This window comes from Alsobacter soli, assembly GCF_003004785.1.
GTDB classification, from domain to species: Bacteria; Pseudomonadota; Alphaproteobacteria; order Rhizobiales; family Beijerinckiaceae; genus Alsobacter; species Alsobacter soli.
Genome location: NZ_PVZS01000001.1, coordinates 167,939 through 221,552, shown reverse-complemented (window position 1 = coordinate 221,552; position 53,614 = coordinate 167,939). Strand labels below are relative to the sequence as shown.

General features: G+C 68.1%; 58 protein-coding genes, 1 other RNA gene and 1 pseudogene (2 of these 60 cut by a window edge). 30 read left to right on the top strand and 30 right to left on the bottom strand.

The genetic code is table 11. The features are described 5' to 3' along the window. The 3 genes from SLNSH_RS01080 to SLNSH_RS01070 all read left to right on the top strand — a co-directional run. Nucleotides 1-124 carry the 3' portion of an invasion associated locus B family protein gene (locus SLNSH_RS01080; protein WP_245421935.1) on the top strand. Its footprint begins 551 nt before the window's first position, so only the last 124 of its 675 coding nucleotides appear in the window; its start codon lies beyond the left edge, outside the window; the stop codon is at nt 122-124. A gap of 322 nt (nt 125-446) precedes the next feature. Further along, nucleotides 447-1,694, top strand: coding sequence for a dual-specificity RNA methyltransferase RlmN (rlmN, locus tag SLNSH_RS01075; protein WP_106334787.1), 1,248 nt, complete (start codon nt 447-449; stop codon nt 1,692-1,694). Nucleotides 1,695-1,696: 2 nt separating this feature from the next. After that, nucleotides 1,697-2,182 (top strand): hypothetical protein, encoded by a 486-nt coding sequence (locus SLNSH_RS01070; RefSeq protein ID WP_106334786.1) that lies wholly within the window; start codon nt 1,697-1,699, stop codon nt 2,180-2,182. Here SLNSH_RS01070 and SLNSH_RS01065 read toward each other — a convergent pair. Both SLNSH_RS01065 and SLNSH_RS01060 read right to left on the bottom strand, forming a co-directional pair. Then, nucleotides 2,154-2,801 carry a LysE family translocator gene (locus SLNSH_RS01065; protein WP_342587849.1) on the bottom strand — a complete coding sequence of 216 codons (648 nt, stop codon included), beginning with the start codon at nt 2,799-2,801 and terminating at the stop codon, nt 2,154-2,156. The two genes, SLNSH_RS01070 and SLNSH_RS01065, sit on opposite strands and share 29 nt — an antisense overlap. A gap of 100 nt (nt 2,802-2,901) precedes the next feature. After that, the gene (locus SLNSH_RS01060; protein WP_106334785.1) at nt 2,902-4,797 is read right to left on the bottom strand and encodes a propionyl-CoA synthetase; all 1,896 of its coding nucleotides are present in this window, start codon (nt 4,795-4,797) and stop codon (nt 2,902-2,904) included. Between the two features lie 199 nt (nt 4,798-4,996). On the opposite strand from SLNSH_RS01060, the gene SLNSH_RS01055 reads away from it, so the two are divergent. Beyond that, entirely contained in the window at nt 4,997-5,755 is a 759-nt protein-coding gene (locus tag SLNSH_RS01055) for a sulfite exporter TauE/SafE family protein (protein ID WP_106334784.1), read from the top strand. A gap of 86 nt (nt 5,756-5,841) precedes the next feature. After that, a complete protein-coding gene (locus tag SLNSH_RS01050; RefSeq protein ID WP_106334783.1) occupies nt 5,842-7,470 on the top strand; it encodes an acyl-CoA synthetase in 1,629 nt (542 codons plus the stop codon). Between the two features lie 132 nt (nt 7,471-7,602). On the opposite strand, the gene SLNSH_RS01045 is transcribed toward SLNSH_RS01050, so the two are convergent. After that, entirely contained in the window at nt 7,603-7,788 is a 186-nt protein-coding gene (locus tag SLNSH_RS01045) for a YdcH family protein (RefSeq protein WP_106334782.1), read from the bottom strand. Between the two features lie 266 nt (nt 7,789-8,054). Between SLNSH_RS01045 and SLNSH_RS01040 the strand changes: the two genes are divergently transcribed. Then, complete coding sequence (locus tag SLNSH_RS01040) at nt 8,055-8,273, top strand: YdcH family protein (RefSeq protein ID WP_106334898.1); 219 nt, start codon at nt 8,055-8,057, stop codon at nt 8,271-8,273. A 3-nt stretch (nt 8,274-8,276) separates the two neighbouring features. Here the strand turns inward: SLNSH_RS01040 and SLNSH_RS01035 are convergent, their stop codons facing one another. Continuing rightward, on the bottom strand, nt 8,277-8,891 hold the full coding sequence (locus SLNSH_RS01035) for a GGDEF domain-containing protein (protein ID WP_106334781.1): 615 nt from the start codon (nt 8,889-8,891) through the stop codon (nt 8,277-8,279). Nucleotides 8,892-8,960: 69 nt separating this feature from the next. Here SLNSH_RS01035 and purE point away from each other — a divergent pair, with 69 nt between their 5' ends. From purE to SLNSH_RS01015, 4 genes and pseudogenes are all read left to right on the top strand, one after another. After that, nucleotides 8,961-9,455 (top strand): 5-(carboxyamino)imidazole ribonucleotide mutase, encoded by a 495-nt coding sequence (purE, locus tag SLNSH_RS01030; protein ID WP_106334780.1) that lies wholly within the window; start codon nt 8,961-8,963, stop codon nt 9,453-9,455. 1 nt (nt 9,456) lies between these two features. Beyond that, nucleotides 9,457-10,533 (top strand): 5-(carboxyamino)imidazole ribonucleotide synthase, encoded by a 1,077-nt coding sequence (locus tag SLNSH_RS01025; protein ID WP_106334779.1) that lies wholly within the window; start codon nt 9,457-9,459, stop codon nt 10,531-10,533. 146 nt (nt 10,534-10,679) lie between these two features. Beyond that, a pseudogene (gene rpsU / locus SLNSH_RS01020) lies at nt 10,680-10,944 on the top strand (30S ribosomal protein S21); the annotation flags it as partial. 229 nt (nt 10,945-11,173) lie between these two features. Then, entirely contained in the window at nt 11,174-12,052 is an 879-nt protein-coding gene (locus SLNSH_RS01015; RefSeq protein ID WP_106334777.1) for a tetratricopeptide repeat protein, read from the top strand. A gap of 110 nt (nt 12,053-12,162) precedes the next feature. Here SLNSH_RS01015 and SLNSH_RS01010 read toward each other — a convergent pair whose 3' ends face one another. From SLNSH_RS01010 to ccmA, 6 genes are all read right to left on the bottom strand, one after another. Further along, a complete protein-coding gene (locus SLNSH_RS01010; protein ID WP_106334776.1) occupies nt 12,163-13,566 on the bottom strand; it encodes an NAD(P)(+) transhydrogenase (Re/Si-specific) subunit beta in 1,404 nt (467 codons plus the stop codon). A 4-nt stretch (nt 13,567-13,570) separates the two neighbouring features. Beyond that, nucleotides 13,571-14,020, bottom strand: coding sequence for a proton-translocating transhydrogenase family protein (locus SLNSH_RS01005; protein WP_106334775.1), 450 nt, complete (start codon nt 14,018-14,020; stop codon nt 13,571-13,573). Between the two features lie 12 nt (nt 14,021-14,032). Beyond that, nucleotides 14,033-15,205, bottom strand: a complete 1,173-nt coding sequence (locus SLNSH_RS01000; RefSeq protein WP_106334774.1) for a Re/Si-specific NAD(P)(+) transhydrogenase subunit alpha — start codon at nt 15,203-15,205, stop codon at nt 14,033-14,035. 99 nt (nt 15,206-15,304) lie between these two features. Then, entirely contained in the window at nt 15,305-15,457 is a 153-nt protein-coding gene (locus tag SLNSH_RS00995) for an aa3-type cytochrome c oxidase subunit IV (RefSeq protein ID WP_106334773.1), read from the bottom strand. Nucleotides 15,458-15,649: 192 nt separating this feature from the next. Then, nucleotides 15,650-16,321, bottom strand: coding sequence for a heme exporter protein CcmB (ccmB, locus tag SLNSH_RS00990; protein ID WP_106334772.1), 672 nt, complete (start codon nt 16,319-16,321; stop codon nt 15,650-15,652). Continuing rightward, nucleotides 16,318-16,920 carry a heme ABC exporter ATP-binding protein CcmA gene (ccmA, locus tag SLNSH_RS00985; RefSeq protein WP_106334771.1) on the bottom strand — a complete coding sequence of 201 codons (603 nt, stop codon included), beginning with the start codon at nt 16,918-16,920 and terminating at the stop codon, nt 16,318-16,320. Before ccmA ends, ccmB begins: the two co-directional genes overlap by 4 nt. A gap of 190 nt (nt 16,921-17,110) precedes the next feature. Here ccmA and acnA point away from each other — a divergent pair, with 190 nt between their 5' ends. Continuing rightward, entirely contained in the window at nt 17,111-19,825 is a 2,715-nt protein-coding gene (gene acnA, locus SLNSH_RS00980) for an aconitate hydratase AcnA (RefSeq protein ID WP_106334770.1), read from the top strand. Nucleotides 19,826-19,998: 173 nt separating this feature from the next. After that, nucleotides 19,999-20,733 carry a DUF1223 domain-containing protein gene (locus SLNSH_RS00975; RefSeq protein WP_245421933.1) on the top strand — a complete coding sequence of 245 codons (735 nt, stop codon included), beginning with the start codon at nt 19,999-20,001 and terminating at the stop codon, nt 20,731-20,733. 6 nt (nt 20,734-20,739) lie between these two features. Here the strand turns inward: SLNSH_RS00975 and SLNSH_RS00970 are convergent, their stop codons facing one another. The 17 genes from SLNSH_RS00970 to SLNSH_RS00890 all read right to left on the bottom strand — a co-directional run bounded on the left by SLNSH_RS00970 (nt 20,740) and on the right by SLNSH_RS00890 (nt 32,972). Then, nucleotides 20,740-21,357, bottom strand: coding sequence for a TPM domain-containing protein (locus SLNSH_RS00970; protein WP_106334769.1), 618 nt, complete (start codon nt 21,355-21,357; stop codon nt 20,740-20,742). A 2-nt stretch (nt 21,358-21,359) separates the two neighbouring features. Next, nucleotides 21,360-22,151, bottom strand: coding sequence for a TPM domain-containing protein (locus SLNSH_RS00965; protein ID WP_106334768.1), 792 nt, complete (start codon nt 22,149-22,151; stop codon nt 21,360-21,362). A gap of 76 nt (nt 22,152-22,227) precedes the next feature. Then, the gene (locus tag SLNSH_RS00960) at nt 22,228-22,824 is read right to left on the bottom strand and encodes a LemA family protein (RefSeq protein WP_106334767.1); all 597 of its coding nucleotides are present in this window, start codon (nt 22,822-22,824) and stop codon (nt 22,228-22,230) included. Nucleotides 22,825-22,920: 96 nt separating this feature from the next. Beyond that, a complete protein-coding gene (tolB, locus tag SLNSH_RS00955) occupies nt 22,921-24,273 on the bottom strand; it encodes a Tol-Pal system beta propeller repeat protein TolB (protein ID WP_106334766.1) in 1,353 nt (450 codons plus the stop codon). A 49-nt stretch (nt 24,274-24,322) separates the two neighbouring features. Continuing rightward, nucleotides 24,323-25,633: a cell envelope integrity protein TolA gene (gene tolA / locus SLNSH_RS00950; protein WP_196240191.1), complete on the bottom strand. Its 1,311-nt coding sequence runs from the start codon at nt 25,631-25,633 to the stop codon at nt 24,323-24,325. Nucleotides 25,634-25,646: 13 nt separating this feature from the next. Continuing rightward, nucleotides 25,647-26,111 (bottom strand): protein TolR, encoded by a 465-nt coding sequence (tolR, locus tag SLNSH_RS00945; RefSeq protein WP_106334764.1) that lies wholly within the window; start codon nt 26,109-26,111, stop codon nt 25,647-25,649. A 24-nt stretch (nt 26,112-26,135) separates the two neighbouring features. Next, nucleotides 26,136-26,849 carry a protein TolQ gene (gene tolQ / locus SLNSH_RS00940; RefSeq protein WP_106334763.1) on the bottom strand — a complete coding sequence of 238 codons (714 nt, stop codon included), beginning with the start codon at nt 26,847-26,849 and terminating at the stop codon, nt 26,136-26,138. Nucleotides 26,850-27,074: 225 nt separating this feature from the next. Further along, a complete protein-coding gene (gene ybgC / locus SLNSH_RS00935; protein ID WP_106334762.1) occupies nt 27,075-27,482 on the bottom strand; it encodes a tol-pal system-associated acyl-CoA thioesterase in 408 nt (135 codons plus the stop codon). Further along, complete coding sequence (gene ruvB, locus SLNSH_RS00930; protein WP_106334761.1) at nt 27,475-28,524, bottom strand: Holliday junction branch migration DNA helicase RuvB; 1,050 nt, start codon at nt 28,522-28,524, stop codon at nt 27,475-27,477. Before ruvB ends, ybgC begins: the two co-directional genes overlap by 8 nt. A 9-nt stretch (nt 28,525-28,533) precedes the next feature. After that, nucleotides 28,534-29,148 carry a Holliday junction branch migration protein RuvA gene (gene ruvA / locus SLNSH_RS00925; protein ID WP_106334760.1) on the bottom strand — a complete coding sequence of 205 codons (615 nt, stop codon included), beginning with the start codon at nt 29,146-29,148 and terminating at the stop codon, nt 28,534-28,536. A 16-nt stretch (nt 29,149-29,164) separates the two neighbouring features. After that, complete coding sequence (gene ruvC / locus SLNSH_RS00920; protein ID WP_106334759.1) at nt 29,165-29,686, bottom strand: crossover junction endodeoxyribonuclease RuvC; 522 nt, start codon at nt 29,684-29,686, stop codon at nt 29,165-29,167. Between the two features lie 55 nt (nt 29,687-29,741). Further along, nucleotides 29,742-30,485, bottom strand: a complete 744-nt coding sequence (locus tag SLNSH_RS00915) for a YebC/PmpR family DNA-binding transcriptional regulator (RefSeq protein ID WP_106334758.1) — start codon at nt 30,483-30,485, stop codon at nt 29,742-29,744. 115 nt (nt 30,486-30,600) lie between these two features. Beyond that, nucleotides 30,601-31,422: a TIGR00282 family metallophosphoesterase gene (locus tag SLNSH_RS00910; RefSeq protein WP_106334757.1), complete on the bottom strand. Its 822-nt coding sequence runs from the start codon at nt 31,420-31,422 to the stop codon at nt 30,601-30,603. A 9-nt stretch (nt 31,423-31,431) separates the two neighbouring features. Continuing rightward, the gene (locus SLNSH_RS00905) at nt 31,432-32,010 is read right to left on the bottom strand and encodes a 5-formyltetrahydrofolate cyclo-ligase (protein ID WP_106334756.1); all 579 of its coding nucleotides are present in this window, start codon (nt 32,008-32,010) and stop codon (nt 31,432-31,434) included. Nucleotides 32,011-32,022: 12 nt separating this feature from the next. After that, nucleotides 32,023-32,179, bottom strand: a non-coding RNA gene (ssrS, locus tag SLNSH_RS00900) — 6S RNA. A 106-nt stretch (nt 32,180-32,285) separates the two neighbouring features. Beyond that, a complete protein-coding gene (locus SLNSH_RS00895; RefSeq protein ID WP_106334755.1) occupies nt 32,286-32,654 on the bottom strand; it encodes a cell division protein ZapA in 369 nt (122 codons plus the stop codon). Nucleotides 32,655-32,684: 30 nt separating this feature from the next. Continuing rightward, nucleotides 32,685-32,972 carry a DUF4164 family protein gene (locus tag SLNSH_RS00890; protein ID WP_106334754.1) on the bottom strand — a complete coding sequence of 96 codons (288 nt, stop codon included), beginning with the start codon at nt 32,970-32,972 and terminating at the stop codon, nt 32,685-32,687. A 227-nt stretch (nt 32,973-33,199) separates the two neighbouring features. Here SLNSH_RS00890 and tkt point away from each other — a divergent pair, with 227 nt between their 5' ends. From tkt to SLNSH_RS00835, 11 genes are all read left to right on the top strand, one after another. Further along, entirely contained in the window at nt 33,200-35,185 is a 1,986-nt protein-coding gene (tkt, locus tag SLNSH_RS00885; RefSeq protein ID WP_106334753.1) for a transketolase, read from the top strand. Between the two features lie 81 nt (nt 35,186-35,266). Then, nucleotides 35,267-36,274, top strand: coding sequence for a type I glyceraldehyde-3-phosphate dehydrogenase (gene gap, locus SLNSH_RS00880; protein ID WP_106334752.1), 1,008 nt, complete (start codon nt 35,267-35,269; stop codon nt 36,272-36,274). A gap of 133 nt (nt 36,275-36,407) precedes the next feature. Beyond that, on the top strand, nt 36,408-37,601 hold the full coding sequence (locus SLNSH_RS00875; protein ID WP_106334751.1) for a phosphoglycerate kinase: 1,194 nt from the start codon (nt 36,408-36,410) through the stop codon (nt 37,599-37,601). Nucleotides 37,602-37,826: 225 nt separating this feature from the next. Next, entirely contained in the window at nt 37,827-38,915 is a 1,089-nt protein-coding gene (fba, locus tag SLNSH_RS00870) for a class II fructose-bisphosphate aldolase (RefSeq protein WP_106334750.1), read from the top strand. Nucleotides 38,916-39,005: 90 nt separating this feature from the next. Further along, the gene (locus SLNSH_RS00865) at nt 39,006-39,665 is read left to right on the top strand and encodes a thiamine phosphate synthase (protein ID WP_106334749.1); all 660 of its coding nucleotides are present in this window, start codon (nt 39,006-39,008) and stop codon (nt 39,663-39,665) included. A 5-nt stretch (nt 39,666-39,670) separates the two neighbouring features. Continuing rightward, nucleotides 39,671-40,657, top strand: a complete 987-nt coding sequence (locus tag SLNSH_RS00860) for a tetratricopeptide repeat protein (RefSeq protein ID WP_245421931.1) — start codon at nt 39,671-39,673, stop codon at nt 40,655-40,657. Between the two features lie 75 nt (nt 40,658-40,732). After that, a complete protein-coding gene (gene efp, locus SLNSH_RS00855) occupies nt 40,733-41,299 on the top strand; it encodes an elongation factor P (protein ID WP_106334748.1) in 567 nt (188 codons plus the stop codon). 44 nt (nt 41,300-41,343) lie between these two features. Next, nucleotides 41,344-42,147, top strand: a complete 804-nt coding sequence (locus SLNSH_RS00850) for an inositol monophosphatase family protein (protein WP_106334747.1) — start codon at nt 41,344-41,346, stop codon at nt 42,145-42,147. A gap of 83 nt (nt 42,148-42,230) precedes the next feature. Beyond that, entirely contained in the window at nt 42,231-43,226 is a 996-nt protein-coding gene (locus tag SLNSH_RS00845; protein ID WP_106334746.1) for a flagellar motor protein MotA, read from the top strand. Beyond that, on the top strand, nt 43,223-44,254 hold the full coding sequence (locus tag SLNSH_RS00840; protein ID WP_106334745.1) for a peptidoglycan -binding protein: 1,032 nt from the start codon (nt 43,223-43,225) through the stop codon (nt 44,252-44,254). The genes SLNSH_RS00845 and SLNSH_RS00840 overlap by 4 nt, the downstream gene beginning before the upstream one ends. Then, on the top strand, nt 44,254-44,694 hold the full coding sequence (locus tag SLNSH_RS00835; protein WP_245421929.1) for a GNAT family N-acetyltransferase: 441 nt from the start codon (nt 44,254-44,256) through the stop codon (nt 44,692-44,694). Before SLNSH_RS00840 ends, SLNSH_RS00835 begins: the two co-directional genes overlap by 1 nt. A 60-nt stretch (nt 44,695-44,754) precedes the next feature. Here SLNSH_RS00835 and SLNSH_RS00830 read toward each other — a convergent pair whose 3' ends face one another. Continuing rightward, nucleotides 44,755-46,599: an ABC transporter transmembrane domain-containing protein gene (locus tag SLNSH_RS00830; protein WP_106334895.1), complete on the bottom strand. Its 1,845-nt coding sequence runs from the start codon at nt 46,597-46,599 to the stop codon at nt 44,755-44,757. A 153-nt stretch (nt 46,600-46,752) separates the two neighbouring features. Here SLNSH_RS00830 and rpmE point away from each other — a divergent pair, with 153 nt between their 5' ends. Then, complete coding sequence (gene rpmE / locus SLNSH_RS00825; RefSeq protein WP_106334744.1) at nt 46,753-46,983, top strand: 50S ribosomal protein L31; 231 nt, start codon at nt 46,753-46,755, stop codon at nt 46,981-46,983. Between the two features lie 125 nt (nt 46,984-47,108). Here rpmE and rcdA read toward each other — a convergent pair whose 3' ends face one another. Both rcdA and SLNSH_RS00815 read right to left on the bottom strand, forming a co-directional pair. After that, nucleotides 47,109-47,630 (bottom strand): protease adaptor protein RcdA, encoded by a 522-nt coding sequence (rcdA, locus tag SLNSH_RS00820; protein ID WP_106334743.1) that lies wholly within the window; start codon nt 47,628-47,630, stop codon nt 47,109-47,111. Nucleotides 47,631-48,068: 438 nt separating this feature from the next. Beyond that, a complete protein-coding gene (locus SLNSH_RS00815; RefSeq protein WP_106334742.1) occupies nt 48,069-48,266 on the bottom strand; it encodes a DUF1192 domain-containing protein in 198 nt (65 codons plus the stop codon). An 88-nt stretch (nt 48,267-48,354) separates the two neighbouring features. Here SLNSH_RS00815 and SLNSH_RS00810 point away from each other — a divergent pair, with 88 nt between their 5' ends. From SLNSH_RS00810 to ftsH, 6 genes are all read left to right on the top strand, one after another. Continuing rightward, nucleotides 48,355-49,356: an NAD(P)H-quinone oxidoreductase gene (locus SLNSH_RS00810; protein WP_106334741.1), complete on the top strand. Its 1,002-nt coding sequence runs from the start codon at nt 48,355-48,357 to the stop codon at nt 49,354-49,356. A gap of 157 nt (nt 49,357-49,513) precedes the next feature. Continuing rightward, nucleotides 49,514-50,230 carry a DUF1013 domain-containing protein gene (locus tag SLNSH_RS00805; protein WP_106334740.1) on the top strand — a complete coding sequence of 239 codons (717 nt, stop codon included), beginning with the start codon at nt 49,514-49,516 and terminating at the stop codon, nt 50,228-50,230. A 288-nt stretch (nt 50,231-50,518) separates the two neighbouring features. After that, nucleotides 50,519-51,049 (top strand): peptidoglycan-associated lipoprotein Pal, encoded by a 531-nt coding sequence (gene pal, locus SLNSH_RS00800; RefSeq protein WP_106334739.1) that lies wholly within the window; start codon nt 50,519-50,521, stop codon nt 51,047-51,049. A 161-nt stretch (nt 51,050-51,210) separates the two neighbouring features. Continuing rightward, nucleotides 51,211-52,281 (top strand): tol-pal system protein YbgF, encoded by a 1,071-nt coding sequence (gene ybgF, locus SLNSH_RS00795; RefSeq protein WP_106334738.1) that lies wholly within the window; start codon nt 51,211-51,213, stop codon nt 52,279-52,281. After that, nucleotides 52,278-53,306: a tRNA lysidine(34) synthetase TilS gene (gene tilS / locus SLNSH_RS00790; RefSeq protein ID WP_245421927.1), complete on the top strand. Its 1,029-nt coding sequence runs from the start codon at nt 52,278-52,280 to the stop codon at nt 53,304-53,306. The genes ybgF and tilS overlap by 4 nt, the downstream gene beginning before the upstream one ends. Nucleotides 53,307-53,480: 174 nt before the next feature. After that, nucleotides 53,481-53,614, top strand: the start of a protein-coding gene (gene ftsH, locus SLNSH_RS00785; RefSeq protein ID WP_106334737.1) for an ATP-dependent zinc metalloprotease FtsH. It continues 1,792 nt past the right edge of the window; 134 of the gene's 1,926 nt are visible here — the first part of the coding sequence; the start codon lies at nt 53,481-53,483; its stop codon lies off the right edge, out of view.

The window sequence follows — 53,614 nt, the reverse complement described above, 5'->3', positions numbered from 1 at the left end:
CATGCGCAAGGGCCAGAGCCTCACCATCGAGGCCAAATCCAAGCGCGGCAACGCCACGACGGACCGCTACGCCCTGCACGGCCTGCCCCAGGCGCTGGACCGCGTGAAGAAGGAATGCCCCTAAGTCCGACGTTTTCGTCGTCGTCCCCTGGCGGCCCGCGCGGCGGGACGGGAAAGAGATCCAGGGGCGTGGCGCGAACCCGATGGACGAGCCCTGCGTGGGGCCCGGGATCCCCTTCCCCTCCGCGCCTGCGGCGCTCCGGCCGGGGATGACGGCGGAGCGATCGCGCGTTGAGCACCGGACCCCTTGCATCCCGCCTGATTGGGGCCACTTTATCCACGCATAGGATTTCCATCGCACCTGTGGTAGGGGATCGGCCGCGCCGGGCGCCATGCGCCGGCTCGCCGATCTTTGTTTTTGAGGCGCCCAGCGCCGGATCCGGACCATGACCGCCATCACGCTCGACCTGTCCCGGGCCAAGCCCGCCGCCGCGCCCGTTCCGCCGACCGCGACGGGAAAGCGCTCGCTCGTGGGGGTGACCCGCTCCGGGCTGGCGGAGGCGCTGGCGGAAGCCGGAGTGCCGGAGCGCGAGATCCGCATGCGGGTCGGCCAGCTCTGGCACTGGATCTATTTCCGGGGCGCGCACGACTTCGACGCCATGACCAACGTGGGCAAGGGCCTGCGGCAGGCGCTCGCCGATCGCTTCACGCTGGATCGCCCGGAGATCGTTTCCGAGCAGGTGTCCGTGGACGGCACTCGCAAGTGGCTGATCCGCATGGCCTCGACTGGTCCGCACGACAAGGGCGCGGAGATCGAGGCGGTCTACATCCCCGAGTCGGACCGGGGCACGCTCTGCGTGTCGTCGCAGGTTGGCTGCACGCTCACCTGTTCGTTCTGCCACACGGGCACGCAGAAGCTCGTCCGCAACCTGACCTCGGCCGAGATCGTGGCGCAGCTCATGGTGGCGCGCGATCGCCTTGGCGAGTGGCCGGGCGGCGTGCGGCCGACGGACGGGTTGGTGCCGGACGCCGAACGCGCCGTCAGCAATGTCGTGCTGATGGGCATGGGCGAGCCGCTCTACAATTTCGACAACGTCCGCGACGCGATGGACGTGGTGTCGGATGGCGACGGCCTGTCCCTGTCCAAGCGGCGCATCACGCTCTCGACCTCCGGCGTGGTTCCCATGATCCCGCGCGCCGGCGATGAGATCGGCTCCATGCTGGCCATCTCGCTCCACGCGGTGCGGGACGACCTGCGCAACGAGCTGGTGCCGCTCAACAAGAAATACCCGATACGCGACCTGCTGGACGCCTGCCGGGCCTATCCGGGGCTCAGCAACGCCCGGCGCATCACCTTCGAATACGTGATGCTGAAGGGCGTAAACGACAGCCTGGCGGACGCGCGCGAGCTGGTGCGGTTGCTGAAGGGCATTCCGGCCAAGATCAACCTGATCCCGTTCAACCCCTGGCCGGGCACGAAATATGAGTGCTCGGACTGGGAGCAGATCGAAGCTTTCTCTGAGGTGGTGTTCCGGGCGGGCTACGCCTCCCCGGTGCGCACCCCGCGCGGGCGCGACATCCTGGCCGCCTGCGGCCAGCTCAAGAGCGAGACGGAGAAGCTGCGGGCCCGGGCCCGGCTGATGCTGGAAAGCGGCATCGGGGCCGAGGGGATGTTCGTCTCCCAGGAGGGTTGAGCGTGCGCCGGCTGTTCCTCGGCGTGCTGGGGCTGGTGCTGGCGATTCCTGCCGGCGCCCTCTTCCTGATCATTGGCGGCCTGGCCGTGCCGGAGGTCCGCGAGCTTGCGAGCGACCTGACGCTCGCGGGCGTCTTTGCTTTCTTCGACGCCGTCCTGAACGGGCCGGGGCCCGACACGGTCTGGGCCGTGGCGGCCGGCGCCTTCTGGGCGCTGGCGACGGCGTTGCTGGTGCTGCCGCCCATCATGGTGGCGATCATCGGGGCCGTGGCAGGCCTGAGGTCCTACGTCTGGTACGCCGGGGGCGGGGGCCTGCTTGCGGTGGCGATCGCGTGGCTCGGGCGGGCGCCCGGGGAGGTCCTCGATCCATCCGATACGAAGCTGCTGTCCCTGCTCTTCCTGACTGGCGCGGTCTCGGGCTTCGTTTACTGGGCGGTCGCCGGACGCGAGATGGGCTCGGTCAGCGGGCCTGCGCCAGCAGGAGCCTGAGCGCGAAGCCGCCCATCAGGCCGGCGAAGCTCATGTCGAAGGCGCGCGTCAGGCGGCGCGAGCGGCGCATGAAGGCCGTGAAGCGCTCGGCCGTCAGCACGATGACGCAGCAGGTCGGCGTGCCCACCACCAGGAACCAGAAGCCCAGGAACAGCATCTGCCCGGCGGCGTGCGGGTCCGCCGGATCGACGAACTGCGGCAGGAACGTCACGAAGAACAGCACGACCTTCGGGTTCGTGAGGTTGATCCCAAGGCCGGTGAGAAACGCCGCCCAGGGTTGCTGGGGCGTCGCCTCGCCCGGGGCCATGCTGAGCGCCGACCCGTGGCGGAGCGCCTGCCAGGCGAGCCAGAGCAGATAGACAGCGCCGACCATCTTGGCGACCGCGAAGGCCGTCGCCGAGGCCGCCAGCAGGGCGGAAAGGCCGAAACCGGCCAGAAGCGCGTGACAGACAAGCCCGACGGAGCAGCCCGCGATCGTGGCGAACCCGAGCCTTCGGCCGCCCGCCAGCGTGCGGGACAGCATCAAGGCCATGTCCGGCCCGGGCGTGATGGCGAGCAGGAAGCTCGCGCCCGTGAAGGCGAGAAGCGTGGCTGGGGAAGGGACGAAATCCAACGTCATGGCGGCGGGACCCTAGGCCGAAGGGACCCGCCGCGCCACCCGGTTTCTGCTGACGGCTACCCTCTCCCATAGCGGCGGGAGAGGGTCTTTCCGGCGAGCGTCAGATCTTGCCTTCCAGCGCCCGGGCGATCTCGTCCAACACGGCGGGGTCGTCGATGGTGGCGGGCATGGACCACTCGTCGCCATCCGCGATCTTCTTCATGGTGCCACGCAGGATCTTGCCCGAGCGGGTCTTGGGCAGGCGGTTCACCGTGATGGCGATCTTGAACGCGGCGACCGGGCCGATCCTGTCGCGCACGAGCTGGACGATCTCCTTCTCGATCTCCAGCGGGGAGCGGTTGACCCCCGCCTTGAGCACCACGAAGCCGCAGGGCTGCTCGCCCTTCAGCGAGTCCTTGACGCCGATGACGGCGCACTCGGCGACATCCGGGTGGGAGGCGAGCACCTCCTCCATGCCGCCCGTCGAGAGGCGGTGGCCGGCGACGTTGATGATGTCGTCCGTGCGGCCCATGATGAACAGGTAGCCGTCCTCGTCCATGAAGCCGGCGTCCGACGTGTTGTAGTAGCCCGGATAGGCCGCGAGGTAGCTCTCCTTGAAGCGGTCGTCGGCATGCCAAAGGGTCGGCAGGCACCCGGGGGGCAGCGGCAGCTTCACCACGATGGAGCCCATCTGGTTCGGCATCACGGGCTTTCCGCCCTCGTCGACGATCTGGACGTCGTAGCCGGGCATGGCGACCGTGGGCGAACCGTGCTTCACCGGTAATTGGCCGAGCCCGAGCGGGTTGCCCGCGATGGCCCAGCCCGTCTCCGTCTGCCACCAGTGGTCGATGACCGGGACCTTCAGGATGTCCTCGGCCCACTGCACCGTGTCGGGGTCGGCGCGCTCGCCGGCCAGGAACAGGGCGCGGAAGCCGCCCATGTCGTAGCGCTTCAGGTGCTCGGCCTTGGGGTCCTCCTTCTTGATGGCCCGGAAGGCGGTCGGCGCGGTGAACAGCACCTTGATCTTGTGCTCGGAGATCATGCGCCAGAAGGCGCCCGGGTCCGGCGTCCCGACCGGCTTGCCCTCGTAGACCACGGTGGTGCAGCCGGCCAGCAGCGGGGCGTAGACGATGTAGGAGTGGCCCACCACCCAGCCGACGTCCGAGGCCGCCCAGAACACCTCGCCGGGCGCCACGCCGTAGAGGTTCGTCATGGACCAGGCGAGAGCGACCATATTGCCGCCGTTGTCGCGCACGACGCCCTTCGGCTTGCCGGTGGTGCCGGAGGTGTAGAGGACATAGAGCGGGTCGGTCGCCAGCACGGGCACGCAATCCGCCTGCTTGCCGGCTGCCCGGGCCTTGGCGACGAGGGCCGCCCAGTCGTAGTCCCGGCCGGGCTGCATCGCGGCTTCGCATTGCCGGCGCTGGAGCAGCAGGACGGAGGCGGGCTTGTTGGACGCCAAGGCGATGGCCTCGTCCAGCAGCGGCTTGTACTGCACCACCCGGTTCGGTTCGATGCCGCAGGAAGCGGCGAGCACCAGCTTGGGCGCGGCGTCGTCGAGGCGGGTGGCGAGCTCCTTGGCGGCGAATCCGCCGAACACCACGGAGTGGATCGCCCCGATGCGGGCGCAGGCCAGCATGGCGACCACGGCCTCGGGGATCATCGGCATGTAGATGATGACGCGGTCGCCCTTGGCCACGCCCATGTCGGCGATCACGGCCGCCAGCGTGGCGACTTCGTCCTTGAGTTCGGCGTAGGTCAGGGTGCGCTTGGAGCCGGTCACCGGGCTGTCGTAGATCAGCGCCAGCGTGTCGCCGCGATTGGCGGCGTGCCGGTCCACGGCGTTCCAGCAGGTGTTGCACTCGGCCCCGGCGAACCAGCGGCCATAGGCGCCCTGGCTCGGGTCGAAGACCTTGTCGGCCGGCTTGATCCAGTCGATCGCGTTCGCGGCCTCGGCCCAAAACGCCTGCGGATCGGCTTTCCACTGCGCATAGGTCTCGTGATAGCGGCTCGACATGGCTTCCTCCCACCCACGACTGTCCCTCGACTGATACGCAGGCACGGCGGCGGAACAAGACGACTGAAGTCGAGGGTAACCGAAAGGTTGAGACCGGAGCCACGCCTCCTTCCTGCGACTGCCCGCCCTGCGTGGCGAGCGCTTGTGCGCCGGCCATGAATTTGCGACCCGTACGGTCCCGCCTGCGTGATCCCCCGCCATGCTCGACAGCACCCTCTTCTTCGCCCTGGCGGTCCCGGCCGTGGTGCTCATGGGCATGTCCAAGGGCGGCTTCTCGGGGCTCGGCCTTATCAGCATGCCCATGCTCGCGCTGGCCATCTCGCCCGTGACGGCCGCGGCCATCATGCTGCCGATCCTGATCGTGCAGGACGCCGTGAGCGTCTGGGCCTACCGGCGCGACTTCGACCGCAAGATCCTCCTGATCATGTTGCCCGGGGCCCTGGTCGGCATCGCGGTCGGCTGGTTTCTAGCCGCGCAGGTGCCGGAGGCGGCGGTGCGGGTGGGAGTCGGCCTGATCTCGGTCGGCTTCGTGCTGATGTATTGGGGCCGGCGCAACGTGATGGCTGAGGGCGAGCGAACCCGGGGGTCGACAGGCGCCGGCGTGTTCTGGGGCGCGGTTTCGGGCTACACCAGCTTCGTCGCCCATGCGGGCGGGCCGCCTTTCCAGGTTCACGTGCTGCCGCAGCGGCTCTCGCCGCAGCTCTATGCGGGCACCAGCACCATGTTCTTCGCGGCCGTGAACTTGGTGAAGGTCTTTCCCTATGTGGCGCTGGGCCAGTTCTCCTCCGAGAACCTGAAGGCCTCGGCGCTGTTCTTCCCCATCGCGATCGCGTCCACTTTCCTCGGCGTCTGGATGGTGCGACGCCTGGACGCCCGGCGCTTCTTCACGCTCATCTACGCGTTGAGCTTCGTGGTCGGCGTCAAGCTGATCTGGGACGGGATCCGCGACCTGATCTAGGCCCCAGCACCTCGACAATCGATTGATTGTGTGCCGCACGGGCCGCGGCTAGGCTCCCGCCTCTATACCCCAGGGAGAGGGCAGCCGTGGCGTCCAACATCTACGACATCGATCTCGACAAGAACCCGGCCAACTTCCAGCCCCTCACGCCGCTGTCGTTCCTGGAGCGCGCCGCGCTGGTCTATCCGGAGCACGTCGCGATCATCCATGGCCCCATGCGGCGGACCTATCGGGAGTTCCACGAGCGCTCCAGGCGGCTCGCCTCGGCGCTGGCCAAGCGCGGCATCGGGCGTGGGGACACCGTGGCGGTGATGCTCGCCAATACGCCCGCCATGCTGGAGTGCCACTACGGCGTGCCGATGACGGGCGCCGTGCTCAACACGCTCAACACGCGCCTGGACCCGCCGATCATCGCGTTTTCGCTCGACCATGGCGAAGCCAAGGTGCTGATCGTTGACCGTGAATACGCCAAGGTGATGAAGCCGGCGCTGGAGCAGTGCGCGGTGAGGCCGCTGGTGATCGACTACGACGATCCGGAATACACGGGTCCCGGCGACCGGCTCGGCTCACTGGACTACGAGGCGTTCCTGGCGGAGGGGGACGCAACCTACGAGCGCCAGAGCCCCGGCGACGAGTGGGACGCCATCTCGCTCAACTACACGTCCGGCACCACCGGCAACCCGAAGGGCGTCGTCTACCACCACCGCGGCGCGGCCTTGCTGGCGCAGGGCAACGTGCTCACCTGCAACATGGGCAAGCACCCGGTCTACCTGTGGACCCTGCCCATGTTCCACTGCAACGGCTGGTGCTTCCCATGGTCGATCTCGGCGGCGGTGGGCACCCATGTCTGCCTCCGCTACGTGCGCGCCAAGGCCATGTACGACGCCATCGCGGATCACAAGGTGACGCACCTGTGCGGCGCTCCCATCGTGATGTCGACGCTGCTGAACGCGCCGGAGGCGGAGAAGAGACCCCTGCCGCACACCGTGGAGTTCTTCACCGCGGCCGCCCCGCCGCCCGAGGCGGTTCTGGCGGGCATGCGTGAGGCCGGGTTCAACGTGACGCACCTGTACGGGCTCACCGAGACCTACGGGCCGGCGGTGGTCAACGACTGGCACGCCGAGTGGAACGACCTCGATGGGCCCGCGCAGGCGGCCCGCAAGGCCCGGCAGGGCGTGCGCTACCTGGCGCTCGAAGCGCTCGACGTGAAGGACCCGGGCACGATGGAAAGCGTCCCGGACACCGGGGAGGTGATCGGCGAGGTCATGTTCCGCGGCAACGTGGTGATGAAGGGCTATCTCAAGAACCGCAAGGCCTCGGACGAGGCTTTCGCAGGCGGCTGGTTCCACTCGGGCGACCTCGGGGTGAAGCACCCCGACGGCTATATCCAGCTGAAGGACCGCTCCAAGGACATCATCATCTCGGGCGGCGAGAACATCTCGTCCATCGAGGTCGAGGACGCCCTGTTCAAGCATCCGGCGGTGCAGGCGGCGGCGGTGGTGGCGAAGCCGGACGAGAAGTGGGGCGAGACGCCCTGCGCCTTCGTGGAGATCAAGCCCGGGCGCGAGGCGACGGTGGAGGAACTGCTTGCCTGGTGCAGGCAGCACCTGGCCGGCTACAAGTGTCCGCGACACATCGTGTTCACGGAGTTGCCCAAGACCTCCACAGGCAAGATCCAGAAGTTCCGGCTTCGGGAGATGGCCCGGGAGGTTTGACGGCCGGTTTGGCTGGAGGCGGGCCAAGCGGTCCGTTCCTACCGGCCATTATTCGGGCAAAATAAAACCGCCGCAGCTAACGGGCTTGCGGCGGTGAACCCACGCTAAGCGCTGTGAAGCGCCAGTCCGACTTTAATGAATGGTCGGCTTCGCGGCCGTACGCAGCCGCTCGATCTGATCCTTGAGCTGCAATTTCTTGCGCTTCAACTCCGCGAGTTTGAGGTCATCGACGCCAGGGGCGCCCATTTCCCGCTCGATCTCCTTATCGATGGCCTGATGGCGGCGCTCAAGCTCCGCCAGATGGGACTGCAAAGCCATTCGATACCTCCCATGTTTTGAACGTCATCAGTCTGACACAGGACGAGGCCTCGGGGGAGACGGATTCGCAAAGAGCGCGTCGACCGGGGCCTCATACCATCAGGTAGGGAGGGCGGATTTCTCCTGCAAGCGGGAGCGCCGCGCCAACACCAGCGACGTTATCCAAGCGTCAGCTTGGCCGCAAACGGCGGCTTGCCCGAAGCGTACGGTCTGGCATAGTGGTGAGGTCCCGCCTGGGCGGGCCAAGCGGGCGTCAGCCAGTGAACATGATCAACGACAGCACCGAGTTCACCGAGAGCCAACTGGCCGCGGAACTGGCCCGCCTGCAGAGCGAGCATCGCGACCTGGACGCCGCGATCTTCGCCCTGGAAGGCATGACGGCGGCGGATCAGCTCCAGATCCAGCGCCTCAAGAAGCGCAAGCTGGCGCTGAAGGACAAGATCATCCAGCTTTCCGACCAGATCACGCCCGACATCATCGCCTGACTGTCAGCGGGCGGCGGCCTTGGCGGCGTAAAGCCGGCGATCGGCCCCTTGGAGCGCGTCTTCGACGCTCTGGCCGGCCTCGAGTTGCTGCACCCCGAATGACGCTCGTATGCTGATCTCGTGTCCCGCCCAGCGGATCGGGTCCGCCGAGAGAGTCCTGGACAGCGCCGCGGCCTTGTCGGCGGCCACCTCCCCGGGAGCGTGCCAGAGAAGGATCGCGAACTCGTCCCCGCCGAGTCGCCCAACGATATCGGAGGCGCGCAACCTGCTCGAAAGCGCCTGGGCCGTGTGCGCCAGAACTGCGTCCCCAGCCGGATGACCCCACAGGTCGTTGACCGCCTTGAACCCGTCCAGGTCCAGAAGCGCCAGGGATACGGGAACGCCATACCGCTCGGTGTAGGACAGCGCGCGCCGGAGCTCGCGCAGGAAGCCGCGGCGATTCAGGGCGCCGGTCAGTTCGTCGACGTGGGCGAGCTCCTCGAGTTCGCGGACGCGCGCCTGGGCGGCGGCGAGTTCGCGGGTCAGTTCGGCGATGCGCCGGGCCTCGGGGGAGGGGGCGACGTCCTGGGCGGGGGAGGGGGCCTGCTTCAAACGGACGGTCCTGCTCAGCTTGCGCATGGGGGGCGCGCCTCTATACTCCGCCGCTCTTTTTCTTGAAGGCCGCTTAAGATCGGCAGGAGACTGACAATGAAGGGGCCTACACCTGTCGCCATCATCATGGGCAGTCAGTCCGACTGGGCCACGATGCGGCACGCGGCCGAGGCCCTGGAGTCCCTGGACGTGGCCTACGAGGCGCTCATCGTGTCGGCGCATCGCACCCCCGATCGGCTCTACGCCTTCGCCAAGGGAGCGCGGGACGCCGGGTACCAGGTGATCATCGCCGGCGCCGGCGGGGCTGCGCACCTGCCCGGCATGACCGCGGCGCTGACGAGCTTGCCCGTGTTCGGGGTGCCGGTGGAATCCAAGGCGCTGTCCGGACAAGACAGCCTGCTCTCGATCGTGCAGATGCCGGCCGGCATCCCGGTGGGCACGCTCGCGATCGGCCGGGCCGGAGCGGTGAACGCGGCCCTGCTCGCCGCCGCCGTGCTCGGGCTGAACGATCCCGCGCTGGCGGCGCGCCTGGAGGCGTATCGCGAAAGGCAGACGGCGTCGGTCGCCGAGCGCCCTTCGGACGAGGCCTGACATGCTGCATCCCGGCCAGACCATCGGCATCCTGGGCGGCGGGCAACTCGCCCGCATGATGGCCCTCGCGGCCGCGCCGCTTGGCCTGAAGTGCCACATCTACGCGCCTGCCGGCGACAACCCGGCCTTTGACGTCTCGGCGGGTGCGACCCAGGCGGCCTATGACGACGAGCAGGCCCTCGCGGCCTTCGCGGCGGCGGTGTCCGTCGTCACCTACGAGTTCGAGAACGTGCCGGCCGCGACGGCCGACTTCCTGGCGCAGCGCGTGCCCGTGCTGCCAGGCCCTCGAGCGCTGGCCGTGACGCAGGATCGTCTGACCGAGAAGACGTTTCTGCGCGACATTGGCCTCGAGACGCCAGCTTTCCGCGCCGTGGACGACCTCGCATCCTTGGAGGCGGCAGTGGCCGCGATGGGCCGGCCCGCGGTGCTGAAGACGCGCCGCTTTGGCTATGACGGCAAGGGCCAGGCGGCCATCCGGCCCGAAACGGACCTCGCCGAGGCCTGGAAATCCGTGGGCGAGCAGCCCTCGATCCTCGAATCGTTCGTCCCTTTCCTGCGCGAGGTTTCGGTGGTCGCCGCACGTGGAAGGGACGGTGACGTCGTGGCCTACGACGTGTGCGAGAACGAGCATCGGCATCACATCCTCGCCGTGACGCGCGTGCCGGCGACCTTGCAGGGCGAGGCGAGCCACGCCGCGCTGGAGCACGCCGCGCGCATCGCGACCGAGCTCGACTATGTGGGCGTGCTCGCCGTGGAGATGTTCGTGGTGGCCGAGGCCGACGGGCGCGAGCGGGTGCTGATCAACGAGATTGCGCCGCGGGTCCACAATTCAGGGCACTGGACACAGGACGGGGCCGATACGTCGCAGTTCGAGCAGCATGTTCGCGCAGTGGCCGGCTGGCCGCTCGGTTCGGCGCGCCGGCGCGGAACAGTCACCATGCACAACCTGATCGGCGACGAGGCCGACCAGTGGCATGCGTTCCTGGTCGAGCCGGGGGCGCACCTGCATCTCTACGGCAAGGCGGAGGCGCGTCCCGGCCGCAAGATGGGGCACGTCAACCGGGTCACGCCTGAGTGAGATTGTCCCCAGACCCGGTGAAAGCTCGAAATTCGAGCATCAGGGCCGTGGACAAGCTTGGGTGATTCTGTTAATCCACCGCATCCCGGCGATGGCGCCTGCGCGCCAGCCGAACTCCTTTTCTTCGAGACACGGGAAAACGACGCGTGCAGGTTCTCGTTCGTGACAACAATGTCGACCAGGCTCTCAAGGCGCTGAAGAAGAAGATGCAGCGCGAGGGTATCTTCCGCGAGATGAAGCTCCGCGGGCACTACGAGAAGCCCTCCGAGAAGCGCGCCCGCGAAAAGGCCGAGGCCGTTCGCCGCGCCCGCAAGCTGGCCCGCAAGCGCGCCCAGCGCGAAGGCCTGCTTCCGGCTCCCAAGCCGAAGGTCGCCGCTGGCCGCTGAAGCCGGCGCGGCTCTCCAGCCGCGAACGGGTTGTTCCGACGGCGCCCCGACCGAAAGGTCGTCGGGCGCCGGTGGCGTTTTACGGGCTGGTTCTGCAGGACCGTAGGGCGGCTGTTGCACTCGCGCCACGCACACGTAGTGAGCGAATTCTTAAGCTCCGTGCGTCACCTTCTCGCTCCAATTCGCCCCCATCCGTGACACGCCCGCCAGGACGGCGGGACGATTCACATCGAAGGACACTGAAAGGTCCCGTCATGCGCCTTCCGCTGCCGCGCCCTGTCTCGCTGACCAAGGCCGCCCGTCTTTCCGTGCTGTGCCTGGCGGTCGCCGTCGCGGGTTGTGAGACGGTCGGGCGCGGGATGTCCGGGGCCGGCGTCGCCGAGATCGAGGAAGACAAGTCGGGGGCCCAGGCCGCCAACATCTCCTCCCTGACGGACGTGATCTCACGCAATCCGAACGACGCCAGCGCGTACAACACGCGCGGCGCGGCCTACGCCAAGATCGGCCGCTTCCAGGAGGCGATCGGCGACTTCAGCAAGGCGCTGCAGATCAACCCGGGCTACGCGCCGGCCTATACCAATCGCGGCCTGGCGTACCGGCAGACCAACCGCAACGATTCGGCGCTTGCCGACTTCTCGGCCGCCATCCAGGCGAACCCGAACTACGGCCCGGCGTACCTGGCCCGCGCCAACCTGCTTCGCTCGCAGAACAACTTCGACCAGGCCTTTGCGGACCTGTCGCAGGCCATCCGCCTCAGCCCCGAGTCGGCGCAGGGCTACCACGCGCGTGGCCTCATCTACCAGCGCCAGGGCCAGCACAAGCAGGCCATCAACGACTTCGACGCGGCGATCGACCGCGACCCCTTCGCGGGCGCGCCCTACCAGGCCCGCGGCGTGAGCCTGATCGCGGTCGGCAAGTACCAGCAGGCCGCCGAGGACTTCAACGCGGCGCTGAACGTCGACAACCGCAGCGCGGACGCATGGGCAGGCCGCGGCCTCGCCTACGAGAAGCTCGGCGACAAGGCCAAGGCGACCGAGTCCTACCAGCGAGCGCTGGTGGTGGAGCCGGGCAACGCCGCCGCCAAGGAAGGCCTGAGCCGCGTCGGCGGCCGGAGCGGCGGCGGGTTCTTCTGATCCCGCGCTTCAAAGCCCAGTCACGAAAAAGGCCGGCTCGAAGCCGGCCTTTTTGTTTGGTCAGAACGGACCGGAGATGCCCGGGGGCGCCGGGAGTCTCCAGGTTTCGATCAGTGCGCCATGGCCTTGTTGATTTCTTCGACCATCTTCTTGGCGTCGCCGAAGAGCATCAGGGTGTTGTCCTTGAAGAACAGCTCGTTCTCAACGCCGGCGTAGCCGGAGCCCATGCCGCGCTTGATGAAGAGGACGGTCTTGGCCTTCTCCACGTCCAGGATCGGCATGCCGTAGATCGGCGAGGCCAGGTCCGTCTTGGCGGCAGGGTTGGTGACGTCGTTGGCCCCGATCACGAAAGCCACGTCGGCCTGGGCGAACTCGGAGTTGATGTCCTCGAGCTCGAACACCTCGTCGTAGGGGACGTTGGCCTCGGCCAGGAGCACGTTCATGTGGCCGGGCATGCGGCCCGCGACGGGGTGGATGGCGTACTTCACCTCGACGCCTTCCTTTTTGAGGTTGTCGGCCATCTCGCGCAGGGCGTGCTGGGCCTGGGCCACCGCCATGCCGTAGCCCGGCACGATGATGACCTTGCTGGCGTTCTTCATCATGAAGGCGGCGTCGTCGGCCGAGCCCTGCTTCACCGGGCGCGTCTCCTTGGTCCCGCCTGCGGCCGCGGCGGTCTCGCCGCCGAAGCCGCCCAGGATGACGGAGATGAAGGAGCGGTTCATGCCCTTGCACATGATGTAGGACAGGATCGCGCCCGAGGAGCCGACCAGCGCGCCGGTGATGATCAGCGCCAGGTTGCCCAAGGTGAAGCCGATGCCGGCGGCCGCCCAGCCCGAGTAGGAGTTCAGCATCGACACCACGACCGGCATGTCGGCGCCGCCGATCGGGATGATGATGAGGCCGCCCAGCACGAAGCTGACGAGGGCGATGAGCCAGAACAGGCCAATCGACTCGGTCTTCACGAAGAGGGCGATCAGGACGACCAGCAGGATGGCAAGGCCCGCGTTGATGACGTGCCGCTGCGGCAGCAGGATGGGCTTGCCGCCCATGTTGCCGTTGAGCTTCAGGAACGCGATCACCGAGCCTGTGAAGGTGATGGCGCCGATGGCGACGCCGAGCGACATCTCCACCAGCGAGGCGCCGTGGATGGCGCCGGGGACGCCGATGCCGAAGGCCTGCGGCGCGTAGAGCGCGCCGGCCGCGACCAGCACGGCCGCGAGGCCGACCAGGGAGTGGAAGAAGGCCACCAGCTGCGGCATCGCCGTCATGGGAATGCGGCGGGCGACCACCGCGCCTGCGCCGCCGCCGATCACCAGTCCGAGCAAGACCAGCAGCCAGCCGGACAGGCTGGCCGGGGGCGCCAGCGTCAGCGTGGTGATCATGGCGATGGCCATGCCGACCATGCCGAAGATGTTGCCCTGGCGGCTGGAGGCCGGGGAAGACAGGCCGCGCAGCGCCAGGATGAACAGGACGCCGGAGACCAGGTAGAGAAGGGCCGCGAGATTGGCGCTCATCGGATCAGCCCTTCTTCTTGTACATTCCCAGCATGCGCTGGGTGACCAGGAACCCGCCGAAGATGTTCACGCTGGCGAGGATGAGGGCGATGAAGCCGAAGAAGCGCGCCCAGGTGGGGCCGTTGTCCACGGCCCCGACGGCGCTCACCCCGATGGAGAGCAGGGCGCCCACGACGATCACCGACGAGATGGCGTTGGTGACGGACATCAGGGGCGTGTGGAGCGCCGGGGTCACCGACCACACCACGTAGTAGCCCACGAAGATCGCCAGCACGAAAACCGCCAGGCGGAACACGAAGGGGTCGAGCGCCCCGCCGCTCGCCGCGTGGGCGGCGGCGCCCGCGGCGGTCGCCACCTGGTCGGCGTAGGCCTGGGCGGCCTCGGCGGCCGCGCGCGCGACGCGGGCGGCGTCCTGGGCGCGCTGGACGAGGATGTCAGCAGATTCTGTCGCCATGGATCATCCTCCTCAGGCCGTGGGAGCCGCCGCGGGGGCGGGCTCAGCAGGCTTGGGCTGGAAGTTCGGGTGGACCACCGCGCCGTCGCGGGTGAGGTTCGTGGCCTGGACCAGCTCGTCGTCCCACTTGACCGCCAGGGCCTTGGAGCCCTTGTCGATCATGGTCTCGAGGAAGTTGAACAGGTTCTTGGCGTAGAGGCTCGACGCCGTGGCGGCGAGGCGGCCGGGCACGTTGAGGTGGCCGACGATCTTGACGCCATTGGGCGTCACCACGATCTCGCCGGGCCTGGCCAGGGCCACGTTGCCGCCGCGCTCGACCGCGAGGTCGACCAGCACGGAGCCGGGCTTCATGGAGGCGATCATGTCCTCGGACACCAGCTTCGGGGCCGGGCGGCCGGGAATCAGCGCCGTGGTGATGACGATGTCCTGCTTGGCGATATGGGAGGCGACCAGCGCGGCCTGCTTGGCCTGGTACTCCTTCGACATCTCCTTGGCGTAGCCTCCAGCGGTCTGCGCCTGCAGAAACTCCTCGTCCTCCACGGCCAGGAACTTCGCGCCGAGCGACTCGACCTGCTCCTTGGTGGCGGGCCGCACGTCCGTCGCCGTGACCACGGCGCCCAAGCGGCGCGCGGTCGCGATGGCCTGCAGGCCCGCGACGCCGACGCCCATCACGAAAATGCGGGCGGCGGGCACGGTGCCTGCGGCGGTCATCATCATGGGCAGGGCCCGGCCATACTCGGCAGCGCCGTCGATCACGGCGCGATAGCCCGCGAGATTGGCCTGGGAGGAGAGCACGTCCATCACCTGCGCCCGGGTGATGCGTGGCATCAGCTCCATGGCGAAGGCGGAGACGCCGGCGTCGGCCAGGGCCTTGAGCGCCGCCTCGTTCCCGTAGGGATCCATGATGGCGAGCACGATGGCGCCGCGCTTCATCGCTCCCGCCTCAGCCGGGGTGGGGCGGCGCACTTTGAGCACCACGTCGGCGTCGGCCAGCGCAGCCTCGGCCGTGGGCTCCGTCGTCGCGCCGGCGGCCTGGTAATCGGCGTCCGTGATCCCGGAGGCGAGGCCAGCGCCGGACTGAACGGCGACATTCGCGCCAAGCCCGACGAGTTTCTTCACCGTTTCCGGCGTGGCGGCGACGCGATCCTCATGCGGATCGGTCTCGGTAATCACGGCGATACGCATTGCGGGAACTCCGCTGGCCTGCGGCGCGCGACAGCAAGCAGTGAAAGGAGGACCGCTGCGCCAGCCGGCGCAACGATCCGCGCGGCTCGGGTGTGGGGATCAGAGCAGGAAGAAAGCCATCCCGATGAGCAGGACGACAACGGCGGTGGTGCCGTACTTCGCGAGGTTCACGAACATCGCGTAGGTGCGCTCGTGCTCCGGGTAGTCCATCGCGGGATGCCCGCCGGCGGGCGCGAGGTTATGGTCAGCCATATTTCCCCCTTGGAAATGTTGCTACGGGTAGGAAAGTCCCTGTCTGCGCGTGTATCGCAGACGGCGCTTTGAGGCAATCCAAGGCCCCTCCCGCAAGGGTCGCGAGAGCCTGATGCTAAATCGATTAGATCGGGCCTTCAAGTCGGGCGCGCATCTCTGGCATGCCAGAAAAGATCGGGTGTGGCGCCCGCGCTACGCCGAGCCGGAGCGGATTGCCGCCGCCGAGCCAAAAACACCTGTGACCAAAGCGAAAAGGCTAAGGCCGCAAAGCACGGCGAATGGAGTGGCGAACGGCACTGTGCCCCCCACGGCGGCGTTCGCCGCGGACACCCCGAAGATCAGAACGGGAATCATCAGGGGCAGGACGAGGATCGACAGCACGAGGCCTCCACGGCGCAGGCTGGCGGTGAGAGCGGCCCCGATGGCGCCGATGAAGGTCAGGGCGGGGGTGCCCACGAGAAGGGTGGCGCAGATGGCGCCCATGGCCTCGGGCGACAAGGCGAGGAGCAGCCCGAAGAACGGCGCGGCAAGGGCCAAGGGCAAGCCCGTCGTCGCCCAATGGGCCAGTCCCTTGACGAGGACGACCAGTTCAAGGGGCGTCTCGCTCATCCGGATCAGGTCCAGGGATCCGTCCTCGGCGTCCGCCTGGAACAGGCGATCGAGGCCGAGTAGCGTGGCAAGCGCAGCTGCGATCCAAAGTATGGCCGGGCCGATGCGCGAGAGCAGGTTCAGATCGGGGCCGATCGCGAATGGCACGATCGTGACCAGGATCAGGAAGAAGACGAGGCCCATCCCGCCGCCGCCGCCAATGCGCGCGGCGAGGCGGAACTCCCTCGCGGCCAGGGCGGCGAGGGGCGACCTCATGCGGGGCCGATCCTGACGGAGGCGGTTTCCCGGACGCCGAGCGGGCCGTGGGTGGCGGCGACCACGAGGCCGCCGCGTTCAAGGTGGCGGTTTACGATCTGGGCAAAGAGTTGCTGGGACGCGGCGTCCAGCGCCGAGGTGGGCTCGTCCAGCAGCCACACCGGCCGGTCCGAGACGAGAAGGCGCGCGAGGGCCAGGCGGCGCCGCTGGCCGGCGGAAAGATAGGCGCAGGGCAGGTCGGCGGCATGTCCGAGCCCCAGCCGGTCGAGCGCCTCGTCGGGATCGATGGCGGGTTCGCCCAGCATCGCCTGCCAGAAACCCAAGGCCTCATGCGGCGTCAGCGCCGGCTTCAGCGCATCCCGATGTCCGACATAGTGCGCCTGCTCAGGGAGAGTTCGATCGTCGTGGCCGCCATCGAGCAGAATCGATCCGCCTGACGGCTCGAGGAGACCGGCCAGGATCTGCAACGTGGTCGATTTCCCTGCCCCGTTGCGGCCCACCAGGGCGACAGCCTCGCCCTCGTCCACGGCGAAACTGACGCCCTGGAAGACGGGTCTCCCCGAGCGCTCGCAGGCGAGGTTTTCGACGACGAGACGCATGCGCGAAGGGGGCCTCTGGTCCGTGTTTCAACGACTTTCGTTCGTGTAGCGGGTCGCACGGAAATTATCTATAAGCGCGACGGCTGCGCCGAGCGCTTCATCCAGCGCGGGGACCTGGGCACCCCCGGGGCGGCGCGCGTGTTCACGCATTCCGGCCGAACCACGAGTCGAACCCCAAGAGGATCCCGCCGTGACGAACCATCTCGACAGCTTCAAGTCCCGCAAGAAGCTCAAAGTCGGCGAAAAGACCTACGTCTACTACTCGCTCAAGGACGCCGAGGAGAACGGCCTGGAGGGCATCTCCAGCCTGCCGTTCTCGATGAAGATCCTTCTCGAGAACCTGCTGCGCTACGAGGACGGCCGGACCGTCACGAAGGAAGACATCCAGGCGATCGCCGAATGGCTGACCTCGCGCGGCAAGGCCGAGCGCGAGATCGCCTTCCGCCCCGCCCGCGTGCTGATGCAGGACTTCACGGGCGTGCCGGCCGTGGTGGACCTCGCGGCCCTGCGCGACGCCATGACCAAGCTTGGCGGCGACCCTGAGAAGATCAACCCGCTCGTGCCGGTCGACCTCGTGATCGACCACTCGGTGATCGTGGACGAGTTCGGCTCTCCCAAGGCGCTGCAGAAGAACGTCGACCTCGAGTATTCCCGCAACGGCGAGCGCTACAACTTCCTGCGCTGGGGCCAGCAGGCGTTCGAGAACTTCCGCGTTGTGCCGCCCGGCACCGGCATCTGCCACCAGGTCAACCTGGAGTACCTGGCCCAGACGGTGTGGACCCGGAAGGAGAAGGTCGCCACCGAAAAGGGGAAGACCGAGACCGTCGAGGTCGCCTATCCGGATACGCTGGTCGGCACCGACTCGCACACCACCATGGTCAACGGCATGGCCGTGCTCGGGTGGGGCGTCGGCGGCATCGAGGCCGAGGCCGCCATGCTCGGCCAGCCGATCTCCATGCTCATTCCCGAGGTCATCGGCTTCAAGCTCACCGGCAAGCCGCGCGAGGGCGTGACCGCCACGGACGTGGTGCTCACCGTGACCCAGATGCTGCGCAAGAAGGGCGTGGTGGGCAAGTTCGTGGAGTTCTACGGCCCCGGCCTCGGGTCCATGACGCTGGCCGACCGCGCCACCATCGCCAACATGGCGCCCGAGTACGGCGCGACCTGCGGCTTCTTCCCGGTCGACAGCGAGACGATCGCCTTCCTGGACACCTCCGGCCGCAAGTCGGAGCGCGTGGAGCTCGTCGAGAAATACGCCAAGGCGCAGGGCATGTTCCGCTCGCGGGCCACGCCGGACCCCGTCTTCACCGACACGCTCGAGCTTGACCTCAGCACGGTGCAGCCGTCCATCGCCGGCCCGAAGCGCCCGCAGGACCGGGTGCTCCTGTCCGACGCCAAGAGCGGTTTCGCCGGCGCGATGGAGACGGAGTTCAAGAAGGCCGCCGACCTCGCCGCCCGCTACAAGGTGGAAGGCAAGAACTTCGACATCGGCCACGGCGACGTGGTGATCGCGGCGATCACGTCGTGCACCAACACTTCGAACCCGAGCGTGATGATGGCCGCCGGCCTGCTCGCCCGCAACGCGGTGGAGAAGGGCCTCACGGTGAAGCCGTGGGTGAAGACCTCGCTCGCGCCCGGTTCGCAGGTGGTGGCGGAGTACCTGACCAAGTCCGGCCTGCAGGAGTCGCTCGACCAGCTGGGCTTCAACCTCGTCGGCTTCGGCTGCACGACCTGCATCGGCAACTCGGGCCCGCTGCCGGCGGAGATCTCCAAGGCGATCAACGACAATGACGTCGTGGCCGCCGCGGTGCTCTCGGGCAACCGCAACTTCGAGGGCCGCGTGAACCCCGACGTGCGCGCCAACTATCTGGCGTCGCCGCCCCTGGTGGTCGCCTACGCGCTCGCCGGCTCGCTGCAGGTCGACCTCTCGAAGGACCCGATCGGCGTCGACAAGAAGGGCAAGCCCGTCTACCTGAAGGACATCTGGCCGAGCTCCAAGGAAGTCGAGGAGTTCATCCAGAAGACGATCACCAAGGCGCTCTTCAAGTCGAAGTACGCCGACGTCTTCAAGGGTGACGAGCACTGGCAGAAGATCCAGGTCGAGGGCGGCAAGACGTACAAGTGGAACATGTCGTCCACCTACGTGCAGAACCCGCCCTACTTCGAGGGCATGGAGAAGCAGCCGAAGCCGGTCGAGGACATCGTCAACGCGCGGGTGCTGGGCCTCTTCCTCGACTCGATCACGACCGACCACATCTCGCCGGCCGGTTCGATCAAGGCGGCCTCGCCCGCGGGCAAGTACCTGATGGACCGTCAGGTCGCCCCGGCCGACTTCAACCAGTACGGCACGCGCCGCGGCAATCATGAGATCATGATGCGCGGCACCTTCGCCAACATCCGGATCAAGAACCAGATGATCCCGGGCGTCGAAGGTGGCGTGACCAAGTACTTCCCGGGCGGCGAGCAATTGCCGATCTACGACGCCGCGATGAAGTACAAGGACGCTGGCGTTCCGCTCGTCGTCTTCGCCGGCAAGGAGTACGGCACCGGGTCGTCCCGTGACTGGGCCGCGAAGGGCACCGTGCTGCTCGGGGTGCGCGCCGTGATCGCCCAGTCCTTCGAGCGCATCCACCGCTCGAACCTGGTCGGCATGGGCGTCGTGCCGCTCGTGTTCGAGGAGGGGACCTCCTGGCAGACGCTCGGCCTGAAGGGCGACGAGACGGTCACCATCAAGGGCCTCTCCGGCGACCTCAAGCCGCGCCAGAAGATGGAGGCGGAGATCACCTTCGCGGACGGCTCCGTGAAGAAGGTCCCGCTGATCTGCCGGATCGATACGCTCGACGAGCTCGAGTACTACAAGAACGGCGGCATCCTGCAGTACGTGCTGCGCAGCCTGGCCGCCTGAGGCCCAAGAGCGAGCGTTGAGCAGCCGGATCCATCCGGAAGCGTACGCAACCACCAAGAAGAGGCCGCCAGCTATGCTGGCGGCCTTTTTCGTGTGGTCTGCTCAAGGCAACGTGAGTTTGTTCACAGTTGGCGGGCGAGTATGGTGGCCGCCGTGAAACCTGAGGCCTTCTCGTGAGATCCCCCGCTGCCCTGTCGTTCGCCGCCATGGCCGCGCTTGCGGCGTCGGCCGCTTGCGCCTGGGCTCAGCAGCCCCGCGCGGTGGTGGAGCTTTTCACCAGCCAGGGCTGCTCGTCCTGCCCGCCGGCGGACAAGCTGATGGGCGAATTCGCCCGCGACCCGTCGCTGGTGGCGGTCTCCATGCCCATCGACTACTGGGACTACCTGGGCTGGAAGGACACGCTCGCCGACCACGCCTTCACGGCGCGGCAGCGCGGCTACAGCGAGGCCCGCGGCGACCGGCAGGTTTATACGCCTCAGGCGGTGATCGACGGCGTATCGCACGTGATCGGCTCGAAGCCGGACGCGGTGCAGCAGGCCGAGGGCGCGTCCCGCGCCAAGGGCGCGATGACCGTGCCGTTGAGCGTGGAGGCGGCAGGGGGCTCCATTCGGGTCTCGGTGGGCGCAGGCGAGCCCGGGACGTCTGCGGGGGTCTACCTCGTCCCGATCAAGCGCCGCTGCGACGTGACGATCACGCGCGGCGAGAACAAGGGCAAGTCGGTCACCTATGTGAACGTGGCGCGCAGCGTGCTGCCTGTCGGCGCGTGGACGGGCGAAGCTAAGACGTTCGAGGTCGCGGCCTCGCTGGCCCAGCAGCGCGAAGCCGACAGCTACGTGGTCCTGCTGCAGCAGGGCACGCTCGAGAAGCCCGGCGTCATCCTGGGCGCGGCCAAAGGTCCCGGCCTGTAGACTGGCTCAATACTCGATCACGCGATCGGCGAGTTCGTTGCGGTTCCGCGCGCCTGCCGGGCGGTGGGCCGCCAAGGCGTCCGCGCACATCCCGATGGCTTTCTCCAGCCCATCGGCCGGGCGGCCCGCGTGCAAGTCGTCCGTCAGCGCTTCGATGGCCTTGCGCCAGGTCTCCTGGGGGACCGCGGCCTGCGCTGCGCTGTCCGGGATCACGCAGGCGTAGCGTTCCGCCACGGCTACGAAGATGAGCACGCCGGCGCGGGCCTCCGTGCGCCCGATGCCGCGCACGAGGAACTGCTCGGATGCGGCCTGGTGCGCTCGGCGCCGGGCGGCCGCTCGCGGCGCCAACCGGAACCGCAGGGGCGGCCAGGACAGGACGAGCGTCGCGATGGCGAAGAGGTTCAACTGGACCAGCAGCAGGGTGGCCGTGTCCCACCTGGTCGCGGCCAGCAGCCCCCAGGGCGCGACAAGCGCGAGGGTGGCTGCGTAGAGGACCGGCACGAAGCGCCAGTCGCTGGCCTGGCCGGCGACGACGCAGACGATCTCCGCATCCGTGCGGGCCTCGGCCGCCTTGATGGCGTCTGCCAGACGCGCGTGGTCTCCGGGTGTGAGGAGCGCGCGCATGGTCACCAGTCCCCCGAGGCGCCGCCGCCGCCCGACGACCCGCCGCCTCCCGAAAAGCCGCCGCCGAACCCGCCGCCTCCGCCGGACCATCCGCCCCCGCCGGACCAGCCGCCGCCGGTCGGCACGATGATCCAGTTGCCGGAGCGGGTTCGGTGCATCCTGCTGCCGCCGCCGCCCCCTCCGGACATCATGCGCCAGAACACGTAGAGGATGATCGCCAGCACGATGAAGAGCACGAGCATGTCCATCGGGCCGGGCTCATCCGCGGAGCGGATCTCGGCGCGGCGCTGCCACTCCTCCGCGTCCCCGGTCAGGATAGAGATGATGGCGTCCACGCCGGCCTCGATCCCCCCGGCGAAGTCGCCCTGCTTGAACTTCGGGGCGATGGCCGTCGTGATGATGACCTTCGACAGCGCGTCCGTGAGCGCGCCCTCCAGGCCGTAGCCCACTTCGATGCGCACCTTGCGCTCGTTGGGGGCGACCAGAAGAAGCACGCCGTTGTTGGTCTTCGCCTGGCCGAGCTTCCAGAAACGGAAGAGCTGGTTGGCGAAGTCCTCCACGCTGGTCCCCTGCAGGGACGGCACGGTCGCCACCACGATCTGATCGGACGTCTTGTCCTCGTGCGCCTTCAGCTTTTCTTCGATGCGCTGGCGGGCGTCCGGGGCCAGGATGTTGGCGGCGTCCGTGATGCGACCGGCCAGGGGCGGAAAGCTCAGCGCCGCGAGCGCGGCGCCGAAGCTGAGCGTCAGCGCGAGGACGAAGGCAGCCAAACGGCCCATGATCGACCCGCTCATTCTGGGCGCCGCGCCGTCATCCCGCTTCCGGCGCCTGCGGCGCGCCGGGTATGACCGCGAGACAGTTGCGAGGAACTCAGAACGTCACCTTTGGGGCGGTCTGGTTCTCGGGGGCCGACGTGAAGGTCTCCATGGGCTTGGCCGAGGGATAGAGGATCGCCGCGATCCAGCGGCCCGGGATGGTGCGCAGCTCGGTGTTGTAGGCGCGCACGGCGGTGATGTAGTCGCGACGGGCGACCGCGATGCGGTTCTCCGTGCCTTCGAGCTGGGACTGCAGGGCCAGGAAGTTCTGGTTCGACTTCAGGTCGGGATAGGCCTCGCTGACCGCGATGAGCCGGCCGAGCGCGCCCGAGAGCTGGTTCTGGGCGTCCTGGAACTGCTTGAACTTTTCCGGATCGGTGATCGTGCTCGCGTCCACCTTGATGGAGGTCGCCTTGGCGCGGGCTTCGGTCACCTTGGTGAGGGTGTCCTGTTCCTGCTTGGCGTAGCCCTTCACGGTCTCGACCAGGTTCGGGATCAGGTCGGCGCGGCGCTGGTACTGGTTCTGAACCTCGCTCCACGCGCCCTTGGCCTGCTCCTCCAGCGTCGGCACGTTGTTGATGCCGCAGGCGGACAACGCGAGCCCGACGACGAGCGCCGCCGCGGCGGCGCGAATGCGGGACAGAACGGCCATGTGCACCCCCAGAGCGCAACGCCGGCTCCGGGCCGGCCCCGCGAGGCAGTCTAGTCGCCGCCGCGCAGGTTGGAAACGCGCCAGAGCTACAAAGGATCAGCCGAGGAGGGGACCCCAGGCGGGATCGGACGCAAACGCCGGGGAGGGGACCGGGACCTCGACGCGTCCCGTGATGTCCACCATGAAAATCTTGGCGCCGCCACTGCCGCCCGCATCGCGGAAGAACATCAGGTAGCGGCCGTTCGGCGCCCAGGTCGGTCCCTCGTTGTGGAAGCCCTCGGTCAGGATGCGCTCGCCCGAGCCGTCCGGCTTCATGATGCCGATGGCGAAGGTGCCGCCCTTCTGCTTGGTGAAGGCGATGTAGTCGCCCCGCGGCGACCAGACCGGGGTGGAGTAGCGCCCCTCTCCGAAGCTGACGCGCCGGGCCCCGCCGCCCCCGGCGGGCATAACGTAGATCTGGGGGGCGCCGCCGCGGTCGGATTCAAAAACCATCTGCGCGCCATCCGGGGAATAGGACGGCGACGTGTCGATCGCGTTGGTGTCGGTGAGGCGCGTCGTGCTGCGCGAGCGCAGATCCATCGCGAACAGGTTGGACGAGGCGCCCTGGCTGAGGCTCATCACGATGCGCTGGCCGTCCGGAGAGAAGCGCGGCGCGAAGGTCATGCCCGGGAAGTTGCCGACCACCTCGCGCTGGCCCGTCTCGATGTTGAGCAGGTAGACGCGCGGATCGCCCCCGCCGAAGGACATGTAGGTCACTTCCTGGCTGTTCGGCGAGAAGCGTGGCGTGACCACGAGGTCGTCGCCGCGCGTCAGGTAGCGGACGTTGAAGCCGTCCTGGTCCATGATGGCCAGGCGCTTGCGGCGGTTGTCCTTGGGGCCGGTCTCGTCCACGAACACGACGCGGCTGTCGAAGAAGCCCTTGTCGCCCGTCAGGCGCGAGTAGATCGCATCCGAGATGATGTGGGCGACGCGACGCCAGTTGTTCGGGTCGGTGAAATACTGCTGGCCGATGAGCTGCTGGCCGGCGAAGACGTCCCAGAGGCGGAACTCGGCCTTGAGGCGGCCGGAGGGGTCGCGGATGACGCGGCCGGTGACCAGCGCCTGGGCGTTAATGACTTTCCAGCTCTCGAACTGGGGCGCGGCGTCCATGCCGGCCGCCTTGTCGACGAAGGCCTTCTTGTCGATGGGGGCGAAGACCCCGGAGCGGCGCAGGTTGTTGGTGATCACCGCCGAGATCTGGGCGCCAAGGTTCGGGTCCGCGCCGCCGAAGTCGGTGATCGCGATCGGCAAGGGCTGGAAGTTGCCGCGGTCGATGGTGATGGAGATCTCGGCCCTGGCGGCCATGGGGCGCAGCGCGGACACGGTCGCCAGTCCGGCGGCGCCCAGCAGCGCCGCGCGGCGGGACAGGAGGGGGCCCCGGCGGAGGTGATCGGGAACGATAAGGGACATCGGATAGACCGTTGCTGTTGTCAGGGCAGGGCCAGGGAGCGACGAGCGGTCAGCTCAGCATCTCCTTGGCGTCGAAAGTGATGTTCCAGTCGCGCCAATCGTTGAAGTTGGGCGCGTATTGGGCGGGGATCTTGAAGGGCGCACATTTGCGGATGGCGCGCATGGCGCTTTCCGCCATGGGGCCGAAGCCCGGGTCGCTGGAGCTGTTCACCAGGGACGGCGCGGCCGCGAGCGAGCCGTCCGGGTTCAGGGCCATGCGGATCCTGGGCTTCAGGTTCTCGATGTTGGCGGCGCCGGCGGGCGGGCTCCAGCACTGCGCCAACTGCTCCTTCAGAAGGGCGCCGAGCGCCTCCTTTTGGCTCGGGCTCAGCTTGGGGCCGGTCGCCGTTGGGGCGCCCAGCGAGGCGGTGCGGTTGAGCTCGCGGCCCGTGCTGCCAGCCTGTGAGGGCTTCTCCTTCGAGTGCAGAAGCTTCTCAATGTTGGACGGATCGAACTTGCTCTCGCTCTTCTGGGCGGCGAGCGCGGCCAGCTTCTTCTGCTCAGCCTCGCGCTGGCGCGCCTCGGCGGCCTTGCGTTTCTCTTCCTCGGCCTTCTCCTTGGCGCGCATGTCAGCCAGGATCTTGGCCTCCTGCTCGGCCTTGAGGCGGGCCTCTTCCTTGCGCTTCGCTTCGGCCTCGGCCTTCTCGCGTTCCTGCTCGGCTTTCGCCTGTGCGATCGCTTTCGCCTTGGCTTCGGCTTCCGCCTTGGCCTTCGCCTCAGCCTTTGCTTTGGCCTCGGCGGCGGCCTTGGCGGCCTGGGCCTTCTCCAGAGCCTCCTGGGCGTCTTCCTCGGCCTTCAGCCTGGCTTCGGCATCGGCCTTCGCCTTGGCTTCCGCTGCAGCCTTTGCGGCCGCGGCCGCCGCCGCTTTGGCGGCTGCATCGGCCTTCGCTTTCGCGTCAGCGGCCGCCTTGGCCTCGGCGGCCTTCTGGGCTTCCGCGGCCTTGCGGGCTTCCTCGGCTGCCTTGGCGTCGGCCTCTGCCTGCGTATCGCGGGGGCGCTCTGGCGGGGTAGGGACTGGCTCCGCGGCCGCCGCGGAAGGGGCCGAGACGTCGCGCTTGAGCTCGGGAGTCTCGGGCTTCAACTCCTCGACCTGCGCGAGCTTGTCCACGCGGGGCTTCGGATCCGGCTTGGCTTCCTTGGCGGTCTTCTCACCCTTGGTGATCTGCGACAGCTGGCTCTCGGTAATCACCTCGACCGGAAGGGCCTCGGCCGCGTCATCGAACTTCGGCGTCTCCGAAAAGGCGATGAGCGTCGCCGCGAGCAGGCCCGTGTGGACCAGAGCGGAGACGACGAGGCCGGGACGGGAGCGGTCGAGTTTCACGCCGGGCGGCCCGTCACTTCGCCGGGGTGGGATCGGTCAGCAGGGCCACCTTGCGGTAGCCAGCGGCTGTGACAACAGACATCACGTCCGCCACGAGGCCGTAGTTCACGCTCTTGTCGGCGCGGACGAAAACGCGCTCATCCTGCCCGGCCCGCTGGTTGGCCTGGGCCACGGCGGAGAGCTTGTCCACGATCTCGTCGCGGCCGATCTCGGTCTCCATCAGGAAGATCTTGCCGTCGGCCTTCACGGAGAGCGTGACTGGCTGCTTGTCGATGTTCAGGGCCGCCGCTTTGGTCTGGGGCAGGTCCAGCGGCACGCCCGCGGTGAGCAGCGGCGCGGCGACCATGAAGATGATGAGCAGCACCAGCATGACGTCGATGAACGGCGTCATGTTGATGTCCGACATGGGGCGGTGCTTGCGCCCGCCGCGGCGGCGGCGTCCGCCCTGGGCGCCCGCTCCGGCGACTGACATGGCCATGGGGGATCTCCTAAGGCCGGAGGATCAGGCGGCGATCCGCTCGTCGATCTGGCGGGACAGGATGGCGGAGAACTCGTCGGCGAAGCCCTCGAGCCGGGCCTGCTGCTTGGCCGCCTCCGCCTGCAGCTTGTTGTAGGCGATCACCGCCGGGATGGCGGCGAAGAGGCCGATGGCGGTCGCGAAGAGCGCCTCCGCGATTCCGGGCGCCACGACCGCAAGCGAGGTGTTCTTGGACGCGGCGATGGACCGGAAGGCGGTCATAATGCCCCACACGGTTCCGAACAGGCCGATGAAGGGCGCCGAGGATCCGATCGTGGCCAGGACGAGGAGCTTGGACTCGAGGTGCTCCACCTCACGGTTGATGGTCACGTCCAGCACCTTGTCGATCCGCTGGGTGAGGCCCATCACCGAGCGGCTGGCGCCCTCGAAGGAGCGCTTCCACTCGCGCATCGCGGCGACGAAGACGGCCGCCATGGTGCTCGTTTGGCGCTCATTAAGCATGCGGTAGAGCTCTTCCAGCGACTGGCCGGACCAGAACACTTCCTCGAAGCGGTCCATGGCCTTGCGGGTGCGATTGAAGAGCAGCGTCTTGTCGATGATGATGGCCCAGCACCACACAGATGCGGCGAGCAGTCCCAGCATCACGAACTTCACCACGAAGCTCGCGTTCCAGAACATGTGCCAGACGGAAATCTCCGGGGCGGCGAGGCCAGAGGCCATCACGTCGGTCGGGTTCATCGGGCCAATGTCCTTTCGTCCTGCAGGCCCGCAACTTGGGCGGGCGGCCGGAACGCGTTGACGGGAACTTTCTGCTGTTCTCGTCCACTCGCCCCGGAATCCGGCGAAACTATGGGCGAAGGCCTTGCAAATGCCGGGCCTTTTCTTTCCATGCGAGTTAAGGGCCCGTCAGGGTTAACGTCGGGTTACCGCCGTGCCTTTCCGGCCACAGGGCGGCCGGTCGTCTCACGCAGAGGTTGCGAGGCGGTCGCGCAGCGCGGTGGGCAGGCGGGTGGGGCGACCGTTAGCGACGGCAGCCACGAGCACGTCGGCTGTCAGCAGGACCTCTTCGCCGCGCAGGACACGCTGCGCGAGGAGCATGGAGGCGCCTTTCAGCTCGGCCGGGCGCGTCTCCACCGTGATCACGTCGTCCATGCGGGCGGGCTTCAGCCAGTCGATCGCCATGCGGCGCACCACGAACGCGAAGCCGTGATCGCCGTGCAGGATGGCCTGGTCGACGCCGACATCGCGGATGAACTCGGTGCGTCCGCGCTCCAGGAAGCGCAGGTAGGACGCGTGGTAAACGACGCCGGAAAAGTCGGTGTCCTCATAGTACACGCGGATGGGGATGGTGTGAGCGGGCGCCTCACTCATCCTCGCCCCCAAAGAGCCCGAACTGCGCCGGGCCGCTGCGCGGTTCCGGGACGCCGAGGTGGCGGAAGGCCTGAGCGGTGAGCAGCCGGCCCCGCGGCGTGCGCTGGAGGAAACCCTGCTGCAGGAGATAGGGCTCGATAATGTCCTCAATGGCGTCGCGCGGCTCGGAGAGCGCCGCCGCGATGGTCTCGATGCCCACCGGGCCGCCGTTGAAGTTCACGGCCACCATCTCGAGATAGCGACGGTCCATCAGGTCGAGCCCGATGGCGTCGACGTCCAGCAGGCGCAGCGCCTTGTCCGCCACCGCGCGGGTCACGACCGGCGCGTTGTCCACGATGGCGAAATCGCGCACCCGGCGCAGCAGGCGGCCGGCGATGCGCGGCGTGCCGCGCGCCCGCTTGGCGATCTCGTTGGCGCCGTCGGGCGCCATGTTGAAGCCGAGCACCCGGGCGCCGCGGCTCACGATGAGCTCCAGCTCGTCCACCGTGTAGAACTTCAGGCGGATCGGGATGCCGAATCGGTCGCGCAATGGCGTGGTGAGCAGGCCAGCGCGGGTCGTGGCCCCCACCAGCGTGAACTTGGCGAGATCGATCTTCACCGATCGGGCAGCGGGGCCTTCGCCGATGATGAGGTCGAGCTGATAGTCCTCCATCGCCGGATAGAGGATTTCCTCCACGGCCGGGTTGAGGCGGTGGATCTCGTCGATGAAGAGCACGTCGCGCTCTTCGAGATTCGTCAGCTGGGCGGCGAGGTCGCCCGCCTTGGCGATCACCGGGCCAGAGGTGGAGCGAAAGTTCACGCCCAGCTCGCGGGCGACAATCTGCGCCAGCGTGGTCTTGCCGAGGCCAGGAGGGCCGACGAACAACACGTGGTCCAGCGCCTCGCGCCGAGCCTTGGCGGCCTCGATAAACACCTTGAGGTTGGCGCGCGCGGCCGCCTGGCCGACGAAATCCTCAAGGACGAGCGGGCGAATGGACGACTCGAGGTCGTCTTCGCGCTTCTCGGGCGTAACGAGGCGGCGGGGCGGAGGGGTTGGCGCCATGGACGAGCTTTACCGCGCCATTTCCTTCAGGCCTAGCCTGATGAGCTGCGATGTCTCCGCGCCATCGCCGGCCTGCTTGAGGGCGGCCGCGACGGCGGCCGAGGCCTGGGCCTGCGGGTAGCCAAGGTTGACCAGCGCCGAGACGGCGTCGGCGACGGGCTTGGGGGCGCTCTTGTCCTCGACGGCGCCAGCGAGGCGGATGAGCGCGGGGTCGAGGGAGCCCAGGCCGGGGGCCTTGTCCTTCAACTCGGCCACGATGCGGGCGGCGAGCTTGGGGCCGACGCCGGGGGCGCGGGCCACGGCGGCCTTGTCCTGCGTCCCGATGGCGGTGGCCAGCGCGCCACCGTCCAGCACCGAGAGGATGCCCAGCGCCACTTTGGCGCCCACGCCCTGCACCGTCTGCAGCAGGCGGAACCACTCGCGCTCCGCGTCGGTGCGGAAGCCGAACAGCCGGATGGCGTCCTCTCGAACCTGGGTCTCGATGGACAGGACGGCGGCTTCGCCGGCGTTCAGGGTTCCGAGCGTCTTGGCCGAGCACTGCACGACGTAGCCGACGCCGTGGACGTCAACGATCACGTAGTCCTCGCCGAAGCTGTCCACGGTTCCCTTGAGCTTGCCGATCATGCTTCGCTCCGCCTGCTCAGCGCGCCCGCGCCAGGACGGCGCGTTCGAGCGCCCGGGCCCCACGGTGCTGGGCGTGGGTCAACGCGATGGCGAGCGCGTCCGCGGCGTCAGCGGATTGCGGGTCGGCCTTCGGCAGGAGCACGCGAACCATCATGTGGATCTGGTCCTTCTCGGCGTGGCCGGCGCCCACGATGGTTTTCTTCACGAGGTTCGGGGCGTACTCGGCGACCGACAGGCCGGCCTGGGCGGGGGCGAGGAGGGCGATGCCGCGCGCGTGCCCAAGCTTGAGGGTGGCGCGGGCGTCCTTGTTGACGAAGGTTTCCTCCACGGCGACTTCATCGGGCTGGTGCGCGTGGATCACGGCCGCCAGTTGCTCGTGCAACTGGCGCAACCGGTCCGCCAGGGTGAGGTCGCCGTCCGAATGGGCCGTGCCGCAGGCGACGAAGCTCAGGCGCGTGCCGAGCGTGTCGACTATGCCCCAGCCCGTGTTGCGGAGGCCGGGGTCGATGCCGAGGATGCGAATCGCCTGGGTGCTCATGCGCCCGAGTTAGCCCGAGCGGAGGCTGCGCCGCCAGTGGGGCGGCGCAACGGCCTCAGGCCATCTTGGCCATGAGGGCGTCTGAGAACTCGGCGTTGGAGTAGACGTTCTGGACGTCGTCGTTCTCCTCCAGCGCGTCGAGCAGCTTGAGGATCTTCTCGCCCGCCTCGTCGTCCACCGAGATGCTGTTTTGCGCGCGCCACACGAGCGCAGCCTTGCGGGGCTCGCCGAACTTCTCCTCGAGGGCCTTGGCGACGTCGCGCAGGGACTCCATGGAGGTGACCACCTCGTGGCCGTTCTCTGAGGAGGAGACGTCGTCCGCGCCGGCCTCGATGGCGGCTTCCATCATGGCGTCCTCGGAGGCGACCTTGCCGTCGAATTCAATCACGCCGACGCGGTCGAACATGAACGACACCGCGCCGGTCTCGGCCAGGCTGCCGCCGGCCTTGGTGAAGTAGGAGCGAACCTCGCCGCCGGTGCGGTTGCGGTTGTCCGTCAAGGCCTCGATGATGACCGCGACGCCGCCGGGCGCGTAGCCTTCGTAGCGGATCTCGTCGTAGTTCTCGGCGTCGCCGCCGGCGGCCTTCTTGATGGCGCGGTCGACATTGTCCTTCGGCATGTTCTCCGCGCGGGCCGCCTGGATGGCGGCGCGCAGGCGCGGGTTCATGTTGGGGTCGGGCAGGCCGAGCTTGGCGGCGACCGTGATTTCGCGGGCGAGCTTGGAGAAGAGCTTCGACCGCATGGCGTCCTGGCGGCCCTTGCGGTGCATGATGTTCTTGAACTGGGAATGGCCGGCCATGGCTTAACCTCGGATGAAGCCGGCCGGCGCCCCGCGCCTGGCCGGTCGGAATGAAGCGCGCGCCTTATACGTCGCAGCACGCGGGAAATAAAGGCGAGCGGAGGAGGGAGCGGGCCTACTCCCAGAAGTGCGGGCGCGCCTCGGCGAGGTGGGGCCCGAGGCGGACCGGGGCCACGTCGAGGGCGTGCCCCGTCCTGTCGCAGACCTCGACGGCGATGCCGGCGAGAGCGCCCGGGCCGGTGGCCGGCTCCATGCGGGCGCCGGGCGTTTTCTGGAGAAAGCGGCGGATGGGCTCGTCCTTGGCCATCCCCAGGATGGAGTCGTAGTCGCCGCACATCCCGGCGTCGGACAGGTAGGCGGTGCCGCCCGGCAGGATGCGGTGGTCGGCGGTGGGGACGTGCGTGTGGGTGCCGACGACGAGCGTCGCGCGGCCGTCGACGAAGTGGGCCATGGCGAGCTTCTCGCTGGTCGCCTCGGCGTGCATGTCGACCACCACGGCGTCGCACACCTCGCCGAGGGGGCAGGAGGCGAGCTCGCGCTCGACGGCGGCGAAAGGGTCGTCCAGGGGGTCGATGAAGAGCCGCCCCATGGCGTTGACCACCAGCACGCGGGCGCCGTTGCGCGCCTCCACCACGGCGGCGCCGCGGCCGGGCGTGCCGGAAGGGTAGTTGGCTGGCCGGATCAGCCGCGGCTGGCGCTCGATGAAGACCAGCGCCTCGCGCTGGTCGAAGCTGTGATTGCCGAGGGTGACGACATCTGCGCCGGCCGCCAGCAGGTCGTCGCAGATGGCTTCGGTGATGCCGAAGCCCCCAGCCGCGTTCTCGCCGTTGATGACGACGCAGTCGAGCTTCCAGCGCTCGCGCAGGGCCGGCAGGTTCTCGACGACAACGTTCCGGCCGGAGCGCCCGACGACGTCACCAAGGAAGAGAAGGCGCATGGGACGAACTCACACGAGGGTTGGGCGGATGACCTCGCGCTCGGTGAGGATCCAGTCGAGCCTGCGGTCATGGGGTTCTGCCGGCACTCGCTCCACCTCCTGGAGGGAGAAAGCAAGGCCTACGATGGTCAGCGGCCTTCCATCCCCGAGAAAGCGGGCGATGGCGCGGTCGTAATAGCCGGCCCCGTAACCGATCCGGTCGCCGCGCCGGTCGAACGCGGCCAAAGGCGTCAACATCACGCGGGGGCGGGATTGCGGGGCGCTTTCTGGCGGTTCGCTCAGGCCGAAACCAGCTGAGACCAGGGCGTCGCCAAATCGGTAGGAGCGGAAGACCATGCCGGCCTTGCGCACCACGGGGAGGCACAGTTCAGCGCCGTGCGCTGCGAAGAGCCGCATCAGCGGCCGCGGATCGACCTCACTGCGGATCGGCCAGAAGCCGGAAACCGGTCCTTCGTGGATGGCGGCGCGAAAAGGGAGGGCGTGTTCCGCCAGCGCCGCGGAGAAACGGGCGCGGTCATGATCCGACAAGGCGTCACGCCGGGCGAGAACTTCCTGGCGGATCGCGGCCTTGTCGAGTGCATGCGTCATTGAAATGCCAAGCGCGGAGCCACAGTGGCCGTGGGACGATCGATCCCGGGAAACCTACAACGTAGGTGGGCGCCGTGTGCCCAAGTCCACGGACAAGGGCGGGGACAGCTCCCGTTAGGATCGATAAGGCCCCGGGGATACATTGTCCTCACGCACCCCGCAGCCCCGCGTTCCGAATCTAGGGACAGGTCGGCCGAATTGCCAGCCCTATTTGAAGCCTGAGCTAGGGCGCGCTGTGTGCGGACGCGCACAGACCCGGTCCGTTTCATGGCGTTTCAGCCCTGAGGCTGAGGGGCCAGGCCCTTGGCGACGGCCTCGATGCGTTCCGCGGCCTGCGTCATGGCGGCCGCAATCTCGGCTTCCGTTTCGCCCAGGGATGACCGGACCGCGTCCCGATCCGACCGCAGGCTCTCCACCTCGGCCTCCAGCCTGGCGAGCTTGGACTTCATCTCCTCCCGCTCGTCCAGAAACGTGATGGCGGCCATCACGGTGAGGCGATTGTCGCCGATTTCGCCGAAGCCCCGGCGCATCTCCGCGATTTTCGCGTCCACCTCCGCCGCGAGTCCGCGCAGATGGTCTTCCTGCCCGTCGTCGCAAGCGATGCGGTAGACCTTCTCGGCGATGGTGACGGTGACCTGACCCAAACTCGACCTCCACTGGACCCGCGGGCCCGCTCAATTGCGTCCCGAAGCGGCGTCCAGCACCGTTCTCACGGATCCGATCGCGCGGTCCACGCGCTTGGCCAACTCCTCGGTCGTGGCTTCAAGGCGTTTGCCATGGGACAGGGCGCCGTCGAGCTCCATGGCCAGTCGTGCGCGGTCGTCCTGCATGAGGGCCAGTTCCGTTTCCAGAGAGCCCTTGGATCGGTCGCTTTCGGCCCTTCGCGCCGCGGCGACCTCCAGGACGCTGATCGAAGCCAGCAAGCGGGCGAGCGCCTGGTCGACGGAGGCTGATCTGGACATCGGACTCCCGGTGCGTGCCTGCGACAAGGCGCCGAGCCTTCAAGAATCACGGCTTGTCGGGGCGTTGTTGGCAAAACTGTAGAAGGGGGGCGAAGCGAGCGTCAACGCTCGGAGCCCTCGTGACGGGTCCCTTGCCGACGAAAGACGTGTTGCTCCCAGCCTCGCCCTCACATTGACTCGCTTAGACAGGATGCTATCAGTCGCGCCGCCTCCAGCCCGGTGAGATCATGACTTTTCGCGACCAGCACGTCCCCATGGCCAACGCCATTCGCTCCCTCGCCATGGACGCCGTCGAGAAGGCCAAGTCCGGTCATCCCGGGCTGCCGATGGGCGTCGCCGACGTGGCGACCGTGCTGTTCACCCAGTTCCTGAAGTTCGACCCCACGGATCCGCATTGGCCGGATCGCGACCGCTTCGTCCTGTCGGCGGGGCACGGCTCCATGCTGCTCTATGCGCTCCTCTATCTCACCGGCACGAAGGGGATGGCGCTTGATGACCTGAAGGCGTTCCGGCAGTGGGGCTCGAAGACGCCGGGCCATCCGGAATACGGCCACACCCAGGGGGTGGAGACCACGACGGGCCCACTGGGGCAGGGGATCGCCACCGCTGTCGGGATGGCCATGGCCGAGCGCCACCTTGCGGCCGAGTATGGGGCGGAGGTCGTCGACCACCACACCTACGTCATCGCCTCGGATGGCGACCTGATGGAGGGCATCTCGCAGGAGGCGATCGCGCTCGCGGGGCACCTCAGGCTGTCCAAGCTGATCGTGCTGTTCGATGACAACGGCATCTCGATCGACGGCCCGGTGTCGCTGTCCGACTCCGTGGACCAGGTCGCCCGCTTCAAGGCGGCCGGCTGGGCAGCCGAGCACGTGGACGGGCATGACCCAGACGCCATCGCCGCCGCGATCCAGCGAGCGCAGCGGGCGGACCGTCCGACCATGATCGCCTGCAAGACGGTGATCGGCTACGGGGCGCCCAAGCGCGCGGGCACGTCCAAGGCGCATGGCGAGCCGCTGGGAGCCGAGGAGCTTGCGGCAGCCAAGGCGCACCTCAACATCTCGCCCGAGCCGTTCTTCGTGCCGGAGGACGTGCTCCAGGCGTGGCGCTCCGCGGGGGCGCGCGGCAAGCCGGCGCACGAAGCCTGGCGCGAGCGCCTGGCGAAGCTGGACGCCGCCAAGCGCGCCGAGTTCGAGCGCCGCCAGCGCGGGGACCTGCCGGCCGGCTTCAAGGCCGCCATGAAGAGGCTCAAGGAGAAGCTGGCCGCGGAGCCGCCGACGCTGGCGACCCGCAAGTCGTCCGAGCTCGCGCTGGAGACGATCACCGAGGCCGTGCCTGAGCTGGTGCTCGGCTCCGCCGACCTGACGGGCTCCAACAACACCCGAACCAAAAATCTCACGGCGATCACCCCGGCGGATTTCTCCGGCCGTTACATTCACTACGGCATCCGCGAGCACGGCATGGCGGCGGCCATGAACGGCATGGCGCTACACAAAGGCGTTATTCCGGCCGGCGGCACCTTCATGGTGTTCACCGACTATTGCCGTCCCGCGATCCGGCTGTCGGCCCTCATGGGCCAGCGCGTCGTTTACGTGATGACGCACGACTCCATCGGCCTGGGCGAGGATGGCCCGACGCACCAGCCGGTTGAGCACCTGGCGGCGTTGCGGGCGATTCCGAACCTGAACGTCTTCCGCCCGGCGGACGCCATGGAGACGGCCGAGTGCTGGCAACTCGCGCTCGAGCACGCCGGGACGCCGAGCATCCTGGCTCTGACGCGCCAGAACCTGACGCCGTTCCGCAAGGACGCGACCGACGAGAACCGCTGCGCCAAGGGGGCCTATGAGGCTGCCCAGGCCGAGGGCGGCGAGGCCGCTGTGAGCATCTTCGCGTCCGGCTCCGAGGTTGAGATCGCGCTCGGCGCGCGGAAGCTGCTGGCTGACAAGGGCGTGGCGGCCCGCGTGGTGTCCGTGCCCTGCATGGACCTGTTCCTGGCCCAGCCGGACGACGTGCGCGCGCAGATCGTCGGCAAGGCCAAGGTGAAGATCGCCGTGGAGGCCGGCCTGCGCATGGGCTGGGACGCGGTGATCGGCTCGGACGGCTTGTTCGTCGGCATGGCCGGGTTCGGGGCGAGCGCGCCCTACAAGGAGCTTTACGCGCACTTCGGCATCACGGCCGAGGCTGTGGCGGAGAAGGCGGCGGCGCGGGTCTGATCCGCGCCCTTTTTTTGATCAGAATCGCAACCTAAGCCTTTGCTTTGCGTTGCGGCGGGGACAGATGGAGAGGATGAGATCATGACCGTACGCGTCGCCATCAACGGATTTGGCCGCATCGGCCGCAACGTGCTGCGGGCCATCATCGAGTCCGGCCGCACCGACATCGAGGTCGTGGCCATCAACGACCTCGGCCCGGTGGAGACGAACGCGCATCTGGTCCGCTACGACAGCGTGCACGGCCGCTTCCCCGGCACGGTGAAGGTCGAGGGCGACACCATCGACGTGGGTCGCGGCCCCATCAAGGTCACCGCCATCCGCAACCCGGCGGAGCTGCCGCACAAAGACCTCGGCGTCGATGTCGCCCTGGAGTGCACGGGCATCTTCACCGCCCGCGACAAGGCCGCCGCCCACCTGCAGGCTGGCGCGAAGCGCGTGATCGTCTCGGCTCCGGCCGAGGGCGCCGACTTCACGGTCGTCTACGGCGTCAACCACGACAAGCTGACGAAGGACCACCTCGTCATCTCCAACGCCTCGTGCACGACGAACTGTCTAGCGCCCGTCGCCAAGGTGCTGCACGAGACGGTCGGCATCGAGCGCGGCATGATGACGACCATCCACTCCTACACGGGCGACCAGCCCACGCTCGACACCATGCACAAGGACCTCTACCGCGCCCGCGCGGCGGCCCTGTCCATGATCCCGACCTCGACGGGCGCCGCCAAGGCGGTTGGCCTGGTGCTGCCGGAGCTCAACGGCAAGCTCGACGGCTTCGCCATGCGCGTTCCCACCCCGAACGTGTCCGTGGTGGACCTGAAGTTCATCGCCAAGCGGGCGACCACCAAGGACGAGATCAACGCCGCCATCAAGGCCGCGGCCGACGGCCCGCTCAAGGGCATCCTGGGCTACACCACGGACAAGAACGTCTCGATCGACTTCAACCACGACCCGCACTCGTCCATCTTCCACATGGACCAGACCAAGGTCATGGACGGGACGCTGGTGTCGATCCTGTCCTGGTATGACAACGAGTGGGGTTTCTCGAACCGCATGTCGGACACGGCTGTCGCGCTCGCCAAGCTGATCTGAGCCGCGACGCTCTCTCTCTGCGCCTCCGGCCCGCCGCGGCCGGGGGCGCCATCGCATCCGGCGCCAGCGTGTTCCTCCAGCGCGGCGCCGTGACGCGCCTTCGGGCGCCAGTTCGCATTCAGCAGGGGACACCATGACCGCCTTCCGCACTCTCGACAGCGCCAATGTCGCCAACAAGCGCGTGCTGCTGCGCGTCGACCTCAACGTTCCCATGGAGAACGGCAAGGTCTCGGACGCCACGCGCATCGAGCGCGTGCTGCCGACCATCCGGGAGATCGCCGACAAGGGCGGCAAGGTGGTGCTGCTGGCGCACTTCGGGCGGCCGAAGGGGCCGGATCCGAAGGAGTCGCTCAGGCCCGTGGCGGCCGCAGTGGCCGCGCATCTCGGGCGGCCGGTCGGCTTCGCGGAGGACTGCGTCGGTCCGACCGCCAAGGCGGCCGTCGACGCCATGAAGCCTGGCGACATCGTGCTGCTGGAGAACACCCGCTTCCACAAGGAAGAGGAGAAGAACGATCCGGACTTCGTGAAGGACCTCGCCGACAACGGCGACATCTGGGTCAGCGACGCCTTCTCGGCGGCGCACCGCGCGCATGCCTCGACGGAAGGTCTGGGCCATGTGCTGCCGGCCTATGCGGGCCGCACGATGCAGGCCGAGGTGGAGGCGCTGGCCAAGGCGCTCGAGGCGCCGCAACGGCCCGTGCTGGCCGTCGTGGGCGGCGCCAAGGTGTCGTCCAAGCTGGAGCTGCTCGGCAACCTGGTGAAGAAGGTCGACATCCTGGTGATCGGCGGCGGGATGGCGAACACGTTCCTGGCCGCCCAAGGCAAGGCCGTCGGCAAGTCGTTGTGCGAGAGGGACCTGCTCGACACGGCCCGCTCGATCCTGGAGACGGCCAAGGGGGCCGGCTGCGAGATCGTGCTGCCGATCGACGTGACTGTCGCCTCGGAGTTCAAGGCGCACGCGCCCAGCAAGGTCGTGTCCGTGGATGCGGTCGGGGCCGACGACATGATCCTCGACATCGGCCCATCCTCCGTCGAGGTCGTGAAGGGCAAGCTGGCGCAGGCCAAGACGCTGGTCTGGAACGGCCCGTTCGGCGCCTTCGAGCTGGAGCCCTTCGACAAGGGCACGAACGCGGTCGCCCAGGAGGCGGCGCGGCTCACAAAGGCCGGGAAGCTGCTCTCCGTGGCTGGCGGCGGCGACACGGTCTCCGCCCTGAACCACGCGGGCGTCGGCGAGGACTTCTCCTACGTCTCGACCGCGGGCGGCGCTTTCCTGGAATGGCTCGAGGGCAAGGCGCTTCCCGGCGTCGAGATCCTGCGCCAGCGGTAAGGCCGGCGCCGACCTGTTCGGCGGGCCGGGTCTGCAGTACGATCGAGGCGCCGCCCAAAGGACGAGCGTCGCCAGGCTCGAGGGAACACAGGAGCGGCTTCGGAAAGGAAGCCCCCTGAGGCTGGATCTCCCCCGTTTTCGTAAGGTGTCTCCGGCCCGGCAGGCCACAACAATCGCCACAATGGGCCGCCAAAGGCTGGCGCAGAACCAAGGAGTGACAGGAACATGGCGCGCATCACCCTGAGGCAGTTGCTGGACCATGCCGCTGAGCACGGCTACGGCGTGCCGGCGTTCAACATCAACAACATGGAGCAGGCGCTCGCCATCATGGCGGCCGCCGACGCGACGGACGCGCCGGTGATCATCCAGGCTTCCCGCGGCGCGCGCTCCTACGCCAACGACATCATGCTCAAGCACATGATGGACGCGGTGACCGAGATCTACCCGCACATCCCGGTCTGCGTGCACCTCGACCATGGCAACAACCCCGCCACCTGCATGACGGCCATCCAGGCCGGCTTCACGTCCGTGATGATGGACGGCTCCCTCAAGGAGGACGGCAAGACGCCGGGCGACTGGGAGTACAATGTCGGCGTCACCAAGACGGTGACCGACATGGCGCATCTTGGGGGCATCTCTGTCGAGGGCGAGCTCGGCGTGCTCGGCTCGCTCGAGACCGGCATGGGCGAGAAGGAAGACGGCCACGGGGCCGAAGGCAAGCTCAGCCACGACCAGCTCCTGACAAACCCGAAGGAAGCCGTCGAGTTCGTGCGCGCCACCAAGGTCGACGCGCTGGCGATCGCGATGGGCACCTCGCACGGCGCCTACAAGTTTTCCCGCAAGCCGGACGGCGCGATCCTGGCCATGAACGTCATCGAGGAGATCCACCGGCTGCTGCCGAACATGCACCTCGTGATGCACGGCTCATCCTCGGTGCCGCAGGATCTCCAGGACATCATCAACCAGTACGGCGGCAAGATGCCCCAGACCTGGGGCGTGCCAGTCGAGGAGATCCAGCGCGGCATCAAGCACGGCGTCCGCAAGATCAACATCGACACGGACAACCGCATGGCCATGACCGGCCAGATCCGCAAGGTCTTCGCCGAGAGCCCCGGCGAGTTCGACCCGCGCAAGTACCTCAAGCCCGCCATGGAGGCGATGACCAAGCTGTGCAAGCAGCGGCTCGAGGAATTCGGCACGGCCGGCAAGGCTTCCAAGATCGGCAAGATCATCACGCTCGGCGACATGGCCAAGCGCTACGCCTCCGGCGCGCTCGACCCGCAGTTCGGCGCCTCGGCCAAGGCGGCCGAGTAAGCGGCGCTTTCGACTGGCGCCCCCGGGCGCCGGACCTACGCACATCCAGGCTCCGGGCCCTGCCCGGAGCCTTCGCACGATCGCAGGACCATGACCGAAGAAGCGCCTACAGCCCGCCTCGTCCTCATGACGCCGCCCGTCCTGGACCCCACCGGGTGGCCGGGGACCATCGCGGACGCGCTCGTCGCCGCGGTCTCGGCGGCCCCGGTTGACGCCGTGCTGCTGCGGCTGCCGAAGCTCGACGACCGTGCGCTCACCAAGCTTCTCAAGCCGCTCGTCGCAAGCGTGCAGGAGCACAACGCCGCCGTGCTGCTGGAGGACGCGCCCGAGATCGTGGCGCGCGCCGGCGCGGATGGCTGCCACGTCGGCAACCCGGCCAGGCTCGGCGCTACGCTGGAGGCGATGAAGCCGCACGACCGCATGGTCGGCGTGGGCGCCCTTCGCGCCCGGCACGACGCCATGGAGGCCGCGGAGCTTGGTTGCGATTACGTGCTGTTCGGGGAGCCTCGGGCGGATGGAAGCCTGCCGCCCCTGTCCGGCGTGCTGGAGCGGGCCCAGTGGTGGGCCGAGCTGTTCCAGACGCCCTGCATCGCCTATGCCCCTACGCTGGACGACGTCGCGCCCCTGGCGGCGACCGGATGTGAGTTCGTCGCCCTGTGCGACGCCGTGTTCTCGCACCCGAGCGGCGCCGCGGAAGCCATCCAGCGGGCGCATGAGGCGCTCGCAGCCACCCCGCAGCCGGCGCGGTGACACGCGTGCGGCTCGTCCGAGGCCTGCAAGTCATCGCCGGCGTGCTGGCCCTGGCTGGTCCAGCCCAGGCGCAGTCCGGCGAACCGGCTCCCGCTCCAACCGTGGCGCCGGGGAGCGCCTCTGAAGCGCCAGCGCCGCCGTCCGCAAAAGCCGCGCCTGGGGGCGCACTGGACGAGGCGTACGGCGCCTACCAGCGCGGCCTGTACATGACGGCCTTCAAGGAGGCCACGAAGCGGATCGCGGACGATCCAAACGACACGGCCGCGATGACGTTGCTGGGCGAACTCTACAGCGCCGGCCTTGGCGTCGCCCAGGACTGGGCGAAGGCGGCGGAGTGGTATCGGCTCGCGGCCGGGCGCGGCGACCCGCGCGCGACGTTCGCGCTGGCCATGCTGAAGATCGACGGCAAGGGCGTGCCGCGTGATCCCGCAGAGGCGCGCAAGCTGCTGGAAAGTTCCGCGGAAAGCGTTCCCGCCGCGGCCTACAGCCTGGGCGTGCTGCTTCTTCAGGAGAACAAGGCGGATAGCGACCGGCGCGCCTTCACGCTGTTCCGCAGCGCCGCCGAGGACAACGATCCGGACGCCGAATACGCCCTGGCGATCCTGTTCCGGGATGGCAGAGGCGTCGGGCGCGACATCGCGCAGGCGGCCGTTTGGATGGGCCGCGCGGCGCGCGACCGCAACATCTCCGCCCAGGTCGAGTTCGGCGTCATGCTGTTCAACGGCGAAGGGGTCCGCAAGGACGAAACCGCCGGCGCCAAGATGTTCCTTGCCGCCGCCGAGCAGGGAAACCCGATCGCCCAGAATCGACTGGCGCGCGTCTACGCGGCCGGCCGCGGCCTGCCGAAGAACCTGGTCCAAGCCGCCAAGTGGCACACGCTCGCCACCATGCAGGGGATCAAGGATCCTTGGCTTGACGACGCCACCAAGGGTCTGACGCCGGACGAACAGCGCAAGGTGGACGAAGCCGTGCGCAAGTGGCTGGGCGACTGAGCGCGTTGCACCCTTGACCTTCGTGCGCCCGTGGTGCTTTTGGGCGCGTTCTCCGTCCACGAAAGATCTTCACGCATGGCCCGTATCAGCGGCAACGATATCCGTCCCGGCATGGCCATCGAGCACGACGGCGGGCTCTGGGTGGCGGTCAAGACCGAGAAGGTGAAGCCCGGCAAGGGACCTGCCTACAACCAGGTCGAGCTGAAGAACCTGATCGACGGCCGCAAGCTGAACAATCGCTTCGGCACGGACGACCGGGTGGAGGAGGTCAATCTCGAGTACCGGGATTTCCAGTTCCTCTACGCCGAGGGCGACCAACTCGTGTTCATGAACAACGAGACCTACGAGCAGATCGAGTTGCCGAAGGAGTTCGTCGGACAGGCCGCCGCCTTTCTGCAGGACGGAATGACGGTGACGCTGCGCCTGCACCAGGAGCGCCCCATCAGCATCCGGCTGCCCGAGCAGGTCACGCTGACGATCGTCGAGGCCGACCCGGTGCTCAAGGGTCAGACCGCCGCCTCGTCGTACAAGCCCGCAAAGCTCGAGAATGGCCTGCGCATCCTCGTGCCCCCCTTCATCGAGGCGGGCGAGCGCGTGGTGGTCGACACCTCCGAAATCACTTACGTGCGGCGCGCGGACTAAAACGCGCCCTTTCCAGCCCCGCCTGATCCGATCCGAGACACGCCATGATCCGCTCCGCCCTGATGACCGTGATGGTCGACGCCGTCATGAAGGCCGCCAAGGGCCTGCGCCGCGACTTCGGCGAGGTCGAGAACCTGCAGGTGTCGCGCAAGGGCCCCGGCGACTTCGTGTCCATGGCGGACCACCGCGCCGAAAAAGCCCTGCGGGAAGCGCTGGAGAAGGCACGGCCCGACTATGGCTTCGTGATGGAGGAAAGCGGGGTCGTCGAGGGGCGCGACAAGTCGCATCGCTGGCACATCGACCCGCTGGACGGCACCACGAATTTCCTCCACGGAATCCCGCACTTCTGCATCTCGGTCGCGCTCGAGCGCGAGAATGTCGTGGTGGCCGGGGTCATCTATGACGTGATCAAGGACGAGCTCTTCATCGCCGAGCGCGGCAAGGGCTGCTTCCTGAACAACAAGCGCATGCGGGTGGCAGCTCGATCGGACCACCACGACGCCGTGTTCGCCACCGGGATCCCGACCCTGGGGCGGCGCGACCACCCGGGCTACCTGAAGCAACTCTCCCGCGTGATGCTGAAGACGAGCGGCGTTCGCCGGATGGGCGCGGCGGCGCTGGACCTCGCCTGGGTGGCGTGCGGTCGCTATGACGCCTACTGGGAGCAGGGGCTGAACTCCTGGGACCTGGCCGCCGGGGCGCTGATGGTGCGCGAGGCGGGCGGCTATGTGAGCGACGCGTTCGGCAAGGACGACGTCTTCGCGGCCGACACCATCGTGGCCGGCAACGAGGACATGCACCGCGCGCTGCTGGACATCCTGCGGGAGGCCCGGGCGGCGACCGCCTGAGCCGACGGTTAAGGAAATCTTTGCGCCCTGCTTGAACGGATCGGGCAGGGCGGCCAACATGCGGGCCTTGATCGCGAGGCCTCATGGCGATTCCGGTGGAAGTCCAGCGTCTTTCCTCCCCGCGGCGGCACCTGCTGCGGATGGCGGTGTTCCTCATCCTGGCCGCCTTCGTGGCGCTGATCCTCTACAAGTCGATCTGGATCGCGTTCCTGGCCAACCCCGGGCTGAACGGACTCATCATCGGGGTTCTGCTGGTCGGCATCATCCTGGCGTTCAGGCAGGTCATCCGGCTGTTCCGCGAAATCCGGTGGGTCAACGCGGTGCGCTCGCCCAATCTCGAGAACCGGGACGTGCCCGCGCCCGTGCTGCTGGCGCCCATGGCGGCCATCCTGCTCAATCGGCAGGGGCCCAGCCCGGGGCCGGTGACCGTCACGCCGGCGATCCTGCGTTCCCTTCTCGACACCATGGGGATGCGCCTCGACGAATCCCGCGATATCGGTCGGTACCTGACCGGACTGCTGGTGTTCCTGGGCCTGCTCGGCACCTTCTGGGGTCTTCTGGAGACCGTGGGCTCCGTGGGGCGGGTCATCCAGTCCATGAAGACCGGGGCGGATGCGGCGCTCATGTTCGAGGACCTGAAGAGCGGCCTCGCCGCCCCGCTGGGCGGCATGGGGATTTCGTTCTCGTCCTCGCTGTTCGGCCTCGCCGGCTCATTGATCCTGGGCTTCCTCGATTTGCAGGCGGCCCAGGCCCAGAACCGCTTCTACAACGAGGTGGAGGATTGGCTCTCCACCACGGTCGAGGAGCCGTCGCGCGAGCCGCTGCCCATGATAGGCACGGGAAGCGGCACGGACGTGCGCGCCGCGCTCGACCGACTCGCCTTCGCGGTCCAGGAAGCGACTGGGAGCCGCGGCACCACGGCGGCGCTGGCGAACCTGGCGGAGGGGATCCAGGCGCTCGTGCATCACATGCGCTCCGAGCAGCAGCTCATCCGGGACTGGGTGGAGAACCAGGCCGGGCGCGACGCCGAAATCCGGCGCCTGCTTGAGCGACTGGCCTCCGAGGACATGCGGCGATGAGCCTCGGTCGGACACGGCGGGGGCAACGACCAATCGATTATTGGCCCGGCTTCGTGGACGCCCTGTCCACGCTGGTGCTGGCCATCGTCTTCCTCCTGTCGGTCTTCGTGCTTGCGCAGTTCTTTCTCAGCCAGCAGGTCACGGACAAGGACCAGGCGCTCAGCCGGCTCAATCGGCAGATTTCCGAGTTGACGGACCTGCTCGCGCTGGAGCGCGTCGGCCGCAAGAGCGCGGACGACAACGTCGCGCTCCTGTCCGATACGCTGAAGCAGACCCAGGCGGAGCGGGATCGCCTGCAGGGGCTTGTCGATTCCAGCGCGGCGGGGGCCGCGGCCGCCGGAGGGCAGGCGGCCGCGCTGAGCAAGGACCTTGAGGCGCAGCGTCAGCTCGCGGCCCGTGCGGCCAACCAGGTCGACATCCTGAACCAGCAGATCGCCGCGATGCGGCGGCAACTCGCGGCGCTGGAAGATGCGCTGTCGGCCTCCGAGGCGCGCGACAAGGAGAGCCAAGCCCGGATCGCCGACCTGGGCTCCCGGCTCAATGTCGCGCTGGCGCAGAAGGTGCAGGAACTCGCTCGCTACCGGTCCGACTTTTTCGGGCGGCTGCGGCAGGTGCTGGGCAACCGGCCCGACGTGCGCATCGTCGGAGACCGCTTCGTCTTCCAATCCGAGGTGCTGTTCGATCCAGGCGCCGCCGGGGTGAACCCGGCTGGGCAGGCGGAACTCGACCGGCTCGCGACGGCGCTGATCGCGCTCGACAAGGAGATCCCCGGCGACATCCCGTGGATCATGCGAGTCGACGGCCACACGGACAAACGGCCGCTGTCCGGCTCGGGGCAGTTCAAGACCAACTGGGATCTCTCGGCCGCCCGCGCGATCGCGGTGGTGCAATACCTCGTGTCGAAGGGCGTGCCGCCCCAGCGTCTTGCGGCGACCGGCTTCGGCGAATACCAGCCGCTGGAGCTGGGCGACAGCGAGGAAGCCTACAAGCGCAACCGTCGCATCGAACTCAAGCTGACGGAGCGGTGATGCGCATCCGACCCATGGGAGAGGCGGACCTGCCCGTCATGACCGACCTGTGGGTTGAGAGCTGGCGAGACGCCATGCCGCAGATCGATTTCGAGGCGCGCCGCGGGTGGTTCCGCGACCGTATCGCCGGGCATCGGGCGGCGGGGGTTTTGGTGTTCGTTGGGGAGGACGAGCACGGGCTTTGCGGGTTCGTGACCATCGACGAGCGCACTGGCCATCTGGACCAGCTGGCCGCCGCGCGGCGCAGTTGGGGACGAGGCGTTGCGCAGGCCCTTCTGGAGCACGCCAAGTCCATGTCGCCCGGCGGCGTCCATCTTGAAGTGAACGCCGACAACCCGCGCGCGGTCCGATTCTACGAGCGCGAGGGTTTTGTGCGCACCGGCGAGGGCGTCAGCGCCGCGTCAGGGCTGCCGCTGTTCCATTACGCCTGGAAGCCCTGACCGACGCGCACGGGGAGGCGCATGTCGGTCAATCCGGACAGTGACGCCGGAGGATCGCCGCTACTCGGCAGCTTCGCCCGCCAGCGCGGCGGCGCCGGCCTCGAACTGGAGGCGGGCCAGCCGGGCGTAGAGTCCGTTGCGCGCCACCAGGTCGCTGTGGGCGCCCTGCTCGACGATGCGGCCCTCGTTCATCACGAGAATCCGGTCCGCCTTCAGGATGGTGGCCAGGCGATGGGCGATGACGATCGTGGTTCGGCCTTCCATGAGGCCGTCCAGGGCCGCCTGGACCAGCGTCTCGCTTTCAGCGTCGAGCGCGGAGGTCGCCTCGTCGAGCAGCAGGATCGGGGCGTCCCGCAGCAGCGCGCGGGCGATGGCCAGGCGCTGGCGCTGGCCGCCGGAGAGCGTGACGCCACGTTCGCCCACGCGGGTGTCATAGCCGTCCGGCAAGGCCTCGATGAATCCGGCCGCGGCGGCCTGCCTGGCCGCTTCCCGCATCTGCTCGTCCGTTGCGTCAGGCCGGCCGTAGCGAAGGTTTTCGGCGATGGTGGCGCCGAAGATCACGGGGTCCTGGGGCACGAAAGCGATGCGGCGGCGCAGCGCCTCGGGATCGACCTCGGTCACCGGCAAGCCGTCCACGAGCACCCGGCCTGACTGCGGATCGTAGAACCGCAGGATGAGCTGGACGACCGTGCTCTTGCCGGCTCCGGAGGGGCCCACAATGGCGACGCGTTCGCCTGGGGCGACCGCAAAGCTGAGGTCGTCCAGGATCGCGTGATCCTCGCGCGCCTGATAGGCGAATCGGACATGTTCGAAGGCGACCGAGCCCACGGCGGGCTGGGGCAGGGACTTCGGGCTGGCAGGCACGACGATCCTTGGCTTCACGGCCAGGATCTCGGCGATCCGCCCGGCCGCTCCCGCGGCTGCGCTCACCTCGCTCCAGACCTGGGAGAGTTCGCCGAGCGCGCCGGCGCCGAAGACGGCGTAGAGCACGAACTGAGACAGTCGCCCGCCCGTGATGCGGCCGGTCAGGACGTCCTGGGCGCCGTACCAGAGCACCGCCACCACGCTGGCGAAGATCAGGAAGATCGCCACGGCGGTCAGGATGGCGCGAGCAAGCGTGGCCGTTCGCGAGGCGTGGAAGGCGTCCTCTGCGGCGCGGGCGAAGCGGGCCAGGGTTGAGCGCTCGGCCGTAAAGGCCTGCATGACGCGCGTCGCGCCGATCGCCTCCGTGGCGTAGGCGGAGGCGTCAGCCAACCGGTCCTGGGCCTGGCGGGAGCGCTGGCGCACGGACCGCCCGGAAGCCACGAGAGGCAGCACGATAACGGGGATGGCGAGCAGCACGAGGCCGGACAGGCGGGGGCTCGTGATCACCATCATGGCGATGGCGCCGACGAAGAGGACCAGGTTGCGGAGCGCGATCGAGGCGCTCGCTCCGAAAGCGGACTTGATCTGGGTGGTGTCCGCCGTGAGTCGCGAGACGATCTCGCCGGAGCGGGCCTGGTCGTAGAAGCTGGCGTCGAGCCGGGTGAGGTGGGCGAACACCGCCGTGCGCACGTCCGTCATCACCCGTTCGCCCAGCGTCATCACAAGGTAGTAACGGGCGGCGCTGGCGCAGGCGAGCACGGCCACCACGGCGATCATCACGCTGAAGTAGCGGTCGATGAAGCCGGCGTTCTCGGGCGAGAAGCCATTGTCGATGATGCGGCGAACGGCTGTCGGGATGGCGAGCGTGGCCACGGAGGCCAGCACCAGCGCCACCAGAGCGGCGGCGATGCGACCCTTGTACTGCAGCGCGTAGGGGAGCAGGGGTTTGAGGTCGCGAAGGGACGTGCGTTGCCGCTCGCCGGCCGCGGTCTCGGCCTCGGATTTCGTTCCGAGCGGTTCGACAGTCCTGGCGGGGGCCATGGATCGGGGGCTCTTCGACATCAGGGTCTCGTTTCCGTCAGGCGCCGCCTCGCGCTTGTGCCGAGAACCGGCCTGCGCTATAGGGGCGCACCAATCATTCAAGGCTCCTATAGACGATAATGGGGCGCTACGGCGACCCTGCGAGGACTACGCATGAAGGCAGAGATTCACCCCGACTATCACACCATCAAGGTCGTGATGACCGATGGCACGGAATTCTTCACCCGCTCCACCTGGGGCAAGGAAGGCGATGTCATGCAGCTCGACATCGATTCCAAGTCGCACCCGGCCTGGACGGGCGGTCAGCAGCAGCTGATGGACCGCGGCGGTCGCCTGTCGCGCTTCAACTCGAAGTTCGGCGGCTTCGGCCTCGGCAAGAAGTAAGTTCTTCGCGCGGCGCCGCGGGGCCTGCCCCCGGGCGCTTCGGAGCTGAATGCAAAAAACCCCGGCCTGGCCGGGGTTTTTTGTTGGTCGCGTGACGCTTGCCTGGAGGGCCGGGGCTCCGGCGCTCAGGCCTGGAAGGCCGACTGGAGCAGGCGCTGCTGCATGGCGACCGGGTTCGGGATGGTCGGGGCGTCGTCGAACTTGCCTTCCATGAGGCGGTCCAGATGCAGGATGCGGCCCTGCAGGCGCAGGGAGGCGCCGATCAGCATGCGCAGCTGCTCGGGAAGAGCCTCAATCGCCTCAGGGCTGCTGGAGCCGTTCTGGCTCGACAGGCGAACCTTGTCCTTCTGGCGCTTGGCGTCGTCGGCCGTCAGTTCGCCCTCGGCCACGGCGCGCTGCAGCAGGAGCCAGGAGGCGAGCTGCATCAGGCGCGTGGTGAGGCGCATGCTCTCGCTGGCGTAGGTGAGAGCAGCCATGCGGGGCAGATTCTTGGACTCGTCGCGGCCCTCGCCGTCCAGGTAGGCGGCGGTCGCCTCCACGAGCGACATGCCCTCCCGGAACAGGGTGCGGAACGCATCCGAGGACACGAAGCTCTGCGCGAAGGACACGGGCTTCGGAACGGCCACCTTGTGCTGCATCTCGCTCATCACGCTACTCTCCCGCTACGGACACGGCGCCGGACCGTCTTTCGTTCCAGGATCATCCCGGTTCGGGATCCGGCTGCCTTCGTGGCGGCACGGAGCAAACATAGCGCCACGGGTGCGGCCAAATCCAACTTAAGACTTTGTTAACCCTAACGCTGTGGAGAACCGGCTGGCAACGGGGCGGGGCAGGGGAGGGTTCCCTCGAGCCCATGGGCGTGAAAGCAACAAAAAAAAGCCGCCCGCAGGCGGCTTTCGAAGTGGGTAAACAGGGAGGCGTCAAACAGAGTGGACAGGAGCCACTCGACATCCAGAAGGAATCTGGATGTCGGATTCATACTCCCGAAAGCTTAATGACCGGTTAAAGCAAGCTTGAACTTGACGGAGTTGTTTCGAAAGAGGGCGCCGCTCCGGCCGGCGCCGTCCCGGAACGCCACACCCGCCTCAGCTCTTGAAGAACGCCGCGGCGGCGTCGCGCGAAGCCATCTTGGCGCGACGCGCCTCCTGCAGGCGCGCGATCTCCGCCTGGAGTTGCTCCACCCGCTCGTCCAGTTCGTCCACGGACATGGCGGAGAGGTCCTGCCCGAGGACATGCTGCGCCGGCTTGCGCTGGGGCAGGTCGTCTGCGAAGGGATCTGGCATGGCGCGCCTCCATCTCAGGTCGGGGCCGCGCAGGATAAACAAGGCCGGCGACGGCGCAACGCCGGGGCGGCCAGGAGAGGAGACCGGAATGAGCGCGCTGCCCCAGACCATGACCGCTATCGGCATGAAGGAGCCCGGTGGTCCCGACGTCCTCGCGCCGGAGACGCGCCCCATCCCGCAGCCTGGCCCGGGAGAGGTGTTGGTGAAGGTGGCGGCGGCTGGCGTGAACCGGCCCGACGTGATGCAGCGCAAGGGGCTATATCCGCCGCCGCCCGGCGCGTCGGACATTCCCGGCCTCGAGATCGCGGGGGAAGTCGTCGCAGTCGGCGCAGGCGCGTCACGCTACAAGGTCGGTGACCGGATCTGCGCGCTGGTGGCGGGCGGCGGCTACGCGGAGTACTGTCCCGTTCACGAGAGCAACGCGCTCCCCATCCCAGCCGGGATCTCCATGGCCGAGGCCGCGGCCATTCCCGAGACGTTCTTCACCGTCTGGACGAACGTCTTCGAACGTGGCCGGCTGAAGCCGGGCGAAAGCTTCATGGTGCACGGCGGCACGTCCGGGATCGGCACCACCGCCATCATGCTGGCGAAGGCGTTCGGCTCAACCGTGCTGGCGACGGCCGGCTCCGACGAGAAGTGCGAAGCCTGCCGCAAGCTCGGCGCGGATGTCGCGATCAACTACAAGACGCAGGACTTCGTCGCTGAAGCCAAGGCCGCCACCAACAAGAAGGGCGTGGACGTCATCCTCGACATGGTCGGAGGCGACTACATCGCCAAGAACTACGAGGCGGCGGCGGTGGAGGGCCGCATCGTGCAGATCGCGTTCCAGGCCTCGTCCAAGGCGCAGGTCGATTTCATGCGCCTGATGCTCAAGCGGCTCACGCACACGGGTTCGACCCTGCGCAGCCGCTCCGCGGCCGAGAAGGCGGCCATCGCCGACCAGCTCGTGGCCAAGGTTTGGCCACTGCTGGAGGCGGGGAAGGTCAAGCCGGTGATCCACTCCACCTTTCCGTTGGCCGAAGCCGCAAAGGCGCACGCGCTGATGGAATCCAGCCAGCATATCGGCAAGATCGTGCTGACGGTGAGGTGAGCGCGATTGCGTCCGGGACGACAGCGCATTATATAGCGCGCATCCCCGATCAGTGATGGCTGCCCAGGGGCTCCGACCGAAAGGTCCGGCCGGAGCGCGAGGGGCTTGTGTCGCGAGCCGGGCCCCGATTCAGCGCCGCATGCAGAGGAGCGCGATCATGAGCAATGGACCGCTGATGCCGAAGGCGACGGCCGTCTGGCTTGTCGACAACACGTCGCTGTCGTTCGAGCAGATCGCCGATTTCTGCAAGCTGCATCCGCTCGAGGTGAAGGGCATCGCCGACGGCGAGGTCGCAGCCGGCATCAAGGGCCTTGACCCGATCGTGGCGGGCCAGCTCACCCGCGCCGAGATCGAGAAGGCGGAGCGCGACCGCGACTACCGCCTGAAGCTCGCGGTCTCCAGCGTCCGGATTCCGGAGCAGAAGCGCAAGAAGGGGCCGCGCTACACCCCGCTGTCGCGTCGCCAGGATCGGCCGAACGCCATCCTGTGGCTGCTGCGCAATCACCCGGAGCTGAAGGACGCGCAGATCATGCGTCTGGTCGGCACCACCAAGACGACGATCCAGCAGATTCGCGAGCGGACCCACTGGAACGCGGCGTCCTTGGCGCCGATGGACCCGGTGACGCTGGGCCTGTGCTCGCAGATCGACCTCGACTTCGAGGTCGCCAAGGCCGCCAAGGACCGGCCTGCGGCCGTGGAGGAGAGCGGCCAGACGCTGCTGCCCGCCGAGGTCACCACCGCCAAGGAGCCCGTGGCTGCCCCCTTCGCTTCTCTCAACGCGCCGCGCGAGGAGGAGGAGAAGATCGACGCCGAGTCCGTCTTCGCCAAGCTCAAGACCGTGAAGCGTCGCGACTACGAAGACGACGAGGAGTGATCCCAGGCTGTTGCCTGCGAGTCACAGACTTTCACGATGGCCGGGTTCGTCCCGGCCATTCGCTTTTTTGGCGCTCTTTCGCCGCAAATCAGCTTTGAGACAGGCTCCGTCTCACCCGTGCGGCGCACCGCTGAGCCCGAGCTCGGCCGCTTCACGCCTCGTTAACCATCCTGCCAATCGCTCGAATGCAACACATCCCGCAAAGCATTCGGAAAGGTTGACGGAACCTTCGCTTAACCACCCGGGCGTAAGCGTCGGACACAACCGGACTTCACAAGGAGCAATACCATGACGGGTACCATCGCGGTCGCGAAGGCGGCGAAGCTCGGAATCGTGCTCGCGGCGGCGCTGACCCTGGCGGCCTGTTCGTCCAACAAGGCCGCGGACGGCGCCGGCGGCATGGGCGGCGCAGGCGCTGGGCGCTTCGGCGCGGGCGGGGCGGCGACGCCTGGCTCTGCGCAGGACTTCATCGTCAATGTCGGCGATCGGGTCTTCTTCGAGACGGACTCGACCGACCTGACCCCGACGGCCACAGCCACGCTCGACAAGCAGGCGCAGTGGCTGGGCCAGTACCCGCGCTATGCGATCACCATTGAGGGCCATGCGGACGAGCGTGGCACGCGCGAGTACAACTTCGCTCTCGGCGCCCGTCGCGCCCAGGCCGCCCGCGACTACCTCGTGTCCCGGGGCGTGAACGCCTCGCGGCTCAAGACGATCTCCTACGGCAAGGAACGGCCGGTCGCGGTTTGCGACGACATCTCCTGCTGGTCCCAAAACCGCCGGGCCGTGACGGTGCTGGGCGGCGGCGCAGGGATGTGATCCCAGCGCTTCCAGAAGCATGACGCCGGCGCCCAATGGGCGCCGGTTTCGTTTTGAGGCCTTATTGTCACGCTCAAGCCTCGCGGCCGACATATTTTGGCCCGTGGGCGTTCCCATGGTAGACGGGCCTCGCCATGACGATCCCCGGAAATCCATTCGCCATGATTCGTCGTTTCGCATGGGCCCTTGCGGCCATCGCCCTGCTCGGCGCCCTCGCTCCCGCCGCGCAGGCCCAGGAAGTGTCGGACCTGGTCGTGCGCACCAACCGGCTCGAAGGCCAAGTGCGCCAGCTGTCGGGGCAGATCGAACAACTCCAGTTCGAGAACAGACGCCTTCAGGACCAGCTCAAGAAATTCCAGGAAGACGTGGAATTCCGGTTTGGTGAGATGAAGGGCGGCGCGGGCGGCGGGCGCCCGGCGGCGACCGGCGTAACGCCCCAGGCGGCGCCTCCCAGGGGACAGAAGCGCGGCGACGCCTTCGATCCCGCAGCGCAGCCGGGGGCGCCCGGCGCGCCACGCACGCTCGGCTCGCTGGAGAATGACGGTTCAGCGGCGGCGCAGCCGCGCGCGCCCCAGGGGAGCGGGCATCAGCGTGGGATCGCCGACCTTATCGAGGATGATCCCAGCGCTCCGATGGACCTCAACAGCATGAACCGCAACGTGGCCGGGCTGCCCCAGGGGGCGCTGCCGCCTGGCGGGACGCAGGCCTATCCAGCCCAGCAGCAGGCCTATCCGCAGGGCGGCTACCCGCAGGCCGGGTACCCGCAACAGCAGGCGGCGCCCGGCATGCCGCGCGGAGCTTATCCCAGCCAGACCGGCACGACGGTCGCGACGGCCGGCACCGGATTGCCCAAGGACGAGTATGACCTCGCCTATGGGCTCGTCCTGCAGCGGCAATACGAGCAAGCCGAACAGGCTTTCAAGCAGTTCCTCCAGACCCATCCGCGCGACAAGCTGGCCGCCAACGCGACCTACTGGCTGGGCGAGACCTACTACCGCCGGGGCCAGTACCCCGACGCGGTCGAGCAGTACCTGAAGGTCTACAAGCACTATAACAGTTCGGGTGTGGCGCCGGAGAGCATGCTGAAGCTCGGCCTCGCCCTGCGCGGCATGGGCCAGCCCGACCAGGCTTGCGCGACCCTCGCCGAGGTGGCGCGGCGTTATCCGAACGCCTCCGGGGACGTCCGGGCCAACGCCGACCGCGAGTTGAAGCGCGGCAACTGCACGAATTGAGCCACGACGTCGGCCAGCCGATCACGCCCGAGGAGATCGAGGGCCTTTTCGCCTCTCCTCTCGCCTTTCGCCATGTGCTTCTCGCCGTTTCAGGCGGCGCCGACTCCACGGCGTTGATGCTGCTCGCTGCCCAATGGCGCTCATCCAGGGCCGAGGGGCCGCGACTTTCCGTGGCGACAGTGGATCACGGCCTGCGCCCGGGCTCCGCCGAAGAAGCCATCCGGGTCGCGGATTGGGCCCGAAGCCTCGGCCTTCCGCATGTCACGCTTCCGTGGGTGGGCGTGAAGCCGCGAACGCGGATCCAGGAGACCGCCAGGGGGGCTCGCTACCGCTTGCTGGTCGAACACGCCGAGCAGATTGGGGCCGAGGCGCTCGCGACCGGCCACCATGCCGACGACCAGGCCGAAACGGTTCTGATGCGGCTCATTCGGGGAAGCGGCCCCGCTGGGCTGGCCGGCATGGCGCCCATCTCCATGAAGGGCTCGATCGTCCACGTGAGGCCCCTGCTGGCGGTGGAGAAGACGCGGCTGGTCGCCACATTGTCCGCGGCCGGGCATCCCTGGATCGAGGATCCCTCCAACCGATCCGAAGCCTATGGCCGGAACCGCCTTCGCCGGATCATGCAGGCGCTCGAGCCCGAGGGGCTGAGCCGAGCGCGGCTGACAATGATGGCGAGCCGCATGGCGAGGGCCGAGGAGGCCCTGTCGGCCGCCGCGAGCGAAGCCTTCCGGGCGTTGGTTGCAACGAGCGGCGAGGGCTCCACCATTCAGCCAGCGCTTTGGGACCAACCGTCGGAAATTCGGCTGCGGGTGCTGGTGGCCACCATACAGTCGGTGAGCGGGGGCGAGAAGTCCGTGCGGCTGGAACGCGCTGAACAAGCCTGCCGGCGCCTTGAAGGAGCCTTTCTCCGGGGAGAGCCTGTGCGTGCAACCCTCGGGGGCTGCCTCGTGTTCCTGGACAGCGCCGGACATGTCGCGGTGACGCGGGAGGGGGCCAGGCGACGTGGCTCATTTCGTCAAGCATAGCCGTTCGATCGGCTCGCCAAGCCGCCAAGCTCTTGCTAAGGAGCGGGTTCGCATGGCGGACGTTGTTCCCGGGCCTTCCCTTGGCAAGGACAGGGCTCAATCCTACATTAGCCAAACGCAACCTCTCGAGATCGCTGCCGGCGGTTCGAGACTGACCAAGGCGATCGATCGGTAATGAACCCGAACGTCCGCAATTTCGCCCTCTGGGTGATCATTTTCCTGCTCGTGCTCGCGCTGGTGACGCTGTTCCAGAACCCTGGTCAGCGCGGCCAGTCGTACGACATGAGCTACAGCCAGTTCCTGAGCGA

What these genes read in the sequence shown, in the direction of transcription:
- rlmN (WP_106334787.1), top strand. Translation starts at nt 447, where the DNA reads ATGACCGCCATCACGCTCGACCTGTCCCGGGCCAAGCCCGCCGCCGCG.
- SLNSH_RS01065 (WP_342587849.1), bottom strand. Translation starts at nt 2,801, where the DNA reads ATGACGTTGGATTTCGTCCCTTCCCCAGCCACGCTTCTCGCCTTCACG.
- SLNSH_RS01060 (WP_106334785.1), bottom strand. Translation starts at nt 4,797, where the DNA reads ATGTCGAGCCGCTATCACGAGACCTATGCGCAGTGGAAAGCCGATCCG.
- SLNSH_RS01055 (WP_106334784.1), top strand. Translation starts at nt 4,997, where the DNA reads ATGCTCGACAGCACCCTCTTCTTCGCCCTGGCGGTCCCGGCCGTGGTG.
- SLNSH_RS01045 (WP_106334782.1), bottom strand. Translation starts at nt 7,788, where the DNA reads ATGGCTTTGCAGTCCCATCTGGCGGAGCTTGAGCGCCGCCATCAGGCC.
- SLNSH_RS01040 (WP_106334898.1), top strand. Translation starts at nt 8,055, where the DNA reads ATGATCAACGACAGCACCGAGTTCACCGAGAGCCAACTGGCCGCGGAA.
- SLNSH_RS01035 (WP_106334781.1), bottom strand. Translation starts at nt 8,891, where the DNA reads ATGCGCAAGCTGAGCAGGACCGTCCGTTTGAAGCAGGCCCCCTCCCCC.
- purE (WP_106334780.1), top strand. Translation starts at nt 8,961, where the DNA reads ATGAAGGGGCCTACACCTGTCGCCATCATCATGGGCAGTCAGTCCGAC.
- SLNSH_RS01025 (WP_106334779.1), top strand. Translation starts at nt 9,457, where the DNA reads ATGCTGCATCCCGGCCAGACCATCGGCATCCTGGGCGGCGGGCAACTC.
- SLNSH_RS01015 (WP_106334777.1), top strand. Translation starts at nt 11,174, where the DNA reads ATGCGCCTTCCGCTGCCGCGCCCTGTCTCGCTGACCAAGGCCGCCCGT.
- SLNSH_RS01010 (WP_106334776.1), bottom strand. Translation starts at nt 13,566, where the DNA reads ATGAGCGCCAATCTCGCGGCCCTTCTCTACCTGGTCTCCGGCGTCCTG.
- SLNSH_RS01005 (WP_106334775.1), bottom strand. Translation starts at nt 14,020, where the DNA reads ATGGCGACAGAATCTGCTGACATCCTCGTCCAGCGCGCCCAGGACGCC.
- SLNSH_RS01000 (WP_106334774.1), bottom strand. Translation starts at nt 15,205, where the DNA reads ATGCGTATCGCCGTGATTACCGAGACCGATCCGCATGAGGATCGCGTC.
- SLNSH_RS00995 (WP_106334773.1), bottom strand. Translation starts at nt 15,457, where the DNA reads ATGGCTGACCATAACCTCGCGCCCGCCGGCGGGCATCCCGCGATGGAC.
- ccmB (WP_106334772.1), bottom strand. Translation starts at nt 16,321, where the DNA reads ATGAGGTCGCCCCTCGCCGCCCTGGCCGCGAGGGAGTTCCGCCTCGCC.
- ccmA (WP_106334771.1), bottom strand. Translation starts at nt 16,920, where the DNA reads ATGCGTCTCGTCGTCGAAAACCTCGCCTGCGAGCGCTCGGGGAGACCC.
- SLNSH_RS00970 (WP_106334769.1), bottom strand. Translation starts at nt 21,357, where the DNA reads ATGCGCGCGCTCCTCACACCCGGAGACCACGCGCGTCTGGCAGACGCC.
- SLNSH_RS00965 (WP_106334768.1), bottom strand. Translation starts at nt 22,151, where the DNA reads ATGAGCGGGTCGATCATGGGCCGTTTGGCTGCCTTCGTCCTCGCGCTG.
- SLNSH_RS00960 (WP_106334767.1), bottom strand. Translation starts at nt 22,824, where the DNA reads ATGGCCGTTCTGTCCCGCATTCGCGCCGCCGCGGCGGCGCTCGTCGTC.
- tolB (WP_106334766.1), bottom strand. Translation starts at nt 24,273, where the DNA reads ATGTCCCTTATCGTTCCCGATCACCTCCGCCGGGGCCCCCTCCTGTCC.
- tolR (WP_106334764.1), bottom strand. Translation starts at nt 26,111, where the DNA reads ATGGCCATGTCAGTCGCCGGAGCGGGCGCCCAGGGCGGACGCCGCCGC.
- tolQ (WP_106334763.1), bottom strand. Translation starts at nt 26,849, where the DNA reads ATGAACCCGACCGACGTGATGGCCTCTGGCCTCGCCGCCCCGGAGATT.
- ybgC (WP_106334762.1), bottom strand. Translation starts at nt 27,482, where the DNA reads ATGAGTGAGGCGCCCGCTCACACCATCCCCATCCGCGTGTACTATGAG.
- ruvB (WP_106334761.1), bottom strand. Translation starts at nt 28,524, where the DNA reads ATGGCGCCAACCCCTCCGCCCCGCCGCCTCGTTACGCCCGAGAAGCGC.
- ruvA (WP_106334760.1), bottom strand. Translation starts at nt 29,148, where the DNA reads ATGATCGGCAAGCTCAAGGGAACCGTGGACAGCTTCGGCGAGGACTAC.
- ruvC (WP_106334759.1), bottom strand. Translation starts at nt 29,686, where the DNA reads ATGAGCACCCAGGCGATTCGCATCCTCGGCATCGACCCCGGCCTCCGC.
- SLNSH_RS00915 (WP_106334758.1), bottom strand. Translation starts at nt 30,485, where the DNA reads ATGGCCGGCCATTCCCAGTTCAAGAACATCATGCACCGCAAGGGCCGC.
- SLNSH_RS00910 (WP_106334757.1), bottom strand. Translation starts at nt 31,422, where the DNA reads ATGCGCCTTCTCTTCCTTGGTGACGTCGTCGGGCGCTCCGGCCGGAAC.
- SLNSH_RS00905 (WP_106334756.1), bottom strand. Translation starts at nt 32,010, where the DNA reads ATGACGCATGCACTCGACAAGGCCGCGATCCGCCAGGAAGTTCTCGCC.
- SLNSH_RS00890 (WP_106334754.1), bottom strand. Translation starts at nt 32,972, where the DNA reads ATGTCCAGATCAGCCTCCGTCGACCAGGCGCTCGCCCGCTTGCTGGCT.
- tkt (WP_106334753.1), top strand. Translation starts at nt 33,200, where the DNA reads ATGACTTTTCGCGACCAGCACGTCCCCATGGCCAACGCCATTCGCTCC.
- gap (WP_106334752.1), top strand. Translation starts at nt 35,267, where the DNA reads ATGACCGTACGCGTCGCCATCAACGGATTTGGCCGCATCGGCCGCAAC.
- SLNSH_RS00875 (WP_106334751.1), top strand. Translation starts at nt 36,408, where the DNA reads ATGACCGCCTTCCGCACTCTCGACAGCGCCAATGTCGCCAACAAGCGC.
- fba (WP_106334750.1), top strand. Translation starts at nt 37,827, where the DNA reads ATGGCGCGCATCACCCTGAGGCAGTTGCTGGACCATGCCGCTGAGCAC.
- SLNSH_RS00865 (WP_106334749.1), top strand. Translation starts at nt 39,006, where the DNA reads ATGACCGAAGAAGCGCCTACAGCCCGCCTCGTCCTCATGACGCCGCCC.
- efp (WP_106334748.1), top strand. Translation starts at nt 40,733, where the DNA reads ATGGCCCGTATCAGCGGCAACGATATCCGTCCCGGCATGGCCATCGAG.
- SLNSH_RS00850 (WP_106334747.1), top strand. Translation starts at nt 41,344, where the DNA reads ATGATCCGCTCCGCCCTGATGACCGTGATGGTCGACGCCGTCATGAAG.
- SLNSH_RS00845 (WP_106334746.1), top strand. Translation starts at nt 42,231, where the DNA reads ATGGCGATTCCGGTGGAAGTCCAGCGTCTTTCCTCCCCGCGGCGGCAC.
- SLNSH_RS00840 (WP_106334745.1), top strand. Translation starts at nt 43,223, where the DNA reads ATGAGCCTCGGTCGGACACGGCGGGGGCAACGACCAATCGATTATTGG.
- SLNSH_RS00835 (WP_245421929.1), top strand. Translation starts at nt 44,254, where the DNA reads ATGCGCATCCGACCCATGGGAGAGGCGGACCTGCCCGTCATGACCGAC.
- SLNSH_RS00830 (WP_106334895.1), bottom strand. Translation starts at nt 46,599, where the DNA reads ATGGCCCCCGCCAGGACTGTCGAACCGCTCGGAACGAAATCCGAGGCC.
- rpmE (WP_106334744.1), top strand. Translation starts at nt 46,753, where the DNA reads ATGAAGGCAGAGATTCACCCCGACTATCACACCATCAAGGTCGTGATG.
- rcdA (WP_106334743.1), bottom strand. Translation starts at nt 47,630, where the DNA reads ATGAGCGAGATGCAGCACAAGGTGGCCGTTCCGAAGCCCGTGTCCTTC.
- SLNSH_RS00815 (WP_106334742.1), bottom strand. Translation starts at nt 48,266, where the DNA reads ATGCCAGATCCCTTCGCAGACGACCTGCCCCAGCGCAAGCCGGCGCAG.
- SLNSH_RS00810 (WP_106334741.1), top strand. Translation starts at nt 48,355, where the DNA reads ATGAGCGCGCTGCCCCAGACCATGACCGCTATCGGCATGAAGGAGCCC.
- SLNSH_RS00805 (WP_106334740.1), top strand. Translation starts at nt 49,514, where the DNA reads ATGAGCAATGGACCGCTGATGCCGAAGGCGACGGCCGTCTGGCTTGTC.
- pal (WP_106334739.1), top strand. Translation starts at nt 50,519, where the DNA reads ATGACGGGTACCATCGCGGTCGCGAAGGCGGCGAAGCTCGGAATCGTG.
- ybgF (WP_106334738.1), top strand. Translation starts at nt 51,211, where the DNA reads ATGATTCGTCGTTTCGCATGGGCCCTTGCGGCCATCGCCCTGCTCGGC.